Genomic DNA, 57,671 nt, shown 5'->3' with positions numbered 1-57,671 from the left:
GGCTTTGCCCGGCTGCAAGATTATCAAGACACCGACTGCGGAGGAAAAGGCCGCAGCCGCTGCAAAGAGCGCTTTTGATCCGAATGCCAAGGTCGAGGCCATATGGCAGGTCCAGGTCGTTGCCTATTATGAAAAGCATGCCGGCGAGCTGAAGGACGTTGTGGCGCTGGCCGCTTCGAGCCCCGATCAGGCCGGCGAGAGATACGGCAATCCGCACAAGCAGGCGAGCTCGCCCTGGACCTATGCGGTGAAATTTACCGGCAAGGTCGTTGCCGCCGATACGGCCTCGCGTGCGGCAACACTTGATGTCGATGCCGACGGAGACGGCAAGGCGGATGCCAAGGTGCAGATCGGTCCGGCCATTCGAGGCACCGCACTGCGCGACACGCTGGATTTCGTCAATTTCAACGAATTCAAGAACCAGATCGAATGGGCGCAATTCGGCAAGTCCTTCAATGAGAAGGCGAACGCCGCATTCCTGTCGGCGATCCCGCGCGACGGGCTGGTCGGCAAGGCCGTGACCGTGACGGGTGCCTTCCCGCTGCCCTCGGGCAGCGATCTGCCGCTCGTCACCCCCTCAGCGCTGACGGTGGGACAATGATCATGGCCGAAGCCGCGAAGGACGATATCATTCTGCGCCTTGACGACGTGTCGAAGGTTTATTCGGGTATTGTCGCCGTCAAGCGCGCCAATCTCGAACTGCGGAGCGGCGCCGTCAATGTGCTCGTCGGGGAAAACGGCGCCGGCAAATCGACGCTGATGAAGATCATCGCCGGCGTCGAGCGGCCGACACTCGGGCGCATCATCCTCGACGGCGAAACCGTTTCCTTCGACAGCCCGGCCGACGCGCAAGCGCATGGCATCGGCATGATCTTTCAGGAACTCAACCTCTTCGCCAATATGTCGGTTGCCGAAAACATCTTTGCGGCGCGCGAACTGACCCGCGGCATCATCGGCATCGACCATAAGGAGCAGGTCCGCAAGGCCAACGAATTCCTCGAGCGGCTTGATGCCGGCATCGATGCCGAGACCATGGTCGAGGATCTGCCGATCGGCCAGCAGCAGCTCGTCGAAATCGCCAAGGCGATGTCGCTGAACGCCCGCATCCTCATCATGGACGAACCGACGTCGGCGCTGTCGGCCGCCGAAGTCGAGATCCTCTTCAAGGTGATCGCCGAGCTGAAGGCGCAAGGCGTGGCAATCGTCTATATCTCGCACCGGTTGGAAGAACTGATGCGGATCGGTGACTACATCACCGTACTACGTGACGGGCAGATCACCGGTCAGGCGATGGTCAAGGATATCGATACCCGCTGGATTGTGCGTTCGATGATCGGCTCGGATGCCAAGGATTTTGCCAAATCCGGGGATCATGCACTCGGCAAGGAGATGTTCCGCGCCGAAAATATCAGTCTGCCGCGCCCGACGGGTGGGCTTGCGGTTGACAATGTCTCGCTGTCGGTCAAGGCCGGCGAGATCCTCGGTATTTACGGGCTGATGGGTGCCGGACGCAGCGAATTCTTTGAATGCGTCATCGGCCGACATACGCATTCGACCGGCAAGATCTTCATTGACGGCGAGGAAGTGCGTGCCCGCGATACGACGCGACGCATCCGCCGCGGCTTGGCACTCATCCCGGAGGATCGGCAGCGCGAGGGGCTGGTGCAGGTTCTCTCCATTGCATCGAACCTGACGCTCGCCAGCCTTGGCCGCTTCACGCGTCTCTTTCACATCGATGCCAGGGCCGAAAAGAACGCCATCGCCGAAGCGATCCGCGATCTCTCCATCAAGGCGCCGAACCCGGACTTCGAGGTGACCTCCATGTCTGGCGGCAACCAGCAAAAAGTCGTCATCGGTAAGGCGCTGATGACCAATCCGAAGGTTCTGTTGATGGACGAGCCAAGCCGGGGCATCGATGTCGGCGCCAAGGCAGACGTCTTTCGCACCATGCGCCGGCTTGCCGCCAATGGTCTCGCCATCCTGTTTTCAACCTCCGACCTGGAAGAGGTCATGGCGCTTTCCGATCGCATCGCGGTGCTCAGCAACGGCCATCTCATCGCCGTCTTCGAGCGCGCGCACGCGACTGAAGACGCCATTATCGCGGCCTCGGCCAAGGGGCACGAACATCAAGGGAAACTCGCGTCATGACGGCGGCTACCGCATCCACCTCCGCGCAGAAGGGCGCGAACGGCTCCTTCCTTTTGACGCTGATGAAGCTTCGAACCTTCATCGCGCTCTTTGCCGTCATCATTTTCTTCTCGATCTTCGCGCCGAACTTCACCTCGACTGCAAACATGATTCTGATGTCGAAGCATGTCGCGCTGAACGCCTTCCTGGCGATGGGCATGACCTTCGTCATCATCACCGGCGGCATAGACCTCTCTGTCGGCTCGATCGTTGGCCTCTGCGGCATGGTCGCTGGCGGCCTGATCCTCTATGGCGTCGAACTGCCGATCGGCTATACGGTCTATTTCAATCTCGTAGAAATCGTGCTGATCACACTTTCGATCGGCCTCATCATCGGCCTGATCAATGGCCTCCTGATCACCAAGCTCAATGTCGCGCCCTTCATTGCAACCCTCGGCACGCTCTATGTCGCCCGCGGCCTGGCGTTGCTTTCCTCCGACGGTCAGACCTTCCCGAACCTTCTCGGCCGGCCGGAATATGCCACGACCGGTTTCGATTTCTTCGGCGCCGGCCGCATCCTCGGCCTGCCCGTCTCCATCTGGATTCTGATCTTCCTGGCGCTCGTCGCTGCCTATGTGGCGCGCTCGACACCGATCGGCCGCCATATCTTCGCTGTCGGTGGCAACGAGCGAGCCGCCCGCATGTCTGGCATACGCGTCGATCTGGTAAAGATCTTCGTCTACATGTTCTCCGGCCTTTGCGCCGCGATCGTCGGCATCGTCATCTCCTCGGAGCTGATGGCCGCGCATCCGGCAACGGGCGAAAGCTTCGAACTCAACGCAATTGCCGCAGCCGTGCTCGGCGGCACCTCGATGTCGGGCGGACGCGGCACGATCGGCGGCACGATCATCGGCGCCTTCGTGATCGGCATTCTCTCCGACGGTCTCGTCATGATGGGGGTTTCCTCTTTCTGGCAGATGGTGATCAAGGGTCTGGTCATCATCATCGCGGTCGTCGTCGATCAGGCGCAGCGACGGCTGCAGCAGCGCGTGACTCTCATGCAGATGGCAAAGGCGGGTTGAAATGGCTGAATTCAAAGGTGCTCTGATCGGGTGCGGCTTCTTTGCGATCAATCAGATGCATGCATGGAGGGACGTTGAGGGTGCCGCGATCGTGGCGATCTGCGATCGCGATTCTGAACGGTTGAAGATCGTCGGCGATCAGTTTGGCATCGAACGGCGCTATAGCGACGCCGCAGTCATGTTTGCCGATGGCGGTTTCGATTTCGTCGATATCGCCACCACGGTCCAGAGCCACCGGGTGCTGGTGGAACTTGCCGCCAGCCACAAGATCCCCGCCATCTGCCAGAAGCCTTTCGCCAAAACGCTTGCCGATGCCAAGGCGATGGTCGAGGCCTGCCGGAAGGCCGCCATTCCGCTGATGGTACACGAGAATTTCCGCTGGCAGACACCGATCCAGGCGGTTCGCCGACTTCTCGACAGCAAGGCGATTGGTACGCCCTTCTGGGGCCGCTTCTCCTTCCGCTCGGGTTATGACGTGTTTTCGGGCCAGCCGTACCTTGCCGAAGGCGAACGCTTCATCATCGAAGACCTCGGCATCCATACGCTCGACATCGCCCGCTTCATCCTCAGCGACGTCACGACGCTTTCGGCCCGCACGAAGCGCGTTAATCCAAAGATCAAGGGCGAGGATGTCGCGACCATCCTGCTCGACCACAAAAATGGTGCGACCTCTGTTGTCGATATCAGCTACGCCACGAAGCTCGCCACGGAGCCTTTTCCCGAAACGCTGATCGAGCTCGACGGCACCGATGGAACGATCCGTCTCTCCGTTGGCTACCGGCTCGAAGTCACCAATGCGGCGGGTACCGTCGTTTCCGATGCTTCGCCGCAGCTGCTCTCCTGGGCATCGCGGCCCTGGCACAATATCCAGGAAAGCGTTTATGCGATCCAGAAACATTGGATCGACAGGCTGCAGACCGGTGGCGAACCGGCAACGTCAGGCGCCGACAACCTGAAGACCTTCGCCCTTGTCGAGGCAGCCTATGACAGTGCCGCGTCAGGCAAGACCGTCGACGTGGAGGCGATGCTGAGATGACTACGGACGTCTTCGCCCTTTACGGCACGCGTGAGGCCGAAGAGCATCCTGTCAAGCTCGTCGCCGGACACCTGTCTGCCGATCTTGCCAATGGGAATCTGCGGACGATTCGCTATGACGGTGTCGAGGTGCTGCGCGCCGTCTCCTATCTGGTGCGTGACCGCGACTGGGGCACCTACAGCCCCGCCATCGAGGATCTTTGGGTCGAGCAGGACAATGGCAGCTTTTCCGTCCGCTATATCGCTCGTTGCACGGGACCTGACGATACCAGACTTGCCATTTCCGTGCATATTGCCGCAACCGAACGGGAGTTGACCTTCGAAGCAGGAGCGCTCTCGTCGACCGGTTTCGAAACCAACCGCTGCGGCTTCTGCATCCTGCACCCGATCGCAGGCATTGCCGGCAGCCCAGCCAAGGTCGAGCATGTCGATGGCGGCGTCAGCGAGACGCGTTTCCCCGATCAGGTCGCCCCCTGGCAACCGTTCAAGGATATGCGGGCGATTACCCATCAGGTGCTGCCGGGCGTATCGGCCGATTGCCGCATGGAAGGCGACACGTTCGAGATGGAGGATCAGCGCAACTGGTCGGACGCTTCTTACAAAACCTATGTGCGCCCGCTGGCGCTGCCTTGGCCCTACCGGATTGCGGCGAACGAACTGGTGGGCCAGCGGATCGTTCTTTCCATTCACGACACAAGAAGCGGGCAGAGGCCAGCCAACCGCGCTGACCGCACGATCAGGCTCGAACCGGGCGAGGGGCGCGGCACGATGCCTGATATCGGCCTGATCGTCACGCCCGAAGAAGCCAAGGCAGCGCTTGTCGCTCGCGACCTCCTGTCCGACATTGCGCCGCAGGAACTGCTCTTCCACTTCGATCCCGATGCGGGGCATGACGCACAGGCATTCAGGGATTTCGCGGCGGTCGCCGCTGTTCACCGCGGCCGCTCGACGCTGGAGATCGCCCTGCCCTGCAAACTAGCACCGGCCTCCGAGACCCATGAGATTGCCAGACAGATGCAGGCTGCGGGCTTCCGCCCGACCGCTATCCTGATCTCGCCTTCCGTCGACCGGCAGTCGACGCCTCCGGGCAGCAAGTGGCCGGAATGTCCGCCGCTCGAAGAGGTCTATGCAGCAGCGCACGAGGCTTTCGCCGGCATTCGCATCGGAGGCGGCATGCTCAGTTATTTCACCGAACTCAATCGCAAGCGCGTGCCGGCCGACAGCCTCGGCTTCGTCAGCCATTGCACCAACCCGATCGTCCATGCCGCCGATGATCTCAGCGTCATGCAGACGCTGGAGGCGCTGCCTTTCATCACCCGTTCGGTGCGTGCCATCTATGGCGACAAGCCCTACCGGATTGGCCCCTCGACTATTCCCATGCGGCAGAACCCCTATGGCAGCCGCACGATGGACAATCCCGCCGGCAGGCGCATTCCCATGGCAAACCGCGATCCGCGCCACAATGGTCGCTTCGCGGAAGCGTTTGCGCTCGGTTACGCAATCCGCGTGCTAGACGCCAATATCGAATGCCTTACCCTGTCGGCGCTGACTGGTCCCTTCGGACTGGTTGCCGGCAAGGGCGAGCCGACCATCGAAGGTGGCATTCGGCCGCTCTTTAACGTCGTCAAGCTGCTCTCGCGCCTTGCCGGCACATCCTGGCGCGGCTGCACCTCCGCTCGGCCATCAGAGATTCTGGCCTTCCAGTCAGGCCCAACGCTTCATGTCGTCAATCTGACGGCGGAGGAGCGAGGCATCGATTTCGGCGCATTCCGGCCGGCTTCGCAGAAGGGAAGCCTGACGCTCGGCGCTTTCGGCTCGGCAGCGATTGACGTCGCCCTCTGATCCGGTCGAAGCCCGTTCGATGTGAAGGCGCCAGCTCCTCGTCGCTGCTGGTCTTTCTATTCGGCCGCATTCGATGCCGGGTCATAAATGTGAGCAGCCCTCGCATGGTTATGTCATCATACCAGTTGACATGTTGATGAGCTTGCTGCAAGAAGAGGACCAGCTTACAAGAGGAGGACGTAATGCTGACGCTTTCTGCGAAATTGAAGTCTTCATCTATGGCCGCCATCGCGCTCGCGGCTATCGCGGTCACCCCCGTCAAGGCTGAAGACATCACGCTCTGGACGCTGAACTTCGACAACAATGCCGCCAACGTAGCGCTGAAGAAGGTTGCCAGCGACTTCGAAGCGGCAAACCCCGGAACTCATATCGAGATCGTCCAGCGTGCCGTCGACGAGCACAAGACGGCGCTGCGCGTGGCTGCCGGTTCCAACCGCGGCCCGGATATCTATTTCAGCTGGGCAGGTCTTGGCCTCGGCGGGGAATACGTGAAGGCCGGCCTATCGCTGCCGCTCGATAAGTACTACACCGAATACAAGTGGAACGACGAACTGCTGCCGTCAGCTGCGGCCTTTGCCGATCTCTATCCAGGCGGCAAACACGGCACGCCTTTCACCTTTAAAGGCGAAGCAGTCTACTACAACAAGAAGCTTTTCCAGCAGGCCGGCATCACCGAAGAGCCGAAGACCTATGACGAGCTTCTGGCAGCAGCCGACAAGCTCAAGGCAGCTGGCATTCCCGGCTTTACCTTCGGCGGCACGGTCAACTGGCACGTCATGCGCCTGATGGACGTGATCCTCGAGACCAAGTGCGGTGCGGACAAGCACGACCAGCTGAAGCTGATGAAGCTCGATTGGTCGAAGGAGCCCTGCGCCACCGACGCATTCACCGAATTCGCCAAGTGGACGAAGGATTATACGCTTCAGCCCTTCATGGGCATCGACAACAAGCAGTCCTACAGTCTCTTCACCGCAGGCCGTGCGGCCATGATGCTGGAAGGCGACTGGCTGGTCGGCCAGCTCTCCGGCAGTGGCGCCAATCTCGACGATTACGGGATTTTCCCCTTCCCGACCAATACCAACCGTCTCTACGGCTTTGCTGAATACAACTACATCAGCACCAAGACCAAGAACCCGGACATGGCTGCAAAATTCATCGACTATTTCCTGTCGACGAAGGTGCAGCAGGATCTCGTCGGCCAGATCAGTTCGATCTCGGTCAACAAGAATGTCCAATACACCAACCAGAAGCCTCTGGAAGCCGAGTGGCTGGATATCTTCAAGACCTACAGCAAGATCTACATGAACGGCGACCAGGCCTTCCCGCTTGACGTGACGACGGAATATTTCCGCGTCATCAACGATGTTGCCTCCGGCAGCATCGAACCGACTGAAGCTGCCAAGCAGATGCAAGCCTTCATCGCCGGCAGAACCTGACCCCTCCCGAGACGCCGGCTGGCCGACATCGTGTCGGTCGGCTGGCGCCGCATCCGCAAGACCGGCGGGGTGATGCCCTGCCCCGGAGGTGAGAATGTCCTTGCGCCAGACAACACATGATCCCCGCGTGCAGGCTGTCTTCCTGCTCGCGCCCGCGCTCGCGATCTACGCGATCTTCGCGCTCTATCCGATGCTGAACGTGGTCATCATCAGCTTTCAGAAGTGGAACGGGCTCGATCCGCAACGCCCCTTCGTCGGCCTTGCAAATTATTCAGCGATCTTCGCGCGCGATCCGGTCTTCTGGGTCGCCTTCAAGAATACCGTGATTTGGACGCTGATGAGCCTGATCTTCCCGCCGCTGGTCGGTCTTCTCCTGGCGCTCAGCCTCAACCAGAAGATCTTCGGCCGCAACGGGCTGCGCGCAATCTTCTACTTACCTGTTATCATCGCGCCGATCGCCGTCGCCACCATGTGGAAGTGGATGTACGACCCCTTCTTCGGCCTGTTCAGCCAGATGCTGACCGCATGGGGTATGCAGACCTGGATCAACGACTGGCTCGGCAACAAGGACATTGCGCTCTATTCCGTCTTTATCGCCTATCTCTGGCAGACCGTCGGCTTTTCGATGGTGCTCTTCCTGGCAGGTCTTCAGAATGTCTCGCAGACGCTGGTCGAGGCCGCCCGCATCGACGGCGCCGGCCGCTGGGCCGTGTTCAAACATGTCACCCTGCCGGCGCTGCGCCCGACCATCACCATCGTGCTGGTGCTGTCGATCATCTCGTCGCTGAAGGCCTTCGATATCGTCTACGGCCTGACGGGCGGCGGGCCGGCCCAGTCGACCCAAATGCTGGCGCTCTGGGCCTTCACCCAGGCCATGCAGATCTTCGACTTCGGCCGGGGTGCTGCGATCTCCGTCGTCCTGCTTTTGATCACCATGGCGATCGTCATTCCCTATCTGCGCTGGACGCAAAAGCATGAGGAGGTCGAAGCGTGACAGCTCTACCCGCCGAAGCTGATGATATCGACACCGATATCAAGCCCCTGCGCCTGAAGCGCGATCCTGTGCTCATCGGCCTGTGGATCGCCCTCGTCCTCGTGGCGCTGATCTGGGTCGCGCCCTTCGTTTTCATCGTCTTCACCTCGCTGAAGACACAGGCGGCCGTTACCAGCACCGGCGCCTTCATGCCACCGACCGAACTCGCCTTCCAGAACTATGCCGACGCCTGGAGCCGCGGCAATTTCGCAAGTTCCTTCTTCAACAGCGTCATCATCACCGTCATCAAGGTGCCGCTCGGCCTGGCGCTATCGGCGATGGCGGCTTATGCGCTCGCCAAGATCAAGCTCAAGATCAGCAAGGCGCTCCTGCTGCTGGTGGTCTTCGGCACGATGATCCCCTTTCAGGTGATGCTGGCACCGCTCTTCACGCTGGTGAATGCCTTCGGACTGATCGACACCTATCCGGGCGTCATCCTGCCCTATATCGCCTTCGGCGTTCCCTACCAGGTCTTCATCCTGCACGGCTTCTTCAAGGGCATTCCGAAGGAACTCTCCGAGGCAGCACTCATCGACGGCGCGACACATTTCACCATCTTCCGGCGCATCTTTCTGCCGGTCTGCCTGCCGGTTCTCGCCGCCCTTTTGATCCTCGATTTCGTCTCCACCTGGAACGAATTCGCCATGGCGCTCGTCCTCCTGCAGGACCAGCACATGTGGACGCTGCCGCTCGGCCTCATGTCTTTCCAGGGGCAGTTCTCCAGCAATTACGGTCAGCTCAACGCCGCGATCGTCATGACCGTGCTTCCGGCGACGATCGTCTATCTCATGTTCCAGCGCTACTTCGTGTCCGGACTGACCTCCGGTGCCGTCAAGGGCTGACACCGAAATCTTGTTCTACGAGGAGAGACTTATGTCCGATGCAGCAGTCGAAAAATGGGGTGTGTTCGAGGCGGCCTTTGCCGGCCCGGCCGAGGGCAATCCCTATCTCGACGTGGCATTCGATGCCGTTTTTACGCACAAGAGCCGCGAGGTTCGCGTGCCGGGCTTTTATGACGGCAACGGCACCTACCGCATCCGCTTCATGCCGGATACCGAAGGCGAATGGTCCTTCAGGACGCGCTCGAAGACGGCGGCGCTCGACGGCAAGACGGGATCGTTTGCGGCGACCGCGCCTTCGGCGGGCAATCACGGTCCAGTGCGCGTGCGCAACAAGTTCCACTTCGGTTACGCCGACGGCACGCCCTTCTTCTCCTTCGGCACGACCTGCTACGCGTGGACACATCAGCCGCTGGAAATGCAGCAACAGACACTGGAGACGCTGAAGAAGACCCGGTTCAACAAGATCCGCATGGGCGTCTTCCCGAAGGACTATCCTTACAACACCAACGAGCCCCTACATGCCTGCTTCGAAACTGGCACCGACGGCAAACTCGATTTCGACCGTCCGAACCCTGCCCTCTTCCAGCATTTCGACAGGCAGGTTGCGGCCCTTTGCGCGCTCGGCATCGAGGCCGACATCATCATCTTCCACCCCTATGACCGCTGGGGTTATGCCGACATGTCCGCCGAGCAGGATTTCCGCTATGTCGCCTATCTCGCGGCGCGACTTGCCGCCTACCGGAATGTCTGGTGGTCGCTCGCCAATGAATATGACTTCCTGATCGACACCAAGCCGATGGAGCAGTGGGACCGCTACTTCCACATCCTGGAGGAAAACGATCCGTACCAGCATCTGCGTTCGATCCATAATGGCGACGTTACGGCGAATTTCGACCATCGCAAACCCTGGGTGACCCATACCTGCATACAGAACCCCGATGTCAAGCGCACCCAGGAATGGCGCAATGCCTATGGCAAGCCCGTAATCAACGACGAGCCGGAATATGAAGGCGATATCCTGCAGTCCTGGGGCAATCTCTCGGCGCAGGAGCTGGTGCACCGCTACTGGATCACCGTGACGCGCGGCGGCTATGCCGGCCATGGCGAAACCTATTCCCACCCCGACGACCTGATCTGGTGGGCCAAGGGCGGCGAACTGCGCGGCGAGGCGTGGAAGCGCATCGGGTTCCTGCGCGAACTGCTCGAGGCCGACGTCAAACACGGGCTGGAACCGCTGGGCATTCTCGGCGAATGGCCCTGGTCGCGCGTTTCGGGTGCTCGAGATGGCGACGGCGATTTCCGGCTGATCTATCTCGGCGAACACCAGCCGATCATCTGGTCATCCGGCCTGCCGCTCGAAGGCACGACTTATGACGTCGATATCATCGACACCTGGGAGATGACGATCACCCCTGCCGAAAAGGTCGCAGCACCCGTCCCGCATCCAACCCGTCACGGCGCGATCGTGCGCGGCGGCAAGCCCGACGCCGCGTTCGGTGTCAAGCTTCCGCGCAAGCCGCATCAGGCGCTGCGCGTGCGCAGGAAGCGCTGAGGATTTAGGAGGAGCTCATGTCCGGCTTAAACATCCAGAACGTCAAGAAGTCTTTCGGCGCGGTCGACATCATCCATGGTATCGATGTCGACATCGCCGAGGGCGAGTTCGTCATCCTTGTCGGTCCGTCTGGCTGCGGCAAATCAACGCTATTGCGCATGATTGCCGGTCTTGAAGATATCAGCGCCGGCAAGATCAGCATCGGCGGACGCGTCGTCAACGATCTACAGCCGAAGGACCGCAATATCGCGATGGTCTTTCAGAACTACGCACTCTATCCGCAGATGACGGTCGCCCAGAACATGGGCTTTGCGTTGGAACTTGCCGGTGCCAAGCGGGTGGAAATCGACAGGAAGGTGGCGGAAGCCGCCGCCATTCTTGGCCTGCAGCCTCTGCTTGAGCGCAAGCCGGCACAGCTTTCCGGTGGTCAACGCCAGCGCGTCGCCATGGGCCGCGCCATCGTTCGCGATCCGAAAGTCTTCCTCTTCGACGAGCCCCTGTCGAACCTCGATGCCAAACTGCGCGTAAAAATGCGGGCCGAGATCAAGGCGCTGCATCAGCGCCTGAAGACGACGATCGTCTATGTCACGCATGACCAGATCGAGGCCATGACCATGGCCGACAAGATCGTCGTGCTGCAGGGCGGCAGGGTGGAGCAGATCGGCAGCCCGCTCGAACTGTACGATCGACCGCGCAATGTCTTCGTCGCAGGCTTCCTTGGATCGCCAGCCATGAACTTCCTCGAGGGAACCCTGGGGAATTCCGGCAGCCCAGCGCTGACCCTCGCAGGCGGCTCGCGAGTAGACCTCTCGCACGCTCCGGGTGCCTCGGCGGGCAGGCCGTTGGTGCTCGGAATTCGTCCGGAAGACATCGCTCTCGGCGGTGAAGATGGCGTGGACGCGATTGTGAAGGTGGTCGAACCAACGGGTTCCGAGACGCATGTTGCCGTGGAGGTAGAGGGCAAGGAGCTAACTTGGGTAGTCCGTGAACGTGTCGAACTCGTTCCAGAGCAGCGCGTAAAACTGTCCTTGTGTAGCCCAAAGGTTCACTTTTTCGATCGGCAGACTCAACAGCGCATCGAAGAGTGACATGCTAGCGAGGATTCGACGCTAATCTCGAAGGTCTTGTTGCCGTCGTCAGTGTCGAGGCCGTAGTAGGCCTAGGGCGGCGGTTCGGCCGCAAGGGTCCGGTGTTCATTGCATGACCCAAAGAGTGCCGCCCTGTCAGAAGATGAGCTGGCCTGTGCAGAAAAGTGGCAATCCAGCCGCCGACCCTCGTCGTTCCGAATTCAGCATTGCACCCTGGCTTGTTGCACGAAAGCGGCTTCGGCTTCAGAAGCTTCGACCGCTGCCAGGGTCGCAGAGGCCCGCTCGGGATTAATCCCGTCCGATTTCGGTGGCGCTGAGCTGTCGCGTCGATCGGTTAAGAAGGCGCGCGGCAAGCTTTTGATCGGGCCTTTAATATCCGCCTAGTCCGGTTGCCATCGCATACAAGATGGCTATTCAGAGCCCCATCTCAAAACGAATTTCGGCAAGTCAAGTAGTGATGGTCCGGCGGCCTTCACTTGCGAATTGCGAGATCGTCCAGACTTTCGGACCGAAGCGATAAAGCGCCTGCAGCGAGCCACACCGCAAAACCGCTTGCGATAATCGAATAAGCCTAAAGGCTACCGCGCTATCGTCCGGCCCGGATCGATACGCCAAGCGACTGCAAGGCGCGGACGAGATCCGTCTGTCGAACCAGTTCCACGGCTGGAGAAGCGGCCAGCTTCAATCCGGCAGCGCGATCATAGACCGCAACGCATGCCGCCGCCGTGAGGCGGGAAGAGTAAAGCAAGCCGTCGACGGCGAAAGAGCCATAGACGACTTCGCTCAGCTTCCGTCCCTCGCGATGCTCCTTCGCCCGAGCCGCATCCGTGCTGACTCCCAACTTCAGCAGCCCGGTCGTGCTAAGGTCGAGAACAACAAGCGGATCGGTCGCCGTCACCTCGGCTACCGCCCCAGTCTTCGATTTCGCTCTCGTCCAGTACACGTTCCTGCGTCCCCTCAAAGCGGTCACGAACAATCGTCTCGGCGATGGCAGTGGCCAAATCACTCGCAATGTAGAGGAGCTTGAACGCCTGGCTGGGCTGGAAAACCTGGTATTCCCGAAACCCATGCCAAGCGGCGTCGCCTTGTACGCGACCGGCATGACACGGAGATATGACTGCGGCCGAAACGCGAACGCGAGATCGGCAACGGTGCTGGAATCGAGCTTCACGGTTCAGCCGAAATCCCGCGCAGCGGCATCCACAACCTCGTCAATATGGCCTTTCTTGAGCCTGTCGAGCGGCGTTCCTCCGATGCTTGGCTTCGTCTGGATCAACCACTGCCAGGCAACGCGCGGATTGGAAATGATCTTCGTGATACGCGACATGCCCTCGACAGGTCGACCATCAACAAACTGGGCCAGGGGGAAGACATGTTTCCGCTCGCCCTTGAGCAGACCGATCACCGCCCCGCGTTTCTGCCAATCGTGTAGTGTCGACCGCTTCGTGCCAAACATCTTCGCTATGTCGCCGGGACCCGCAACAGGTCCCGCCCATTCCTCAATCCGAGCCGGTGTTGCAAACTCGGCAAGGCGGCGACGCCCCTCTTCGATGTTCAAGGATTGTCCGAGGCCCTGCCCGGTGCTGACCTCCAAGGGCTTTCCGACCGGCACCTCCTCGAGATTGCGACCGGATTTTTCGGCCAAGCTAGCCACAACCGCCTCCACAGCCTGGGCCAGTTCCTTTTCGTCGGCGGCAATCCGTCGCTGCTGCTCAGCGGACAGCCGCGCGGTTGCGGCCGAGATCGCCGCCACGACCTTGCCTGTTGCTGCAAGGGCTGTTTTGGAGAGGCGGGGATTGTGCCGCGCCAAGACCTTAAGGACGTCGGCGACGACAGCCTTGTCGACCTCAATCCCACCGTTGTGCTGCGACTTTCGAGCGGTAGCGACCATGTTCGCCTCCTTACATCTATGCCCCTTCTGGTTTGGTCCTTCATCGGCCGAGCGGCCATACTGCTGTTGTTCGCCAAGAGCGGTGGCGTTCCTCTACGAACCGAGGCCAACGACGGGATGATGATCAAGGGACCCGATGGCGAGAACCTAAACTTAAAAACCTATTGTCCGGAATCGGTGCTCCTCCTGTTTTGCCGACGCATGGATGGTCGCTTGACCAGTCGGTCTGGCAATACGCGGTGGGCGATCTGTCGAAAATGTACCGGGTGACCACGTGGGACTTGCCGGGGATTGGACGATCGACAGCCAAACGGGTGTCGCTCGACCAGATGGCGGCCAACCTGGCCGCCGTTCTGTCTCATGTTCCCTCCCATGCCCTTCTTGTCGGACCTAGCATCGGTGGCATGACGAGCGACCCTCCGCGAAGAAATCAGAATGTCAATTTGCGCTGAGTTGACCTGAGAGTGCAGGAAATATCACTGAGAATTGCCCCCCGGGTCAACTTGTCTCAGCGCATATTAACGCCGAAAAGGTTTGTTGCCTTCGAGGGTGTTGACAATTTATGATAGAAGCGGTGTATCCCGGCGTCGTCGGGATCGACACGGGTTGGAAAACCGGACCTGGCTATGCCCACCTATTATGCGAAGTGCACTTGTGGCGCTTTATCCTTCGAGGTTGATGGCGATCCTGTGCACAACCACGCCTGCACGTGCACGCGTTGTCAACGTGCATCCGGAAGCGTTCTTGCGCACAATGTCTGGTTCCGTGAGGAGAATGTCCGGCTCGCCTCCGGAGAGTATTCCGTTTGGTACCCACAGGGCGAAACTAAACCTGATGTGATGAAAGCCCTCTGCCGGATCTGCGGTGGGGGCGGGTTTTCGAGATCCGGAACATACTTTCCGGGCACCGTCATAATCGCAGGTGGCACATTCGCCGATCCGTCCTTCGCTGCGCCCGATCATGTTCATTGGTGGGACAATCGCCCACATTGGATCGAGCTTGCCGAGCCAATCGAGCGCCTTGCCGGAAATTGAACCCCAGAATGGCGCCCCGTGCTTGTGGCCGTGGCGGCCGTCGAAACAGCGAGGTGGTTGGCGGCTCCATGATCGCGCGCGGGTTCGAACGCGCAGCCAGCGCATGCACGGTACGTTGTCTTATCCGGATCGGGCCGGTGTCTATTTCTCGCAAATGTACTATGTTGTCGCTCATGGATATTTTGCACAGAAACAACGTCATCGTACGCGGCTCGCGCGACGAGACGATCGTATTCGCCCATGGGTTCGGATGTGACAGCAACATGTGGCGTCACGTCGCCCCTGCCTTCGAGGAGCGTTACCGCATCGTCCTCTTCGACAACGTCGGCGCCGGAAAATCGGATTTGTCTGCCTATTCATTTGACAAATACCGCACGCTTGATGGTTACGCCGGCGATCTTGTCGAAATCATCGATGCCCTGGCTATCGGAAAGGCCATCTTCGTCGGTCATTCGGTTAGCGCGATGATCGGATTGATCGCCGCCAGGCAGCGTCCCGATCTTTTCCGGTCGCTTGTCATGGTCGGACCCTCGCCCTGCTATGTCGACGGCGATGGCTATGTCGGTGGCTTTAGTCAGGAGCAGCTCGAAGAGCTTCTGGAGTTCCTGGATTCAAATCATCTCGGTTGGTCTGGACAGATGGCCCCAGTCATCATGGGCAACCCTGACAGACCTGAACTTGGGAAGGAACTGACGGAAAGCTTCTGCCGAACCGACCCCGAGATCACCCGGCACTTCGCCAAGGCGACCTTTCTGTCCGACTGTCGCGATCTGTTAAAGGACTTCGAGATCCCGACGCTTATCCTCCAATGCTCAAGCGACGTAATTGCCCCTATCGAAGTGGGCGAGTACGTCCATCGACAGCTCCCGAACAGTAAATTGGTCATCCTGAAGGCGACCGGCCATTGCCCCAACCTGAGTGCTCCGGAAGAAACGATTGCGGCCATTGAGGCCTATTTGGGTCAGGCGGCCTGAATGTGCGGGGACGGCGCTTGCGGTGCAGCACAGGATGATTACGAAAGCCTCTTCGAAGACACCGCTGTCGGCAACATCATCATTACCCCCGACAGCATCGTCAGCCGCGTCAACCGCCGCCTTGCGACATGGCTGGGGTTCACAACCGCTGAAGTCGTGGGCAAACGATTTTCTGATCTCCTCACTGTTGGAGGCAAGATCTATCTCGAAACCCACCTTGCTCCAATGCTGCGCATGTCTGGTGCATTCGAGGAGGTTATGCTGGAAATGAGGACGGCGGATGGCGGCAAACTCCCCGTTCTCGTCAACGGCTTTGAGCGTCGCGACGCCGAAGGTCGTCCCGTGTTGACCAGGATCGCCGTCGTCAGGGCATCCCACCGGCTTCTGTACGAACAGAACCTCCGCCAGGCTCGAAAACAGGCCCGCGACGCGCTTACAAACGCGGAAGGGACACTCCTTGACGAGCGCCAGACCGCGGTCTTACGCGAGCAGTTCATCGCGGTTCTGGGGCACGACTTGCGTAACCCGCTTGCCGCGTTCACCGCGGGATTGCGCGTTCTCGCGAAAGGCCAGCTCGATGAGCGGCAGGCGCGCGTGATCCCGCTGATGGACGCTGCCGTCCGGCGCATGGCCGGCTTGATTGACGACGTTATGAACCTCGCGCGCGGCAGACTCGGCGGCGGCATCCCAATCAATCGCACGGAAACAGATCTCGCCCCGATTCTTCAGCAGGTGGTCGACGAAGTCGCGGGCGCGCATCCCGAGCGGCAGATCGAGGTCGATTTTCAGCTCGCGGTCAACGTCGATTGCGATGGCCCGAAGATCGCACAACTTGCGTCGAACCTGCTTGCGAACGCTATAAGCCATGGCGCGGCCGACGGACCGATCAAGATCTCCGCGGGGTCGGTCGGCGCTGGATTCGAACTCGCTGTCGAAAACGTCGGAAACCCGATTCATCCGGGCGCCCTCACCCGTCTCTTTGAACCGTTCACCCGAGAAGCCGGCGACGGCAAGGAGGGGCTTGGCCTTGGGCTTTATATCGCGAGCGAGATTGCCAAGGCTCATGGAGGGTCCCTCACCGCGATGTCGGATGAAGAGAAAACGGTCTTCCGGCTGGAGCTCGGGTAGCGCGATCGGCGCCTCTACGATTGCATCGCCGAAGGCGTCACGGTGTAACAACTGCATCGATGCTGACGAGTTGATGTCTTTTCTCACCGCGGTAGTAGTCCTGTAGCGCTTGCTGGTATCGGGCTAAGGTTCCTCTGAGCGGATCTCTGCCCCGCGTCAGAACCACTCCCGAAAGTGACAGCATCAGCCAGTTTCCTACCCTGTTAATTTTAGCTATCCTGCCGGCGTTCCAGAACCTGGCGAGGCCGAGATGGAAAACGAGACGGTCAATGTGCGTTATATGGTCGAAAGCGTGGAAACTTCGATCAAGTGGTATGTCACTCATCTGGGCTTTTCGGTTATCTCCAAGTATCCCCCTGCCTTCGCCGATGTCCAGCGAGGCGCACTTCGCTTGCTCTTGAGCGGGCCATCAAGTTCAGCGGGCCGCCCGATGGCCGATGGTGAGCTGCCCTGTCCAGGAGGGTGGAACCGGATCCATTTGATCGTCGACGATCTCGAAAACGAAGTGGAACGGCTGCGATCGGCCGGCGTGCAGTTCCGCAACAACGTCGTTCGCGGGCCAGGAGGAGCCCAGGTTTTGCTGGTTGACCCGTCCGGGAACCTGGTCGAACTGTTTCAGCCGGCGCGGAGTTAGCGAAAGCGGAGGTACGGCTTGGGAGGACAGAGCCTTTGGCGGCCAACGATCGTTCGCCCTGCTGTTCCCAAGATGCGTCATCCGACCCTAATGCCTTTAGAACGGATCCTGCTTTCGCTTGACGAGTAAGGTTCGCGCGGACATTTGCGTCGGCACCTTCACGCGATATCTACGACAGACTGTGGACGACTACTGGGCGAGATGAGCGTTTGGCGGCACTGCATTGAATGCGTGAATCTGTCCAGCCTATCGCTGGAGCGATCGCGCTCCTGGTTTTTATAGGAGTCTGCTACGTCTTTACTCATAACATGGTCGACTTGTGGCCTTGCCGTAGATCAGGATCCGAAGCTGGCTATCATCCTCTACAATCGCCGGTTCTGCAGATGTGCAAGCAATATCTCGTGCATCCCATAGCCAGCATGCCATCGTTTGGCTTGTTCGAGGGCGTCTTCGCCGCGCCTGCAGGTCAAGTGCTTGCAAGAGTTGAGTGTTTGGCTGCTCGACAAATGTGTTGCGCATGCCAAAAACCGTAGTCATCAGAACGGACGGCGCAGACACTCTAGGCACGTTCGTGAAGGACTGCCCCATGATGAAGTCCCAGCCGTCCGCTTTTCCTGGCATCCTCAGGTCCGATCAAGGCGCAAAAGTGAGCCGGGTCCTTCTCGAACTCGAGCATTACCGTGGCCGCATTTGCAAAGACGAGGATCGCGAAACCCGCGTCCGCCACGACCTCTTCAAGACTACGTTTGATCAAATATTCGTCTTCTCCGATGAGCACAATCGGCTTGTCGCCGTGTGGGCTCGTGGTCCTTTCAGGGGATCTGGGGACATTCATTATGCTGAAACGCGAAGCGTTAGACCGCCATTGCATTGAGGCGGTCCAGCGGCCCCCTAAACGAAAGCTATGTGAGACCGATTATGGCAAGCCGTAAAGCGCGTCATGCCGCATTTCCGGAAGCAAGGAACAAGGTCGCGATGTTTGTTTTCGAAGCTGCCTTGAGGAAAGGTTGCCGAAATTCTTCGATGCCGATTTTTCCCACCACGGCATCGGCGCACGCTTTGACGGCCGTGACGTATTCTTCGCTGTCGTCGTCCTGGCCGGCCCTTCAATAGGACATCCGCGGTATCCGTTAATTGTTTGGACGATCAACCGCGCACGGCGCTCGCGCAAGACCAGCATCCTCGACGACCTTTGTGATAGTACGCTCGGAGCGCCTGAAAAGCGCGGGAGGTGTTGCATCAAACCGACAACCGCCAGTCGTAGTGAATGGATTCGTAGGCCGAATTCAACGGCGTACATGTTCGGATAGTCACTGTACCGCCGAAATGGGGTCGTTTCGGCAAATGTCCGCCCCCGTGGCCAAAACTGGAGACCGCTCGCGTTTGGAAGATGTTCGAGTTGACCGCAAATCCGTTGAAGAGGATCAAACGCAAGCAGAAGAAATGGACAGCGCCGCCCGCCCCGAAATTGCGATGCGAAAGCCAGGGAAGTTCTGGAGCTACGGGGCCAATAGCGTCGACAGTTCCGCAACCGTATAGGCGACAGACACCATGGTCAGGGTTAATGCAATCGCAATCAGGATCTCAATCCGCGTCATTCTTGGCCAGCTAGCCCTGACGCTCCTGGCGTCAATCGGACTCAAGTCCGATCCGATATCGTTCACGTTCACGTGGGCCGGAAATCTTGCTGCGCAACGTGGTGAAGAACATGAAGCAAGGCCTCATCGATATCGGGGCCATCCAAAAGGGACGGATCGTCAGCTATTACCTGAAGTGTTCGCTCCACTAGACGAGCTGCGTCGCATTCCGACTTTGCGTAGCCGCGTGCACCTTTTTTCAGGGTATCAATGGCAGGTAAATGCAGATGGCTCAACGCTAGCCCCCTTCCTAACTTAGTTAGCGGGTGCACGCGTCACTCAGCCATCAGCGCCAACAAGCCGAGATCTGCCGGTGGTGGGTAAATTGTACGCTTCCGTACGGATGGAGTCTATGCAGCGGAAAGCTTTTCTTTACCGCTCGGGCCGCCCCACCACCCGCACGGAGTCAGGCCCCGCTGCGCGCCTCCTTGGCTATCAGATCCATGAAATCATTGCTGTCCATCACGGTGTGAACGACGCCGTTCGAGTGAATGACAATCACCGCTAAGCCCGCTGTCGAGCTGCAATGCGATGTGGAAACAATTCATGGATTTGCCTCCTGTTGCCAGGAGAAGAACAGGATGCCGGCTGGGTGTCTAACGCTAACACGTGAGGGGAAAAAGAAGCCCGCCGAAGCGGGCGAGTCGGGAAGTTAGGACGGGCCGCCGACTGCTGTGAAGACTGTGAGCTGAACTAACCTTCGTCGTGCGACCCAAATATAATACTTCGCGGCGTTACGAAAGTTCCCGGTGCGACAGTCATTTTTGGCCGAAGGCGGAGGCCCGGTCACGGGTATTGACCGGGCCTCCGACTTGCCACCTCGTCAGGGTGAGTGTGGCGGCGGTCGAGTACCCGGATCACCGGTAATCGTCAATTGGTCGCTCTTACGGGGCGGCTTGGTGGTAATGATCCCCTGCAGCGACTTGCTGATGATGGAGCCTTCTGAGGACTCAACGATCGCCGCCAGAAAGGCCGCCGCATCTGCCCTGGCCGCCGAAGCCCTGACACTCGCTTCAAGTCGCTCGAGCCCGTCCTGGGCGCTGCCGCCTTCCCGTCATAGTCCCCGTCTCCCATTGGCGTTCTGTACCCCAGGATCTGAATCGAAAAGAACCTGAACGAGGGGGGCACGCACCCATCGCGACAAACATAGCTCCTCCGCAGGTGAAATAAAGCACTTTGTAGGACTTGGCTGTTGCAATATCGTGCGCGGGACCTACGGTGCCATAACTCTCTCCTAGCGGTTGACCCACTCAATGCAAGAGCTCCCAAGACTATCCACTGGCATCCCCCGCCTCGACACCATCCTCGGCGGCGGCCTCGTCGAAGGTGCCTCCTATATCGTCCAGGGCCACCCCGGCGCAGGAAAAACGATCTTCTCCAACCAGGTGGCGTTTGCCAACGTCTCCCGCGGCGGCAAGGTCCTGTATGTGACGTTGCTGGCGGAGACCCATGATCGTCTGTTTCAGGCGCTGGGCACGCTGGACTTCTTTGACCGAACACAGCTTGGCTTAAGCATCTCTTACGTCGGCGTGTTTCAGACGTTGCGCGACGAGGGCCTTTCCGCAGTCGTCAGCCTTATCCGGCAGGAGATCGCCCGACAGGGAGCAACGCTGCTGGTTTTCGATGGCCTCCTCAATGCCAGTGATCGCGCCGACACCAATCTCGATGTGAAAACCTTCGTGGCAGAGGTTCAGAGCCAGGCTGCCTTCGCCGGCTGCACCGTCCTATTCCTGACCAGTACGCGCATTCCTGAGGACAGCCCCGAGCACACCATGGTCGATGGTGTCATCGAGCTGCACAATGAACTTGTCGGTGTGCGAACCATACGCCGCCTACAGGTGAAAAAGTCGAGGGGAAGCGCCGGGCTTGGCGGCTATCACCAGTTCGAGATCACCTCCGCGGGTCTAGTGGCTTATCCCCGTCTTGAGGCCATCCAGTCGACGGAGTCCATCGACGACGACCCGGGCGCAAAACAAGTTGTGTCAGGAACGGCCGGCTTTGACGCCATGCTCGGCGGCGGAGTGCCGGAAAGCTCCGTGACGCTGGTGTTCGGCCCCTCCGGATGCGGCAAGACCGCATTGGGGCTTAATTTCCTGAGCCAGGCGAACGCCGGCGAGCCGGCGCTGCATTTCGGGTTCTACGAAACCCCTTCCCGCCTGCTGAGGAAGGCACGAGCGCTCGGCGTTGATCTCGAGAGGCCCATGAGATCGGGCGCCCTGGACGTGATCTGGAATCCGATGACCGAGAACCTCCTCGATAAGGTCGGTCATCGGCTTCTCGATGCGATCCAGTCCCGTGGCGTCAAACGCCTTCTGATCGACGGGCTCGGAGGCTTCGAGCGGGCTGCGGTCCATCCCTCGCGCCTCGTTGAATTTTTTGCGGCCCTGACGAACGAACTTCGCGCTCTAGGGGTTACTACTCTTGCGACCTGGGAACTGCGCGATCTTTTCGGCCCGACGGTAACGGCCCCCGGTTCAGAAATTTCGAGCCTTCTGGATAATCTGGTGATGCTGCGCCATGTAGAGATCAACTCCCGCTTCAAGCGCACCATCTCGGTGTTGAAGGTGAGGGACAGGGAATACGAACCTGTCATTCATGAGCTTGGCTTCGGCAACAATGGATTGAAGGTCATTTCTGCTCTTGAGCCGGTGACCGGAGCGACAACTGGAGTGGCGAGCGCGGTCAGTTCCGAACCACAAGTCTGAGAGAAAGCATGAGCTAAAGCAGATGCCACTGATCGTAATTGCCGAGGATGAGTTTCTGATCGCTCAGGTGCTGGCTATCATGCTGGAAGACGCCGGTTATGAAGTTGCTTCCGCCTCGCACGGAAAAACAGCACTCGCTCTCGTGCGCGAGAAGCGTCCATCCCTCGTCATCACCGATTTTATGATGCCGCTGATGACCGGTCTAGAGCTGGCGCAGGCGATGCGCGCGGACGGCGAGCTGGCTCATATCCCAATCATCCTCGTCAGTGGGGCCCAAGGCAGCATTGGACGCGCCCACCCAGACGTCTTTGATGCTGTTCTGGACAAACCTTACAGTGAGAAGAAACTGATCCAAACGGTGTCCCGGCTACTGTCGTAAGACCCTGGTACGTGACCGATGCTGCGATGAAGCAAATTCTGGATTGAGATAAGTCGAGAGCGCGTGGTCGGGCAATCCCACGGAGCCGCTGTCGTCAGTCGCTACAGATCGGCCATTGCAGAGCCAAAGCCGCCGCTCCCGCAAACAAATTATCCTTGCAATTCTGGAAACTCATTCCATAAATGCGAGGATGATTGCGCGTCGAATCGTACCCGTGCTAAACGAGCTCCTAGATTCCAATTCCGCCGTGGCCCTTATCGGACCCCGCCAGGTCGGAAAGACGACGCTTGCACTGGACGTAAGTAAGAAGCGAGCATCCATCTATCTTGATCTGGAATCCGACGCGGATCGCGCAAAACTCGCCGAACCGGAACTCTACCTCGATCAGCATAAGGACAAACTCGTCATCCTCGACGAGGTGCACCGCTTGCCGAACCTATTCCAAGACCTCAGGGGACTTATCGATCGAGGACGTCGCGCCGGTCGTCGAAGCGGACAGTTTCTGCTCCTCGGTCCAGCTTCGGTCGACCTGCTGAAGCAATCTGGCGAGACGCTGGCAGGGCGCATATCCTATCTCGAAATGTATCCGATCGACGGCTTGGAAGTGCCTCCTAGGGAGCTCGAAACACTGTGGTTGCGCGGCGGATTTCCCGATAGTCTTCTAGCGGCGAACGATCGCGTGAGCCTACGCTGGCGACAGGATTTCATCCGCACCTATCTTGAGCGCGATATCCCGCAACTCGGCCCAAGGATTCCTGCAGAAACGCTGCGCCGTTTCTGGATGATGTTGGCCCATCATCAGTCGGGCCTATTGAACGCTGCCGAGCTTGCCCGCTCGCTCGGCGTCGATGGCAAGACCGTCGCCTCCTATCTCGACCTGCTCGTCGATCTGCTCCTCGTCCGACGACTGGAACCCTGGCACGCCAACGTCGGGAAGCGCCTCGTTAAGTCGCCGAAGGTCTATGTCCGCGACAGCGGCCTCACGCATGCCCTGCTCGGACTGGGAACGACCGAACAGTTGCTTGGCCATCCAATTGCCGGCGCCAGCTGGGAAGCCTTTGCAGTCGAAACCATGATCGCTTCGGCTCCGGCGGGGACATCCGCAAATTTCTATCGCACAGCAGCCGGAGCGGAAATAGACCTTCTCTTGACACCACCGGCTGGGCGCCCATGGGGAATCGAGATCAAGCGCAGTCTTTCTCCAAAGGTCGAAAAAGGATTTTACCAGGCATGCGTGGATCTGCAGCCGGAAAGGCGCATAGTTATCTACCCGGGTCAGGAAAGCGTTCCGTTGAAGAATGATGTGACCGCAATGCCCCTTCCCATGGCTGCCACTCTCATCGGACAAGCCTGACCTGGAGTTTTGAGCCTCTCGACAGAAGGTTCGCGTGCTACGTTCAATTCCCGCAGTTAAAAGGAACGAACCGGCGATGCCTCGCTCAAATGATGATGGCCGCGACCATGGCCGGCCCCATCAGGTCTAGTTAGCGGTCGTCGCCTTCGTATCAATCGCGCGACAACAGCTAAGCAACGGTCCTTTTCGCCAAGCGTCACCCCCTTTAGAAAGCGCACTCCGCCCGGGCTGAAGAGGCTTCGGCGCGAGCGGCCTGCAACGAGCCGCTGTCATCGGTGGCACCAAGATCTATTGAGCCGCCACCACATACCTGCTCTTCAGCACTGCGATCGAAAGGAGGAACACAACGGCCGAGCAGATGGCGATGATGACCACCATTGGTCTCGCCGTCCCGTCCATAAACATAGCGCTGATGCCAACTACCAGCGCCGACGTCATGAACTGGACCGTCCCCATCATTGCCGAGGCCGTACCAGCGATGCGACCGTGGTGTTCGAGCGCCAGTACCGCCGCATTCGGCACGATCATTCCAAGGAAAGCGTAGCCCGCAAACAGGAAGGCCGCCATGATGTCGAGGCGATCGGTGCCACCGACCATCAGGACAGCCAGCGCCAACATCGTCAGCGTATAACCAGAAACTGCACCGCGAATCACCTTGCGCAGACCAATCCGGCGGGCAAGCCAGCCGTTCATCTGCGACATGCCGATGAAGCCAATAGCATTCACCGAAAAGACCACGCTGTAAAACGAGGGAGAGAGCCCGTAGTGGCCGATGAGTACGAAGGACGAGTTGGCGACATAGATCATGTAGCTCGACATGCCGAAGGAGGCCATAAGCACTAGACCGAGATAATACGGGTCCTTAAGGAGTATCCCGTAGGCTTTTAATGCGCCGCCGAGGCTGCTTTCACTGCGAGCCGCAACCGGACGGGTCTCCTCAAGGAAAAAGCGGCCCGCGACGAAGCCGACAACGCCGGCGAAGACCATGACCCAAAAGATCAGTCGCCAGTTCCCGAACACTGTCACGATGCTGCCCGCGAGCGGTGCCAGGATCGGTGAGATACTGAAGACCAGCATAAGCCGCGACATAAGTTGCGCGGCCGCCGCCCCCGTATGCAGGTCGCGCACGATGGCGCGGGCAATCACGACGCCGGCACAGGCGCCGGTGCCCTGAATGAAACGGAAGGCGACCAGCCAGCTAATGTCGGTGGAGAGCGCGCAGCCGATCGCGCCAAGAAGGTAGAGCACCAGACCGACATACAGAGGCCGCTTGCGGCCAAACATGTCCGACAGCGGACCATAGACAATCTGCGACACCGCCATGGCGGCGAAGAAGGAGATCAGGCTTGCCTGAACTGCATGGCTATCAGCGTGAAGATCCAGACTGATCGTCGGCAACGCGGGCAGATACATGTCGAGGGCAAAGAGACCGACGGCAGAAAGAAGGCCAAGGACGATGGCATGGTGGGAGCCGCCGACGACTGGAGATGAAATGGAATTCTTGCTCTGCATGGAAAAACCTTTCCCGCACACCATCCTCCGGGCGAAGAAGCGAAGTCTCATATAGAAAGCATATGACGGGGGCTAAGTGGGCGATTATAGATGGGATGGCGGAAAGACGGAGATGGTTCTCGAGCTATTCCGTCAGACCTGTAAAATATTTTGGACAGTATTGTCCAACCCGTCAAGTCCTATATGGTGGTGTCATGAAAACTTCGCCCGCAGCCGCTTCTTGCGAGAACGAGAATAGTCAGCCCGCCACTAGCAAACGTCAGGCAATCCTAAACGCGGCCGCAGACGTTTTTGCCGAGGACGGGTTCGCGGCGGCGAGCATCGATGCCATCGCTGCAAGAGCCGGCGTGTCGCGTCAGACGGTGTACAATCAACTCGGCGACAAGGATAATCTATTCAAGGTCGTGGTTGCGGAGATCACGGAGAAATCGAGCGCTGGCTTCTTTCGCGTGTTGGACACATTTCCCGTGGCCCCTATCGATCTCGAAAGGGAACTGACCGAATTTTCAGCGGTGCTCCTGCGTAAGGCGGTCTGCGATCCGAATGGTCGCTGGCTGCGCAAGCTCGTCGAGACCGAAGGCAGCAGATTTCCGGAATTGTTTGAGACCTGGAAGGAATACGGACCGGGCAAGAAGTATCCTGCCATCGCGGCTCGCCTGGCACAGCTCACACTGGCTGGCCACCTCGATATAGAGGATCCGGCACTTGCCGCGCGCCAGTACATGGCGCTGCTCGCAACAGACCTGCGGATCAACCAACAGATCGGCCGTCCAACTCCAGATGAGGAGGTCGACCGCATGGCAAGAGAGGCAACGAAGACATTTTTGCGCGCATTCGGCAAGCGCTAATCACGGTCGCGGGCAAACCTCTCGTCCCTGCTGCGCGTTACCTACAACCCCTCGTTGGCCGTCCGAGTGAGCAAGATACGAACCGCATCCGATACCGTTAGGCCCATGTTTTCAAGCACGGCGGAGGCGCAATCCCGAACTTCGGCATCCATACGGTTTGGACGAGTGCGTTTGCAGCAATAGCCATCTCCATTTCGAGCCTGAAGAATTGCAAATGAATGACGAACGCAATGGCAGGTTTCGGTCGTCTTCGCTCACTCGCGTCGTTTTAAGCTCTTCGACGGAATTGAACTCGCGGCCCCAGAGGTCGAGACCTTCTGGGGACAATTCAGCGACTTAGAAGCGGGATGAAATGCATTCAACCGAAATTACTATGAGCTCCGCTTAACGGTTCAGCGCATTGTTGAGGTTATGCAATCCGACCATCAGTCGTTCTCCTAGCGCCATCAACGGAATGCGGGAGAGCCGGCGACAGCCCCGGAGGTTACCAAAACCCTAACATATCGATCCACAAAACCGTCCGCATTTGACGGTTTTGTTGCCGCCCGGCAACAACCCGTCGCCTTTGGCGTAGCAAGGGTCGCTCGGTGATCAGCCGATCGCTTGTTAGACAGACCGAAGCGGCGCACAAAAGTACATCCTCAAATCGTATTTATATTAACAACAACTTTGCAGAGGCAGACATGAGCGGCAGCGTCGTCGACAGGAAAGCAAAACTCTTTGCGGGCGCAAGTCTCGCTGCGCTGGCACTGCAATGCTGCCTCTCCTTCCCCGCGTCGGCAGGTGATTACACGGCCGGCGACGCTACCGACTTCTTTAACAAGGTCACGGCCGCCAATGCCGACGGCGATGCCAGCGCGACGATTACGCTGACTGGCGATATCACGGGACCGATTGCCACTCTACCCGCTATCACTAAGCCGATCGGCATCAATACCAACGGCTTCACCATGACCGGCTTCCAGACCACGACAACCAACGGTCAGACATTGACCTTTTCCGGTACGCTCGCCGGAAATACAGCCCAACGCGGTTTCTGGTTCAATAACACCCTGATCCCCTCCTCGCTGGTTAACAACGGCTCGATCACCGGCGGGGCTGACGGAAGCTCGACCTCCAGTTCAGGCGTCGCATTTGCCGGACCCGGGACCTTCGTGAACAACGGAACGGTGACCGGCGGCGTCAGCACGGGTGCTGCCGCCGGCGGCCAGGGCATCAATGCCCTCCGGGATCTCGCCATCACCAATAACGGGCTGATCCAAGGCGGAAGCAGCGCCGGGGGGCCCGGTGGCGCGGGAGTAAGCCTCGGAACATTTGCCACTGCCGCGAGCCCGGCCTCCCTGATCAACAACGGCACGATCCGTGGCGGCGATGGGGCCACCGGTTCGGGCGAAGGCGTCCATCTTTCCCTCGGTGCCTTGCTGGTCGAAAACAATGGGACGATCGTCGGCGGCAGCAATGCGGCAGCGATCACCATCCAGCTGCCGAATGCACTGATCGTCAACAACGGCACCCTTCAGGCCGGAGCCGGCGGCGCCGATGCCATCATCATGAGCACGGCTGCAGGCGCCATGACCCTCGAACTCCATTCGGGTTCGGTCATTATCGGCAACGCTGTCGGCAGCACCACGCGCACCGACACGTTGCGCCTCGGCGGTACAGGAACCGGCAGTTTCGACGTGTCGTCGATCGGTGCCGCCGGGCAATACCAGAACTTCGACACATTCGAAAAAACCGGCGCCGGAACATGGCTTCTGACCGGCAACGGGACTGTGACGACGGACTGGACGATCTATGACGGCACACTGCTCGTCGGCGACCACAGCGCGGCCTCCAGCGTCACCGGCGATATCACGAATTTCGGCAGGCTCGGCGGCAGCGGAACCATCATCGGCGACGTGAGCAACTCCGGCACGGTCGCCCCCGGCAACTCGATCGGCACGCTGACGATATCGGGCAACTATACCGGCAATGGCGGCACCCTTGCCATCGAAAGCGTGCTAGGCGGCGATGCCTCGCCGACCGACCGTCTCGTCGTCACCGGCAATACGGCAGGCACGACCAATGTGCGTGTCACCAATCTCGGCGGCGGCGGAGCGCACACCGTCGAAGGCATCAAGATCGTCGATGTCGGCGGCACCTCGGCCGGGAGCTTTTCGCTGCTCGGAGACTACGTCTTCCTGGGCAATCAGGCCGTTGTCGGCGGCGCCTATGCCTATCGGCTCTACCAGAACGGCATCGCGACACCCGGTGATGGCGACTGGTATCTTCGCTCCGCACTGATCAATCCGGCTGCACCCGCCGCAGCCGCAGGGCCGCTCTATCAGCCCGGCGTTCCGCTCTACGAGGCCTATCCGCAGCTCCTGCTCGCCCTGAACGGACTTTCCACGCTGCAGCAGCGCGTCGGCGACCGCTACTGGTCGGGCGACGGTGCGGCGACATCGGCCAAGGGATTGGAGAATGTATGGCTGCGCACCGAGGGCACGCATGCGAGCCTCGAGCCTGACAGCAGCACCACCGTCGACAGCTACGACTACGATCTGTTCAAGCTGGAGGGCGGCCTGGATGGCGAGCTCTATCAGGATCAGAGCGGCCGGCTGATCGGCGGGCTGACCGTCCATTACGGCACCGTCTCCGACGATATCGGCTCCCTCTACGGCAATGGCGATATCGACACGACCGGCTTCGGGTTGGGCGCGACGCTGACGTGGTATGGCGACAACGGCTTTTATGTCGACGCGCAGAGCCAGGCCACCTGGTATGACAGCGATCTCAAATCCGACCTCGTCGACGGCGCCATGGAAAGCGGCAACAACGGCTTCGGCTATGCGCTGAGCCTGGAGGCCGGACGGCGCTTTGCAGCCTCCGGTCCATGGTCGATCACGCCACGGGCGCAGCTCATTTATTCCTCCGTCGACTTCGTCACGTTCAATGATCGCTTCGGCACCCGCGTCTCGCTGGACGACGGCGACAGCCTGGTCGGCCGGCTCGGCGTGGCGCTCGACCACGAGGAGACAATGCGGCGGGCCGATGGCCAGAGGGCATTGGCGAAAGTCTATGGCAGCGCCAATCTCTACGGCGAGTTCCTGGATGGCACCGCCGTCGACGTCTCCGGCACCGGTTTAGAAACGAAGAATGATCCGCTCTGGGCGGGGCTGACGCTTGGCGGCAGCTACAACTGGAGCGACCAGCGCTACTCGCTCTATGGCGAGGTCGCCGCGAAATCCTCGCTGAAAGATTTCGGCGACAGCTATGCGATTAGTGGCACCGCTGGCCTGCGCGTGAAGTGGTAGAGGCGGACGCATTTGCTCAGTCCGCCAGCGGCCGTTGCGCCAATGGAGACCAAGAGCCTTCACATTGATTTGTTGGGGAACTCATTGCAAGGGACCATAGAGCGCATCCAGAAGAGCAGGCCGATAGCCGCAATCGAAGAATGCGCTGCCTCATGGACGGGCATTGGGAGAGGCGCCGGCACCCCTCCTCCCCGAGACGATGCGGATGATCAATGGATGCTTTATCACGGTAAGCAAGTTTGTTTGCAATGCAAAAGCGTAAATCGACCTTCGCGACGCAAACGCGATATAGCATCGCTGCGATTGCTGACAGCGTTCCCGCCCTGCCTCTTTCATAAATGAATCGAGGCGCTATGCTGTCATCGCGGCACGCACAATGGAAATTTGACAATGCAGTCACGGCAGAACGAGTTGCGCGAGAGGATGACGATCCTCGGCGAGGTCGATGCAGACTCCTTCATCCCGTGGATCCGTCGCCATGCCGATAAGCTCGGACTATCCCAAAGTTTCTTTCATATCGGCGCCGACAAAATTGAACTTGAGGTCGCAGGTCCTGTTGAGTTGATTGACATGCTGGAAATGGGATGTTCGCTCGGCCCGATCGACGTCTGGGTGGACGAGATACAGCGCAGGATTGTGGATATTGCCGACACACCGCAGGCCTGACCACATCGATCTTGCCCTTTATTTAATCATTGTTGCCAATGCAGTTTTTTTATGCAAGCCTCTGACCGCTGAGCCGAAAGCTCGGCAACCGTGCACGGCCCGGCGGTACAAAGGCCGTAAGAAAATTAGGACTTATACGTTATGCCATCTGATACGGCCGGCTATTGGACGCCAGTCGCCCTTTCTGCTGATCTGCCACCGGCAACCGTGATACCGGCCTGGACGCCAGCAGGATCGATCGCTCTCTGGCGCACTCAGTCGGGACGCGTATCGGCATCGTCGGATCGCTGTCCGCATCGCGGGATGCGATTGTCTCACGGCTTCGTGCGCGGCGAGGCACTCTCCTGCATCTATCACGGCTGGAGCTATTCTCCGGCAGGAGGATGCATCCGCATCCCTGCCCACCCCGATCTCGTGCCGCCGGAAACGATCCGTGTCGCAGGCCATAAGGTCCAGGAGTCGGGTGGCGTCATCTGGGTTGCCGTCGGAGAACCCTTGGCATCACAGCCATCGCTTGATGATCTCTTGCCGTTGCGTTCGTTGACTGTCGAGGCCGGCATTCCGGCGCTCGAAGCTGCAGCCGGTGCGAAAATTGGAATGAATGGACTGATTTCAATTGCGGACTGTCCATGGGTCCGGCTGCTACCGACCGAGCAAGCAGAGCGCACCCTCGTTCACGTCATGATCGAAAAGGATCGCAGCCTGTCGGACCGGATCACCGCGTCCCGCATCGCCGAATCCTTGCGTCGGCAGGCGGAAGCGCGGCAGAAGGAGGTGGCATGACGAAGGCTGGCGCAATGATCGACGAATGGTATCCGGTCGGCCTTTTTTCCCGCCTCGGCGAAACCGGCACAAAGACCGCTCTGATGGGCGAGCCCATCGAAGTCGCGCGCATTTCCGATGACAATGCGCAGGTGACATCAGCCGATGGGCGCAAGCTTCCGGTCCGCATCCGCTACGGCCATGTCTGGTCGTCGCTCGGCAATCCTGGTAAGGAGCTTTTTGCCATTCCCGAGGCAGATCAGCCTGGCCGCCGTTTTGTCGATGTCGGCGTGGTGCGGGTGCGCTGCTCGCCGCTACGCGCGGTGGAGAACTTCCTCGACATCGCCCATTTCCCGTTCGTCCATACCGACATTCTCGGTGCCGAGCCACACACGGAAGTCGAGAACTACAAGGTCGAGATTCGCGAAGACGCGGACGAGGTCTGGGCAACGAAGGTGAAATTCTATCAGCCGCAGGCGGCCAAATCGGCCACCGGCGGCATTACCACCGAATATATGTACCGCGTGCCGGCACCGACCTGCTCGGTGCTCTATAAGACCTGCCCTCCCCGGCCCGGCGAATGGGATGTCATTACTCTCTTCGTGCAGCCGCTTGCAGAAGATCTTTGCGACGTATGGCCATGGATGGCCCTCTTTGATGACGTGACACCAATGACAGACCTCATCCATTTTCAGCAGATGATCTTCCTGCAGGATCGCTCAATCCTTGAAAACCAGATCCCGGCGCTGCTGCCGCTCGATCCCGGCATGGAAATCCCGACCCGCGCCGACCTGACCTCGATCGCCTACAGGCGCTGGCTCAAGCGCCACAATTATACCTACGGCGCACAATTGGTCGTGCAATGAAGCTCTACGACTACATTCTCTCGCCGAGCTGCTATAAGATTCGCCTGATGGCAGCGATCCTCGGCATCAAGCTGGATATCCGGCCGGTCGATTTTCATCCGGGCGCCGAACATCGCGGACCCGAACTCCTGGCGCTCAATCCGGCGGGTTCTATACCGATCCTCGAGGACGGCGATCTCGTTCTGACGGAATCCTCCGCAATGCTCGCCTATCTCGCCGCCGGAAACGCCCCGGAATGGTTGGGTACAAGCACGCCTGAAGAGACGGCGCGGGTGCAGCAGTGGCTTTCCTTCTCGCACCGGCTGACGGCCAATCTCGGCGGCGCGCGGCTGCATGAAATGCTTCTGCGCCCTGGCGATATTAACGTCCTGCAGAGGCAGGGCGTCGCCGCGCTGCGCGAACTTGAAGCCGGCCTCTTCGAACAGCAGCTCCGCGGCATGCGGTTCCTCGCGTCGAACCGCGCCACGATCGCCGATATCGCCTGCTTCCCCTATGTTGCGCTCGCGCCCGATGGCGGCATCTCGCTCGATCCATACCCAACGATCCGGCTTTGGCTGCGTGCCGTCCGCAGCATCGACGGCTTCATCGAAATGCCCGGCATTCACCGCCTGCACGAGCTGAAGCCAGATCCGCATCCTGCCAAGGAAGAGAGCTGACATGGTTGGCTACCTCCTCAAGAACTGCGCGGCCGTCATCGTCGACGAGGGCAACGGCCCGGCCGTACGCCGGAACGTCGACCTGCTTACGGATGGTCCGGCGATCCAGGCGATCGGAGCGAACCTGGCGGCCGAACCACTGCCCGCCGGCACAATCGTGCAGGATGCCACCGGCTGGTTCGTTTACCCCGGCCTCGTCAACACGCATCACCATTTCTTCCAGTGCTTCGTGCGCAACCGCGCCGACCTCGACTGGACGAAGCTCTCGGTCATCGAGTGGCTCGACCGGATCTACCCGATCTTCTCGCGGCTGACCGAGGATTGCTTCTACCATTCCTCCGTCACGGCCATGGCCGAGATGATCAAGCATGGCTGCACGACGGCTTTCGACCACCAATATTGCTTTCCGCGGCACGCCGGAAAGCGCCTGATCGACCGGCAGTTCGAGGCGGCCGAGCTTCTCGGGATGCGTTTCCATGCAGGCCGCGGCGGCAATACGCTGCCGAAATCCGAGGGATCGACGATCCCGGACGCCATGCTGGAAACCACGGATGAATTCATAGCCGATTGCGCCCGGCTGATCGACAGCTACCATGACGGTAGCCCCTTCAGTATGCGGCAGGTGGTCGTTGCGCCCTGCCAGCCGGTCAACTGCTACCGCGAGACCTTCGTTGAATCTGTTGCACTTGCCCGTGACCGCGGCGTGTTTTTGCACACTCATGTCGGTGAAGGAGAAAGCCCGGTCATCGAGGCGCGGCATGGGATGCGCACGGTCGATTACTGCACGGAACTCGGTTTTGCAGGTCCCGACACCTTCTATGCTCACTGCTGGGAACTGACGCATGACGAACTCCGCAAGATGGCGGCAAGCGGAACCGGCGTCTCCCATTGCCCGGAGCCGGTCTATCTTGTCGGCGCAGAGGTGACGGATATTCCGGCCATGTCGGCCTTCGACCTACGCGTCGGGCTTGGTTGCGACGGCGCTGCCTCAAACGACAATTCGAACCTCATGCACTGCATCCACTCCGCCTATATGCTGCAATGCCTGTCGGCATCAACACGCGCACACCCTGTTCCGCCGCCGGTCGATTTCCTTGGCTACTCAACCGCGGGCGGCGCAAGCCTGCTCGGCCGCGACGATATCGGCCGTCTAGCGCCCGGCATGGCAGCGGACCTTTTCGCGATCGACACACGGCGGATGGACTATGTCGGCACGCGACATGACCCGCTGAGCCTGATCGCCAAGGTCGGGATCGGCATGCCGACCGACCTCACGATGATCAATGGGCGCGTCGTCTGGCAGGCCGGTGAATTTGCCGGCCTCGACGAATCCAAGCTTTTCGCGGACGCCGAAGCCGCGCTCGCGGCCATCGAATTCTGAAAACCAAAAGAGGGGAACTGACATGTCCAACAATCTGACGCGAAGAACGCTGATGAAGAGCGCGGTCGCTGCCGGCCTCGCCACCGCCCTTGCCGGCCGGTCCGCACTTGCTGCCGACGAACCGCTCGGCATCGCCCTCGTCGTGCCCTCGCCGATCGGTGATGTCGGCTGGGGCCATGCGCTCGCAGCCGGCATCGATCCGATCAAGGCGGCCTATGGCGACAAGGTGAAGGTCACGATCATCGAGAACATCGCCGAAGGCCCGGATGCCGACCGCATCATGAACAAGACGGTCGCCGACGGAAACCATTTCCTGATCGCCGGCTCCTTCGGCTATCAGAATGGCGCGCTGCAGATCGCCCGCCGCAATCCCAAGGCCACCGTCCTGCATGCTTCGGGTTTCCAGGTTGCGCCGAACTTCTCGCCTTTCGCCGCCAAATATTTCCAGGGGACCTACCTCCTCGGCATGGCGGCCGCCGCCGTCTCCAAGACCGGCAAGCTCGGCTCGGTTTCGGCCTTTGCCATTCCCGAACTGATCACCTCCATCAATGCCTTCACGCTCGGCGCCCAGGCCGTCAAGCCCGACATCGAAGTCTCGGTCGTCTGGGTCAATTCCTGGTTCGATCCGGCCAAGGAACAGGAAGCCGCCAAGGCGCTGATCTCGCAGGGCTGCGACGTGATCTTCTCGAATGCGCAGGATACGCCTTCGGTCATTTCCGCCTGCGAGGAAGCCGGCATCTATGCCTTCAACCTGAATTCCTCGATGAAGAAATATGCCGAGAAGACCTATCTCGGCTGCGTCTCCACCGACTGGTCGCCCTTCTTCAAGGCGTCGGTCGACGCGCATCTTGCCGGCACCTTCAAGGGCGCCAACACCTTCCTCGGCGTAGCCGACAAGGTTGTCGAGGTCGTCGACTGGAACCCGGCAATCCCGACCGATACGATGACCAAGATCAAGGAAATCGAGGCCAAAATCGCCGCCGGCGGCTTCTCGCCATTTACGGGTCCGATCACCAAGGCCGATGGCAGTGAAGGCGTCGCTTCCGGAGTGACGCTGACGGACGCCCAGATCGTCGCGATGGACTGGCACGTCAAGGGTGTCAAGACGCCGCTGCCGAAGTAAGCCATGGAAAGCCCGCTCCTGTCGCTCCGCGGCATTTCCAAGAGCTACGGCCAGGTCCATGCCAACCAGCAGATCGACCTCGACATCGCTCCCCGCTCGATCCACGCCATCCTCGGTGAAAACGGGGCCGGCAAATCGACCTTGATGAAGCTGATCTATGGCGTCGAGCAGCCGGACAGCGGAACCGTTGCCTGGAACGGGCAGAACCTCAGCCTTGCCTCTCCCGCGGAGGCAAGGCGCGCCGGCATCGGCATGGTCTTTCAGCATTTCTCATTGTTCGAAAGCCTGACGGTCGTCGAGAATATCCGCCTGATCGTCACCGGCAAGAAAGGCGAACTTGCGGAGCGCATCCGCAAGCTCGGGCAGGAGTTCGGCCTCGAGGTCGATCCGTTCGCCCATGTACATTCGCTTTCCGTTGGCGAGCGGCAACGGGTGGAAATCATCCGCTGCCTGATGACCGATCCGAAACTGCTGATCCTCGACGAGCCGACATCGGTCCTGCCGCCGCAGGCCGTGGAAAAGCTGTTCGAGACCCTGCGCCGGCTGCGCGACGGCGGCGTTTCCATCCTTTTCATTTCCCACAAGCTGGAAGAGATCCAGTCGCTCTGCGACCGCGCGACGATCCTGCGCGGCGGACGGGTGACGGGGCATGTCGATCCGCGCGAGCACGACGCCCATGATCTCGCCCGCATGATGATCGGCCGCGACATGCCGGAACCAATGCCGGCGCTGCCGCTTGCCGAAGGCGAGAAGCGGCTGGAACTGATCGGCCTCGATTATAGGCCAGACGATCCTTTCGCCGTGCCGCTATCCCGGGTCAGCCTTACGGTGCGTGCAGGCGAAATCCTCGGCATTGCCGGGATTTCCGGCAACGGCCAAAGCGAGCTTGCCGCACTGATCTCCGGCGAGGCGATCCTGCCGCGCGAGCAGCGCGACCAGATCTTCATGATGGGCAGGGATGTCGGCATGCTCGACCCGGCAGGCCGCCGGCGGCTTGGCTTTGCCTTCGTGCCTGAAGACCGGCTCGGCCGCGGCGCGGTCCCCGAAATGTCGCTCACCCTCAACAGCCTGCTGACGGCCCATCCTCTCAGCCTCGTCAAAGGGGGCCTGCTCGACAAGGTGCAGGCGACCGCCTTTACCAATGAATGCATTCGCGACTACGACGTGCGCACGCGCGGCCCCGAGGCGGAAGCCGGCTCCCTCTCCGGCGGTAATCTGCAGAAGTTCATCGTCGGCAGAGAAATCATGCTGGCGCCGAAACTGCTCTTTCTCGCCCAGCCTACCTGGGGTGTCGATATCGGCGCTGCCTCGGCAATCCGAAAGCGGCTGATCACGCTGCGCAATGAAGGCATGGCGATCCTCGTCATTTCCGAGGAGCTCGAGGAATTGTTCGAACTCAGCGACTTCATCCAGGTTCTGCATCATGGGACGCTGAGCCCACCGCTCGTCACGCGCGACGCGAGACCCGAGGATATCGGTCGATACATGATCGGCGCCCAATCACAGCGCGCGAAAGCGACCGCATGAGCAGACCCCTGTTTGCCGCCCTGCCAACCCTTGTCCGCCGGGAACGCGCTTCACTCGCCGCCACGCTGCTCGCCCCGCCGATCGCGCTCGTCGTCACGATCATCCTCAATCTCGGCCTTTATGTCGTCATGGGACGCGACCCGGTCGCAGTCGTCTACGCGATGTTGATTGAGCCTTTCTTCTCCTGGGCATCTTTCTCCGAAGTCCTCCTGAAGACCGGGCCGCTCCTGCTTATCGCCCAGGGGCTGGCGATCGGCTTTCGCGCCAAGGTCTTCAACATCGGTGCCGAAGGGCAATTCGTCCTGGGAGCGATCTTTGCCTCTGCCATTCCGGTCTGGTGGCCTGACGCCACCGGCCAATGGATCTGGCCGGCAATGCTGCTGCTCGGCACCATCGGCGGCGCGTTCTGGGCATCGCTGACTGCCTTCTGGCGCGTTCGGCTCAACGCCAACGAAATCCTGGTCTCGCTGATGCTGAGTTTCGTTGCGGCGCAGCTTCTCAATTATCTGCTGCTCGGCCCCTGGAAGGATCCGAATGGCTTCAACTTCCCGCAGTCGGTCATGTTCCAGTACGATGCCATGGTGCCTATCCTGATCGAGGGAACGCGCGTCAATGTCTCGCTGATCCTTGCCGTTGCCCTGTCGATCGCCGCCTGGATCTTCATGCAGAAAAGCTTCATCGGCTATAAATTGCAGGTCGGCGGACTTGCGCCGCGTGCCGCGAGTTACGCCGGTTTCAAGGAGGGCTGGGCGATCTGGCTGTCGCTCTTGATCGGCGGTGCTGCCGCCGGACTTGCGGGTTCAGCCGAAGTCGCCGGCCCGCTCGGCCAGTTGCAGCGCTCGATCTCGACCGGCTACGGCTATGCGGCGATCATCGTCGCCTATCTCGGCGGCCTGCACCCTGTTGGTATCGTCATATCCTCGGTCGTCATGGCCGCACTGTATATCGGCGGCGACAACGCCATGGTCTCAGCCAACCTGCCGGTCGCCGCCGTCCGCGTCTTTCAGGGCAGCCTCCTGCTTGTCTATCTGATTGCCGTCGCCTTCGTACGCTATCGCCTTGCGTGGCGCCCCGCCGCCATCCGGAGCTCATCATGAATGCGATCGAGTTCATCCTGGCCGGCATGCTGGCGGCTGCGACACCCTTCCTGCTGGCAGCCCTCGGCGAATTGGTGGTCGAGCGCGCCGGCGTTCTCAATCTCGGTGTCGAGGGCTTGATGGCATTCGGCGCCGTCATCGCCTTCATCATCGTCTATAACGGCGGCGGCCACGTCCTCGCATTTGTCGCGGCCGGGCTCGGCGGCATTTTGCTGTCGCTGATCTTTGCCGGCATCATCCTCGGCTTCAACGCGAACCAGGTCGCGACCGGACTTGCGATCGGCATTCTTGGCCAGGGCCTCTCCGCGCTTTTCGGCAAGAACTATGAAAGCCTGACGGTCAAGGCGCTCCCGAAAATCACCATTCCGGTCCTTTCCGACACCCCTATCATCGGCGGCCTGTTCACACAGGATATCGTTGTCTGGCTCTCGCTTCTGGTGACGGTCGCGATCTGGGCGACTTTCGCCTATGCGAAGGTTGGACTGGTCATTCGCGCCGTCGGCGAAAATCCGAAAGCAGCCCATGCGATCGGCTACCCTGTCATCGCCGTCCGCTGCGCCGCCGTGGCATTTGGCGGCATGATGGCGGGCTTTGCCGGCGCCTATGCGTCGACGATCTATACGCCGCTCTGGGCGGATGGCATGATTGCGGGCCGCGGCTGGATCGCCATTGCGCTCGTCGTCTTCGGAACCTGGCTGACAGGCCGGATCTTCCTCGGCGCGTGTCTCTTCGGTGCCGTATCGCTGATGGGGCTCGCCGCCCAGGCAACCGGCCTCGACGTACCCTCGCAGTTGCTGGCATGCCTCCCCTATCTGGTAACGATCGTCGTGCTCGGCATCATCTCGGCAGATCGCCGCCTGCTGAAACTCAACGGCGTCGCGTCGCTTGGGGAGCCATTCGAGAGGTAAGACAGATGCGCGTGACGCAGGTCGCAGATCAAGACACCGCGCTTTGAAGAAAATACCGAATACGCCGGTTGCATTGAGGCTGTGGTCGCCTATCGATCGCTCTAGCCTTGTCACTTGCTGTGCCGACCATGCACATGATCGCGCAAGTCGGTGAATAGCGCGCATCGGCGGGATCAGATTGCACGGACGATGCTCCGTCAACCAACAGTCCGCGCAAAGAAGACCCTCACCTGCCCAGCCGCGCCAATGACCGTGCGACATCGATGATGTCGTCGCGGCCGGCAGTCGGATCCTCCCGGTTCCAGGCGACACCGAGCCCGATCTTGAAATCGATCCCCCTCACTTTCTTCAGCTCAAAGCCGCGGTTCGGCAGATCCTGCGTCCATTCCGGCACGAAGCCGATGCCAAGACCGGCCGAGACCAGCGACACCAGCGAGAAGGTGTCGTCACAGGTATAAGCGACATTGTCGGTCAGATCGTGCTCCTCGAACTTTTCGGCGAAATAGCGCTCGCTGTAGGAGAGGTTCTGGCGGGAGACCGAGATGATGTTCTCGGAACGCAGATCCTGAAGATCGATCTCGCTCTTCAATGACAGCGGGCTCTCTTTGGCCACCGCCAGCAGGTAGCGCTCATGGGCGATCGAGAAGAAGCGCAACGAACCGATATTCTCCACCGGTCGGATGAAGCCGAGATTGATGCGGCCTGCCTCGATATGGCGGATGATGTCATCGGTGGTGCCGCTTTCGATATGCATGCGGATATCGGGATATTTGCGGCCAATGCGCGACAGGAAGGACGGCAGCACGCCGATGGTGGCGGGATAGACGGTACCAATGGCAATCCGGCGCGCCGTCTTACCCCCAACCGACCTCGCGATCTCCCTCGACAGATCCACTTCACTCAGGATCCGCACCGAGCGCTCATAGAACGCCGCCCCTGCCCTCGTCAGTTCCACCCGCCTGGTCGAGCGGATGAACAGCTGCACGCCGAGTTCCTTCTCCAGCGCCATCACCTGGTTCGACAAAGCCGGCTGGGCGATATGCACCTTGGCCGCCGCACGACCGAAATGCAGCTCCTCTGCCACCGCAACGAAGTAGGACAGCTGGCGTAGTTCCATTCAGAACAGTTCCTCACCGGATCGGGTAACGAGATCGCGATAAGCGATTTCCGTATAGAATAGCCAATTATTTAATTCCACACGCAATGGTCGTGTGTGCGCATGAAGCCACGTGATCTGCTAGCTTGGAATGTCCGGAAGTTGAGGGTCGCTCGCGGCCTCTCGCAGGAGCGTCATGCTCTTGAAGCCAATCTAGAGCGCGTCTCAATCTCTCAGATCGAACGCAAGCAAATCAACCTAGGTATTGATTCTCTTGGAAAGATCGCGGGCGTTCTCGAATGTAGAGTATGCGAGCTTCTCGCAGAACCTGCAGAAGGAGAAGAGCCACCTACGAATCTGCGCCCAGGGCGGCGAGGCTAACGCCGTTAGCAGAGTATCGTGCTGAGTGCGCGGTCGCCTTGCGGGATCGACGCGATTGTCATTCGACGCCTCGCTTGCAGCAGTTGACAGGAATCGAACCAGCGGCGCCACTACTCAGATGGGGTTAAGTGCTTGAAAATCCAATTTCTGGGCGTGACGCCTATTTATGGATCGCATTCCCGCAGGCACGATCACCATTCCGATCGCAGATCAACAGTCTGCGGAAATCTACCGTCGACATCTCCGCGATCTTGGATCGGTCGGCATCTGGGTGCTGCGTGTAATCGCATCAAACGATCTCTGTGGATTCTCAAGAATGTGATATCGGGAAATCCCACGGATTCACGAGCGCCACTCCCATGCTTTCAAAATCTTTGACGTTGCGCGTGACAAGCGTCATACGCCGAGTGAAGGCTGTCGCGGCAATATAGGCGTCATTGATTGGTTTGGGATTGGGCACATGCCATTGGGCCGCCTGAACGGCGGCCGCCTCGTCCAGAGGCAGGATGCGGCCCGAAAATGCCGTGAGGACCGTATTTTCCAGCCAGTTACGCAGCACCTTCCCGGCGACTGCATCATTACGCTCCACCAGCTGAACGCCGATCTCCAACTCGTGCAGGACTACGGATGAAATGAAAGTCTCGGCCGGATCGACGGTTTCGTTCCAGACGACGACATTAGGATCAGCCTTGCCGCTCGCCACCTTGCGAAGTTCGGACACGACATTGGTATCGAGCAACAGCATCAGGACAGGTCGACTGGCCGGGCAAGTTCCGTGCGCTGCGGGAGCGGCAAGTCAATATCATCCGCTCCGGGCGCGGCCAGCATGTCACCGAGTGTCCGCATTTTACCGGTAAGCCGCTTGTACTCATCGAACGACAGGAGAACATGCGCAGGTCGGCCCCTGTCGGTAATGATGACCGGTCCATCCCTGGTGGCGCGCTTTGCGCGGCCAAGATCCTGATTGAGTTCTCGGCCTGAAAGCGTGGTAACGGTCATGACAAGCCTCCAACATTCGTGGTTACGTGACCACATTTAGTCCGTATGACCTGGAATTGCAAGATGCAGAGCTCCTTAGACAGAGCAAATCTAGCTCGACGCCGAGCCAATGTGCGCGGGTTCATGAATGACTCCCTGACGTCCTCACCCTCCATCCCGAAGCTCATGGGTGCGGTCGACCGAGCTGAAGACGATCACCATAGGTGACCTTGAATTGCTCACTAACAATGCAGATGGAAGTGCTACCAAGGTACGAGAGATCGGTCGCACGCCCAGTGATTGCCGCTTTGCTTCGAAGTTGCAGAAGCGATGATGGATCGAAATGATGCTGCAACGCTTTGCGCTGAAACGCCGCCATCTTCATGCTTACCTAGGGGTTCGAGGTTTCCCGGTTCCAGAAGGAGACAGATGCAGCCCCACGACTTCCATTCGACCGAAAGGTTGCGCCACATCTGGTTCAATGCGGCTTTGGATGCGCGATAGGCAAAACCGCGTGATCCTTCGAAGCTGTCGATAGAGGATGCATGGTTTGAAACGGCTGCAAAGATTTTCGCCCTCCCCTTCTGGAGGTTCGGCTCCAGAAGGCTCGCAAGATGAAGCGGCGCATACGCCTTCTGAAAAGGTACGTCCACTAGTTGCGCAGAATTTTAGGCGGCGGCCAAGCTAGGCATGATTTGCAGTTGATGGGGATCGAGCCCTCAACTGGGGTTTACATCCGCGCATGCGATCTCGTTAGCTGTAACTCTCAAATAATCAAAGCGGATGAACCGCACGGAGGCAGTTTCCGCTTCGATGACATGTCCCGACATCGAGTGTCTGCGGGCTTAGACGCTATCGAGATGCACGGCGGCCCACCCGAGTGCCGCGCGGAGGATCGCCAGGGCGCCGTTTATGGCTTCCTCGCCCCTGCCCTCGAGGACCTTGAGGCCGAACGCATCGGCGGCGATGCCGTAAAGGGCGTTCAGCCCGTCATTGCCCACGATCGCCACCTGATCGCCGTCCACATACCAGCCCGCTTCTCGCGCCTGACGGAATTCCTGGCCGATAACCATGCCCGACACATAGGAGCGCAACTGTTCGGCTGACAGCTTCTGGGCCAGCCCGCCGGTTCTGGCCGAGAACAGCAGCGACAGCATGGCACCGGTTTTCCGGGCCTCCGCGAGTCCCCAGCGAAACGCTTCCGGATCATCGACCGGCGGTTTGCTCGCGCCGCGTGCAATGAAGGAATGCTTCATCAGCAGAGCAAAGACTTCTCCGGTGACGAATGTCTGGAAACCGGCAATACGGCCGTCGGCTACGCGCGCCCACTTGCTGTGCGTGCCGGGCAGGATGATCGCCATGTCCCGGTCCAGCCCAAAGCCGACGATCTGCGTCTCTTCTCCGCGCATCACGTCGGGAAACGGCGTTCGCGCGGGATCCGTCAGGCCTGCAAATAAGATCAGGTCCGAACCGTTGGGCAGTTTCAGGCGGGTGGTTCCTGCCCCCAGCTCCGCGGCGCCGGCCGGACATGGAACGTAGGGAACTTCGATCCAGCCGTTGCGGCTGGTGATCATGCCCAGAGCAACCACCGGCAATGCGCCGTGCCTTTCGAACCAGGGGCCGAGCGCGCCCATGAGCACAGCTTCGTGTTCACCCTTGGAAAGGGTGGAAATGCCCTGCCCAGTCTCCAAGTGATCCAGCACGCCGGCATCGGCGCTGACCAGCGTGCCTCTGAACGATGTGGTGCCCCAGTCGACGATGACGGATGCGGCTGATGCCTCCATGCGGCGGTTCCCCTTCGGTGTTTCGCTGGGGCTTGCCATAGGCGCTCAAGCCATGTAGTGTCAATAGATGAATATATAGTACCACAATATGATACTTTGGAGGACCAAGCATGGCGACCGGATTGAAGGGCATCCTGCCTGTTCTGCCCACGCCCTTTGCCGCGGACGGCAGCGTCGATGCGCCGGCCATGGAAAGACTTGTGCGGTTTGCACTGGATAACGGAGCGGACGGCGTGGTGTTTCCAGGCTTTGCCAGCGAGGTCGAAAATCTTACCGCCGACGAACGGGCCATGCTGCTCGAGATCGTCGTCAAGACCGCCGCTAGCCGCGTGCCAGTCGTGGCCGGCGCCAGCGCCGCCGAATGGCGGGATGTCGTTCAGCATGGACAAGTCGCCGCCCGGCTCGGCGTCCGGCATCTGATGGTGCAGCCGCCGAAATCCGTCGGCGTCGATGCGCCGGCACTGATCGATTTTCTCGGACACGTGCTCGACGCCCTGCCCGATATCGAAATCATCCTGCAGAACGCGCCGGCGCCTCGCGGCTCGGACCTGTCGCCACAGGCGATTGTCGAAATCGTCAAAGCTCTGCCGCGCGTCGCCTACGTGAAGGAAGAAACCCTCCCGGCTGGCCCGGCAATCAGCCATATCGTCGGGCATGCGCCCGCGACGCTGAAAGGCGTAATCGGCGGCGGCGGCGCCCGATATATTCTCGACGAATATGCGCGGGGCGCGATTGCGGCGATGCCGGCGTTGGAAATCGTCGACGAGCATGTCGCCATCGACCGCGCCCTTTGCGCCGGCCAACATGCGGAGGCCCGCAGGATCTATGTCCGCACGTTGCCGCTGCTGGTCCTCCAGGCGGTCTACCGCATGCGGCTTACCAAATACGTGCTGCTGCGACGTGGCATCATTGACGGCGTGGGCGTGCGCGCTCCGACGCCGGAACTGGACGCTGCGGCCCTTTCGGATATCGACGCCAACCTGGTGGAACTTGGCTTCGTCGCTTCGGAGGCCGCATGAACAGCCCGATTGCTTCCATCGAGGTATTTACGCTGACCCAGCCGCGCAGGGTCCCCTATCTTGGCGCCTTGCGGCCGGGCGAGGTGGTGAACCCGAACGGCTACATCGTCCGCAAGGGCAACCGCACCGTCTATCCGACCTTCGACCGCAGCGTTCTTGTCCGGATGACCACGCAGTCCGGCACGGTCGGCTGGGGAGAGACCTACGGCATTGTCGCACCCGGCGCCGTTGCGGCTCTGATCAATGATCTCTTGGCCGGCTTCGTGGTGGGACGCGACGCTTCCGACCCCTCGGCGATCTATGACGATCTCTACGATATGATGCGGGTGCGCGGCTATACGGGCGGATTCTATGTCGACGCGCTAGCGGCGCTGGACATTGCCCTGTGGGATATCGCCGGCCGCGAAGCCGGCAGGTCGGTGCGCGAACTGCTGGGCGGCGGGGTCGAGAGCTTTGCGGCCTATGTCTCGGGCCTGCCGGAAAAGACGCTGCAGGCGCGTGGCGAGCTGGCGAAATACTGGCAGGACCGCGGTTTCAATGCCTTCAAGTTCGCCACCCCGGTTGCTGATGACGGCCCGGCCGCCGAAATCGCCAATCTGCGCCGGGTTCTGGGGCCGGACGCGAAGATCGCCGCCGACATGCACTGGAACCAGACGCCGGAACGCGCCCTGGAACTGATTTCCGAAATGGCCCCCTACGAGCCATGGTTTGCCGAAGCGCCCGTCTGGACGGAAGACATTGCCGGCCTCGAGAGAGTGTCAAAAGGAACCGACATTCCGATTGCGGTCGGCGAGGAATGGCGGACCCATTGGGATATGCGCGCCCGCGTCGAGCGCTGCCGCATTTCAATCGTTCAGCCGGAAATGGGCCACAAGGGCATTACCAACTTCACCCGCATCGGCACTCTGGCGCAGGAGCACGGCATCGATGTCATCCCGCATGCGACTGTCGGGGCTGGGATCTTCCTGGCAGCCAGCCTGCAGGCATCTTCTACCCTGCCAACGCTGAAGGGGCACGAATTCCAGCACTCGATTTTCGAGCCGAACCGCCGCCTGCTGGATGGCGACATGGATTGCCGGGAGGGCCGGTATTACCTGCCTTCCGGACCGGGACTGGGCGTGACGCCGTCACAGACGGCGCTGTCACTGCTTGAACGCATTTGAAGACGGTTCTTGGAGGAGAAACCAATGTATGACAGGCTGACGAAACTGGCGCTTGGCGCCGCGACCGCCATGTGCGTGACCCTGGGCAGCCTTGCCCCGGCCATGGCCGATACCGTCCTGAAGTTCATTTCCTGGCAGACCGATGACGCCGGCACCGGCGACTGGTGGCGATCGGTGATCGCCGAATACGAAAAGCGGCATCCCGGCGTGAAGATCGAGTTCACCAAGGCCGACCGCAGTTCCTATGCGGACACGATGACGACACTGTTTGCCGCGAACCAGCCGCCGCAGATCGTCCATCTGGCGTCCTTCGAATTCCAGATGTTTGCCGACAATGGCTGGCTGGAGCCGCTCGATCCCTGGATCAAGAAGGACGGCCTCGACCTGACCGGCTGGGCCGGCCAGTCGAAATGCCAGTGGAACGGCGAAACCGTCTGCATCATGATGAACTATTTCGGCTTCGTCATGGCCTATAACAAGAAGATCCTCGATGCCGCCGGCGTCGCCGTGCCCAAGACCTACGACGAGTTCCTGGCCGCCGCCAAGGCGACCACGAAGGATCTCAACGGCGACGGCATCGTCGACCAGTTCGGCACGGGGCACGAGACCAAGGGCGGTCCCGGCCAATACCTGACCGAGATGCTGAACTACATTCTCGATGCCGGTGCCTACTGGACCGACAAGGACGGCAATATCACCATCGACACGCCGCAGATGGTCGAAGGGCTGACCCGCTGGAAGACCGTCATGAAAAGCGGCGTCGGCCCCGTCGACATGAGCGCGAGTGACGTGCGCAAACTGTTTGCCGATGGCAAGATGGCAATGCGCTTGGACGGGCCGTGGCTCTACGGCACGACGGAAAAAGGTCTTGCAAAAGCCGATATTGTCTATGCTGCGCCGCCGCTGCACCCACCACTTGGCGGCTCCTCCAATGTCCTTGCCATGCCGGCCGACATTTCCGACGACCGGAAGGCCCTGGTATGGGACTTCATTAAACTGACGATGACACCGGAATTCCAGCGTAGCTATGCCACGCTTGGCGGCAATACTCCGCCAAGCCCGACCGCCGACGTCTCCGGTGTCGAAAAGACGATCCCGCACTTTCCGCTGCTGATCCAGACGATGAAGGCTGCGTCGGATGCGGGCGTTGACCGTGTCCCGACCGGACTTGAACTCTACTATAACGAGTTCAGCAAGATGGTGATGGAAGAGACCCAGCGGATGATCATCCAGGATCTCGACCCGGCGACGGTGGCGAAGACCATGCAGGCTAAAGCGGAGTCAATTAAGGGCTGAAGCACGCCACGCCCTTTCGGCGTGGCACACGACAGCCACGCCGGCAATGCCGACCAGTCAACAGGAACTGCTATGACCATCCCTCCGCACGCAGGGCGCCGTAAGTATTTCGATCTTGCGCGCCCAAGCCGACAGCATCTTCTTGGTTACATTCTCATCGCGCCCGCGGTGCTGATGGTGGCCGGCATCATCGTCTGGCCTCTGCTGCTGGCGATCGACCTGTCGTTCCAGCAGGTCAAGATTCCGCGGCTGGGCGGCGCCGGCCGGCCGTTTTCGCTGGCCAACTACACCTGGCTGTTCAGCTCCGACGAATTCTGGTCGGCCTGTTGGGTAACACTGAAATTGGTCATCGTCGTTACGATCGGCAGCGTTCTCGTTGGGCTGGGAACGGCGCTCCTGGTCAACAACCGGTTCAAGGGCAGAACATCCGCGCGGCTCGTCATGGCCCTGCCTTGGGCGGTGCCGGAAATCATCGCCGTGGTCATCTTTGCCTGGATGTTCGATACCTCGTTCGGGCTTTTCGGATGGCTTGCCATCAAGCTCGGCTTCACCGATCACATGATCCCCTGGGTCAGCAGCTCGACCGCGGCCTTCTGGGCCGTCGCTATCACCATGGTGTGGAAGGGATTTCCCTTCGTGTCGATTATGTGCCTTGCCGGCTTGCAATCGATCCCGTCCGACTATTATGCGGCCGCGAAGGTGGATGGCGCCGACGTCTGGCAGCGGTTCCGCTGGATCACCCTGCCGCTGCTGATGCCGGTGCTCGGAGTCACGCTGGTCCTGACACTGCTCTGGGTGTTCCGCGACTTTTCGATCATCAAGGTGCTGACCGGCGGCGGCCCGCTGCGCTCAACCCAGACCTTGTCGATCATGACCTATGACCAAGCCTTCCAATATCACAATTTCGGCCGTGCCGCCGCCGTCGGCGTCCTGACCCTGGTGATCTGCATTATCGCCAGCCTGCTGATGCTCGGCCGGCGCTCGAAATCCATTTATTAAGGAATGGCTTCATGAGACGAACGTTCTTTCAGAGCCTTGCCCTCTATACCACGGTGGTCTTCACCGTGGTGATGATCCTGTTTCCCATCTATTGGCTGATCGTCACCGCACTGTCGACCACAGACGAACTCTACCGCCTTCCGCCGACCTTCTGGCCACAGGATGCGCAATGGGGGATCTTCGCCCGCGTCTGGGCCGCCAAGCCCATTCTCCTCTGGCTGTGGAATTCCATGCTAGCCGCCTTCGGCTCAGTGGGTCTTTCCATGCTGGTATCCGTCAGTGCCGGCTATGCGCTGTCACGCTACTCCATGCGGGGTGGCGCCACGATGGGCCTGTTCATCCTGACTGCGAAGATGCTGCCGGCGACGCTGCTGGTCATTCCGCTGTTTTCGATCTTCTCCAGCTTCGGTCTGGTTGGCAGCCTCTGGACGCTCGTGCTGGCACATTCGACGATGATCATTCCCTTCGCCGTGTGGATGCTGAAGGGCTATTTTGACACGATCCCGCGCGAACTGGAACAAGCCGCCATGGTCGATGGCTGCTCGCCAGTCGGCGCCATGGTACGGGTCGTCCTGCCGATCGCCACCCCTGGACTTGCGGCAACCGCACTCTACGCATTTGTCCTGAGCTGGGCAGACTATGCCTACGCCCGGACATTCCTCGTCAACTCGCCCGACAACTGGACCGCCAATCTCGGCATTACTACGATGCAGGGCGAATACGTCACCTATTGGAACGACATTGCCGCGGCGTCGATCTTCATCGCCCTGCCGATCATTGTCATCTACCTGTTCCTCGAACGCTATTTGGTCGGCGGTCTTACCGCTGGCGCGGAGAAGTAAGCATGGCCAATATTTCCATTCGCGACGTCAGCAAGTCCTACGGGGCGTTGAACGTGTTGCGGCCGTTTTCGCTTGAGATCCAGGACGGCGAGTTCGTGGTGCTTGTCGGACCGTCCGGTTGCGGCAAGTCGACGATGCTGAAGATCCTGGCGGGGCTGGAGCCCGCTACGAAAGGCCAGATCTTCATCGGCGAGCGCGAAGTGACCGACCTGGCACCCGGCGATCGCGACATCGCCATGGTGTTCCAGAATTACGCGCTCTACCCGCACCTGACGGTTCGGCAGAATATCGGCTTCGGCCTGAAGATGCGCGGTACCGATAAGACAGAAATCGACCGGCGCGTCGAAGAGGCCGCCCGCATTCTCGAAGTCATGCCTTATCTGGAACGCCGGCCCAAGGACCTCTCGGGCGGACAGCGGCAGCGTGTCGCGCTCGGCCGCGCGATTGTCAGGCAGCCACAGGCCTTCCTGATGGACGAGCCGCTGTCGAACCTCGATGCCAAGCTGCGTGTCCACATGCGCGCCGAGATCGGCGCCCTGCACAAGCGGATCGGCGTCACCACGGTCTATGTGACGCATGACCAGGTGGAGGCAATGACCATGGCCGACCGCGTGGTCATCATGCAGGGCGGAGTCATCCAGCAAATCGCCGCACCGGACGACTTGTTCAACAACCCCGCCAATCTGTTCGTCGCCGGCTTTATCGGTTCGCCGGGCATGAATTTCCTGAACGGCGAAGTCTATGACGGGACCTTGAGCATATTCGGCCAGAAGGTCTTTCTGCCTCGGGGTCGGCATCTGCCGGGACCGGTAGTGGTCGGCCTTCGTCCGGAGCATATCGTTCTCGGCGACGCACCCGTGACGTTCAACGTGCGCCCGTCGCTGATCGAAAGCCTCGGGTCGGAAAAATACATCTATTTCGAAGCCGAAGGCGCGCGAGCCGCGGATAGCGAGGACGGCAAATCCAAGGGGCTGATCGCCCGCGTTTCGCATTCCGGAAGCCTGTCGAACAGCGACGAGCTGCGGCTCGGCTTTGACCCCTCACAAATCTACCTTTTCGATTCCAAAACGGGGGAAAGACTATGATTCTCGTCACCGGATCTGCCGGACGCGTCGGGCGCAGTGTCGTCGCGGCCTTGCGCAGCACAGGCCGGGAGGTTCGCGGCTTCGACTTGCGGGCTTCGGGAACGGGCGGCGACGAGGTGGTCGGATCGTTAGAAGACGCCGGCTCCGTTGCACGCGCGGTCACCGAGGTGACCGGCGTGCTACATCTCGGTGCATTCATGTCCTGGGCGGCCGCGGACCGGGACCGGATGTTCTCGTCCAATGTCGACGGCACGCGCCGGCTTCTGGATGCGGCTGCCGGCGCCGGGGTGAAGCGGTTCGTGTTCGCCTCCTCGGGCGAAGTCTACCCGGAAAACCTACCGGAATTCCTGCCCGTCACTGAGGACCATCCGTTGCGGCCGAACTCGCCCTACGGATTGACCAAGCTGCTCGGCGAGGAGCTTGTCCGCTTCCACCAGCGGCAGAAAAAGATGGAAACGGTCATTTTGCGATTTTCCCATACGCAGGATGCTGCCGAACTGCTGGACGAAGAAAGCTTCTTTTCCGGCCCGCGATTCTTCCTGCGCTCACGCGTGAAGCAGCAGGAGAATTTCGGCAACAAGCTCATCGCGGATCTGTTGCGGGCGGCAGATATCGGACAACCGGCGCATGTGCTCGCCCGCAACCAGGACGGCCGGCCATTTCGCATGCACATTACTGATACGCGCGACATGGTGGCGGGCATTCTCCTGGCCCTCGACCATCCCGACGCAGCTGGCAGCGTCTTCAATCTCGGCTCGGACGAGCCAGTCGATTTCGCCGATATCGTGCCGCGCATGTCCGCCATGACGGGACTGCCCGTGGTGACTGTCAATCTTCCCGGCGCCGGTGTCTATTACCACACGTCGAACAGGCGAATCACGGAAACGTTGGGGTTTAAGCCGGAATGGACAATGGACCGGATGCTGCAGGAAGCGCTCTCGGCACGCCAGCATCGCCAGGCGGTGGGCAAGGCGTCATGAAACCTGAAACGCCGGGCGGAACGGCAGCCCTGGCCAAAGGGTTGACGCTCCTAGACATGGTCGCCGATGCGCCCGAACCGCTTCGCTTTGCCGAGCTTTTGCGGGCGTCCGGCCTGCCTAAGCCGACTTTCGCACGGATCCTGCGGACGCTAATCGCCTATGGCCTCGTCCGGCAGGACGAGGCGCGCGGCACTTATGTGCTCGGCCAGCGTTTTCTCGAAATGTCGCATCGCGTCTGGGAAAGCTTCGACCTGGCCTCGGCCGCGGCATCCGAACTCGAGCGGCTGGCTGGCGAACTCGGTGAAACGGTGGCGCTCTGCAAGCTCGATGGTGTGATGGCGCTCTACCTGGCGGAACGTTCTGGCGCCGGCCTTTCGGTGCGTGTCGAGGTCGGTCGCCGTGTGCCGCTGCACAGTACGGCCCCAGGCAAGGCCCTGCTTGCCTTCCAGGATCCGGCCGTCGGCCGCGCGTTGATCGAACGGCTGACGCTTGATCGCTACACGTCCCACACGATTACCGCCATGGAGCCGCTGCAGGCCGATCTGACCCTGACGCGCGCCCGCGGCTATTCGATTTCCTACGAGGAGCATCTGCCGGGCGTGAACTCCGTCGCGGCGCCTGTCATGGGACGCGACAACACGCCGATCGGCGTGCTCGTCGCGCTCGGGCCATCATCGCGTCTCGATGCCGCCAACATCCATCCCGCCGGCCGCGAACTCATCGCCGCCGCCCGGCGCATCACCGGCGCCGCCGGCGCCGTCGCCATCAGCTCGCGCCCGCGCCCGCGCACCGCCACGGGCCGACCGATGGCGGAACTCAGCTGCGTACTGCCTTGGGGCGCGCAGCTAGGCGAAAGCCCGGCTTGGCACAAGAGCGAGCGGGCGCTGTACTGGGTCGACATCCTGCATCCCGCGGTCCATCGCTTCGACCCTGTCACGGGCCGAAACGAGACCTGCGAGACCGGCAAACTGGTCAGCGCCGTCATACCGGTTGCCGCAGACCGGCTGCTGGTCGCCTCGCAGGACGGCATGGAATGGCTGGATTTTGCCTCGGGACGGCTCACCCCGTTCGCAAGCCCGGAAGCAGGCATCTCCGACAACCGGCTGAACGACGCCAAATGTGGCCCGGACGGCGCCATCTGGGTCGGCTCGATGCGAATTGATGCCTCCAAGCCGACCGGTGCCCTCTACCGGATCGGCGCCGACGGCGCGGCCGAGCGCAAGGAAGGCGGCATCATCGTTTCGAACGGTCTTGGCTGGAGCCCCGATGGCCGCACTTTCTATTTCGTCGACACGGTGCCGGGCCTGATCCACGCCTATGACTGCGATCCATCCACCGGGGCATTGGGTATTCGGCGCGAATTTGCGCGAATTCCGGTCAGCGACGGCCGGCCGGACGGGCTTGCGGTCGATGCCGAAGGGGCTGTCTGGTGCGCCATCTGGGACGGCTGGTCGGTGCGCCGCTATCTGCCGGACGGCCGTCTCGACCAGAACATCGAACTTCCCGTTCCCCGGCCGACCAGCGTCGCATTCGGCGGCGAGGATTTATCGACGCTCTACATCACCACCGCCCGCACGCGACTGCCGGCCACGACGCTGGCGGACGCACCGCTCTCCGGCGGGCTTTTTGCCTGTCGTCCCGGCGTGGCCGGCGCGCAGGTCGATCTTTTCGAGGGATAGAACATGAATCTCGAAACCGTCTTCGGCCTGAAGGGCCGCACCGCCCTTGTCACCGGCTCCAGCCGCGGCATCGGAGCGGCGATCGCCGAAGGCCTAGCCGGCGCCGGCGCTCATGTCATCCTACATGGCACAAAGCCCGGCGGCGCCGACACCGTGCGACAGCGGATCCTCGCATTCGGCGGCAGGGTGGATGAACTTGCCGCCGATCTTTCCGCGCCGCAGGCCGGACGGGAGCTGGTCGAACGGGCCGAGGCGATCGCACCAGTCGACATTCTGGTGATCAACGCCAGTGCGCAGATCAACGCCACGTTGGCGGACCTGTCCGCCGAAGACCTCGCATTCCAGATTTCGGTCAATCTCGGCTCAACGATCGACATGCTGCAGGCGGCACTGCCCCGCATGTCCTCCCGCAAGTGGGGTCGGGTCGTTTCCATCGGCTCCGTCAACCAGCTGCGCCCCAAGGCGATCGTCACCGCCTATGCCGCCTTGAAGGCGGCCCAGCACAATCTCATCCAGAGCCAGGCGCGCGACTATGCGCAGCACAACGTCCTTCTCAACACGCTTGCTCCGGGCCTGATCGATACCGACCGCAACGCCCATCGCCGCGATCACGACCCAGAGGGCTGGGCCAACTATGCGCGCACGCTCAACTGGATGGGGCGCGCCGGGCAGCCGGAGGAAATGGTGGGCGCCGCCATCTTCCTGTCTTCGCAGGCCTGCAGCTTCATGGCCGGCGAGTCGATCTTCCTGACAGGTGGATATTGATGGATCTGCTCGGCCGTCTCCGATCGGTCCTGCCGCATGATACGGTGCTGACCGGCAATGACATGGCCGGCCACCTTCAGGACTGGTGGGGTCGCCAGCAGGGTTCAGCGCTTTGCGTTGCCCTGCCGCGCAGCCGCGAGGACGTCGCCGCTATTGTCTCCATTTGTGCTGCGTCCGGCCATGGCATCGTTCCGCAGGGCGGCAATACGGGCCTGACCGGTGCAGGCGTGCCAGTTCGTCACGACAATCCACCGATTATCGTGTCGCTGTCACGTATGCGGCAGATCCGGAATATCGATCCCGCCAACGGGACGATGAGCGTCGATGCCGGCTGCATTCTCGCAGACGTGAGGACGCAGGCACTGGCTGTCGGTCGATTGTTTCCAGTCAGCCTTGGCGCAGAGGGCTCGTGCCAGATCGGCGGCATCATCAGCACCAATGCCGGCGGCACGAACGTGCTGCGTTATGGTTCGACCCGGGAAAACGTGCTCGGCCTCGAGGTGGTCCTGCCGGATGGCACGATCTGGAACGGCATGAAGGGCCTGCGAAAGGACAATGCCGGCTATGATCTGCGCCATCTGTTCATCGGCGCGGAAGGAAGCCTCGGCATCGTCACCGGCGCAGTCCTGAAGCTGCATCCTCTGCCCAGGGCGCATGCCACCGTGTGGCTCAGCATTGCCGACCCCGCCCGGGCGCTCGCGCTCCTGAACCGGCTGCAAACGGCCTGCGGCGAACGGCTGACGACATTCGAACTGATGAACGCCGCGCAGCTGGCCGGGGTCATCGCCTGCCAGCCGGCACTGCGTCTGCCCACGGAAGGACCCTGGCATCTATTGGTCGAGCTTGCCGACCTCTCGCAGGGCGAGGCGCTGGAGACCATGCTGTTCGAAACGATCGGCGCGGCACTGGATGCCGGTGAGATCACCGAAGCCTTTCCGGCGCAGAACAGTGCGCAGCGCGCGAAATTCTGGGCCCTGCGTCACGGCACCGCGGAGGCAAACCGGCGGAGCGGTCATGTCCTGTCGTCCGATGTCTCGGTACCCATCTCGGCCGTGCCGGATTTCCTGGCTTCGGCCTCAAGCGCCGTACGCGCTTCGTTTCCGCAGGCGGATATCGTCGTTGTCAGCCATATGGGCGATGGCAACGTACATTTCGGCACGCGCTTCGCCGCCGGAGACTGGCAGGCGCTCACCGATCAAACCGGGACGGTGCTTGCGGTGCGCCGGATCGTCAATGACTGCGCGCAGGCGCATGGCGGCAGTTTCAGCGCCGAGCATGGCATCGGTCGCAAACTCACCGCGGAACTGATCGAGCGAACCGATCCGGCAGCACTCCTGCTGATGCGCAGGCTCAAGGCTGCGATCGATCCGCACGGCATCATGAACCCTGGCTGTCTGCTGGACTGAACAATCGGAAATGAGCCAAATCGGGGCCGTACTCGCGGCATCGGCGCACACTGGGATGGAGGAAAGCTTGGCAGTTCTGGAAAATGCGCACTTGGGGATCGAGGTCGCCGAAGCTGGAGCCGAACTCCGCTCTGTCAAAACCAAAGCGGATGGTGCGGAATGGCTGTGGCAGGGCGACCCCGCCTGGTGGGCGGGGCGCTCGCCGCTGCTCTTTCCGGTAATCGGCCAAAGCCCGAATGGCAAAGTCACGATTGCCGACGCCTCCTACGACATGCCGCCACACGGGTTCGCTCGCACCAGCGCCTTCCGGATCGTCGAAGCCGGAGATGATGCCATCACATTCGCTCTGAAATCGAACGATGCAACGCAAGCGGTCTACCCCTTCGATTTCGAGCTGAGCGTTACCTATCGGCTGGAAGCGGATTGCCTGTGCTGCACGGTAACCATCGAAAACCGCGATGAGCGGGAAATGCCCTTCCAGTTCGGCTTTCATCCCGGATTTGCCTGGCCGTTGCCGGGCGCACAGGGACAGCCTCATTCCATAGAATTGGATGGCACCGCCGAGCCTCGGATGCTGCGCCTCGATGCGGCAGGTCTGATGCTGGAGCAGCCTCTGCCTTCGCCGTTTCGCGCCGGCCGGCTGGAAATTTCAGCCTCCCATTTTGAGCGCGGGGCGATGATCTTCGCCGATGGGGCCGGAACCAGGTTCACCTACTCGGCTCCGACGGCAGAAATCGAGTTGAGTGCGACCAACCTGCCGGTCTTCTCGGTTTGGCAAAAGCCGGGCGCCCCGTTTCTGTGCCTCGAGCCATGGCACGGCATGCCGCCGTTTCCGATCCACGGCGCTGCATTGATCAACCGCAGCGGCTGCAAGATCCTGCGGCCACACGCGAGGGCGCAATTTTCGATGGACTTGCGATTCAAGATTACCCGGTCCTAGCAACCGGCGTGAGCTTACATCTGAGCCAACATCATCGTCTTGCTCTTGATGGGGTTGAAACCTAAAGCCAGGGAAATCGGCAGTTGCAAATATGTCCTGATAATCAATGATTCTCGGGCTCGTGGATCGACGGTGGAATGTCCCGCTTCGCGTGGAGCACACGCCACACATCCACATGATCCTTTTGATCACAATAAAAGACGATATACGGGTATCGTTTCAGTGAAATGCTGCGCAGGTCAGGCAATCCCAGCTCGTATCCATATCGTAGCGATCCCGATTCCGGATGCCTTGCGATCAGGTCATAAGCTGTCTCTAAAGCGTCAATAAAGCCAAAGGCAACCTTGGTTCCAGCCTCGAGTATGGAGTGGTCTACGGCCGCTTCGACGTCACTGCGAGCCAATTCCCGAGGGACGACGGACTTGTTTGTCACTTGCTGTGCCGGCCACGCACACGATCACGCAATTCGCCGAAATAGCGCCCATCGGCGGGATCGGATTGTACGGACGATGCTCCGGCAACCAAGAGTCCGCGCAACACAAGACGGTCCTGATCTCGTCGAATCAATTCGCGGATATATTCGCTGCTCGTCCCATAGCCACGTCCCGCGACCTGCTCATCAACGAAGCTCTTAAGATGGTCTGGGAGGGAAATGTTCATCGTGCTCATATGAATACCTATAGCTGCAATGGCAAAATTTGGCAAGATAGGCCTTTTCGATGGGCGGGCACCTCCCGATCGCCAGATGATCTGATCATTGCTGATCAGGCGCATAGTCGGAACCTCTCAGGCGTGCTCGCGTTCTCGCCATCATGCCGGACCTTGCGGTGTACATAGCCTTTCTTGGCGCCGTTCTCGTGATGCAGATCACGCCGGGGCCTGACATTCCGCTCGTGATCGGACGCGGAGTAGGCCACGGCTGCGGGGTGGCGTTCTGCACCGTATCGGGCTTCATGTTGGCTGGCCTTATCGAGGTGCCGCTCCTAGGACTTGGGTCGCTTCACTCCTAAACGCTACGTCCTTTGCCTTTGACTTCATGCGTTGGGCGGGCGCTGCCTAGCTCATCTAGCTCGGTGCCAAGCTGCTGTGGTCGACCCGGCACGCGAGCGACATGGCTAAGACCGCGGAGGTCGGGCGCTGGTCGGCGCTGGCCACGATCCGTGAGGGCCTGATCAACAATTTGGCCAATCCCAAGCCCCTCCTGTTCATATGTTCGCCTTGCTGCCGCAGTTCGTCTCGCCGGAGCGGGGGCTGTGGCGAACCAGCTTCTGGTGCTCGGGCTCACCCAGAAAGCCACCGGGCTTGTCGTCCAGGGCTCGGTGGCTCTCGCGTCCGGCGGCGGCGCCTATCTGACCAGCGAGATCAAGACTTCGTTCAAAGGCTATTATTCCGGCTCGCCCGGCCAGCAATCCTCCCTGACCCGTTCTTTCGTGCAGTTCGATGGCGTCGGCGATACGGCGAACGCCCGGCGCGCAATCGGCGGGCACCCGGCATCGCTGGTTTCCGGCGTCTGCATGCTGAAGAAGCCGAGCAGCCCTTACGCTGACGAAAAGGGCTGCGTGCCGCTCGGCAAAATCATCAACTATGCCGGCGGCCGCAGCAACGGCTGCACGACTTGGTCTCCGGCGGAGGCGCCGCATTGCTTTCCACCGTTTAGGACAACCCCACAACCGTCTACATCTATCCAGAGCCCCGCGACATCGAGGCCATTTCCAAGGCCAAGAGTTCGGCCCAATCGGGCGTCTAGTGGAATGCTTTCTGCCTTAAGCAGATCGGCACGCCGCGGTTCTGGAGCAGGGACAAGCTCGAACTGCTTATCGCCAAATACAAGAAAGACCATCCTGCTCCTCCGCACAAGCCCATCCCGATCTGCGATACGCCGTCGAATTGACACAAGCGCGCGGATCCCGCAGTCCTGTCTCGCTGGAATTCGTTATATTCTTTGACGTCTGCCGGTAGACAGGCATCACGTTTCCGGGATTGGTATGCCCTTGAGCTTGACGCGCGCCAGGTTGTCGGAGCTGCGAGTACCAACTGAGACGGCGGGAATGGTAACACCGCCATCGGACGAAGCGATGGCCAACCGACCGATTTTCGCGCTCATCGGAGGGCCTCTTTCTTTGCTCCAAGGCCGGCGGAAAGCCAACCTGCAATGAGAAGACAGAAAGCGATCGCGACTGCTGCAATGCTGTAGGCATGTCCGATGGATATCACATCAGTTGAGGAGCCTAGGACTGAAAAGAACAGTCCGCCGATCAAAGCTGTCGCTAAAGCGCCGCCGATCTGAAGCATCGAATTGACCAGACCGGAAGCCAAACCAGACTGCGCCGTGTCAACCCGCTGTACGACTGTCCTCACGAGATTGGGAAGTGCAATGCCTTGTCCGGCACCAACGAAGAAAAGTGCCACGTAGAGAAACTCTGGCGCCCCAAATGAGACCAGTGCTGCCGTCCCGAACAATCCGGCCGCCTCCAGGGACATGCCCGCGGCGGTGGAATACCTGCCGAAGACGTGAAAGATGTAGCCACTCGCGAATGGCCCGAGAACGAAGCCGACCGCCGCGGGTAGGATTGCAAGGCCGGCCTCGAATGGTGTGCGACCAAGGCCGCCTTGTTGGTAGACCGAGAATGTCAGCCAGAAGGCCGCAAAGGCATAGAAGAAGAATGCGGCGAGCAACCCGCGCTTCAGTCCCGGAGTCCGAACCAAGCGCGGTGCGAGGATCGGGTCTCTACCGGCCGCCTCTACCTTCTGCTCATGATGCCAAAATAAGAAAAGAAGTGGCAGGCAACCGGCAAGCATCAGGAGCGACCAGATCGGCCACCCCTGCTCGCGGCCCTCGATGAGCG

At 60.4% G+C, this 57,671-nt stretch carries 52 protein-coding genes and 2 pseudogenes (2 of these 54 running past the window's edge); 41 read left to right on the top strand and 13 right to left on the bottom strand.

Annotated elements, in window-relative coordinates; genetic code table 11:
- The 10 genes from FHX08_RS26880 to FHX08_RS26835 form a co-directional block, all read left to right on the top strand.
- On the top strand, positions 1–601 hold the 3' portion of the coding sequence (locus tag FHX08_RS26880; protein ID WP_184327930.1) for a DUF2291 family protein. Its footprint begins 44 nt before the window's first position; only the last 601 of its 645 coding nucleotides appear in the window; its start codon lies beyond the left edge, outside the window; its stop codon occupies positions 599–601.
- On the top strand, positions 598–2,148 hold the full coding sequence (locus FHX08_RS26875; protein WP_184327929.1) for a sugar ABC transporter ATP-binding protein: 1,551 nt from the start codon (positions 598–600) through the stop codon (positions 2,146–2,148). The genes FHX08_RS26880 and FHX08_RS26875 overlap by 4 nt, the downstream gene beginning before the upstream one ends.
- On the top strand, positions 2,145–3,209 hold the full coding sequence (locus FHX08_RS26870; RefSeq protein WP_184327928.1) for an ABC transporter permease: 1,065 nt from the start codon (positions 2,145–2,147) through the stop codon (positions 3,207–3,209). The genes FHX08_RS26875 and FHX08_RS26870 overlap by 4 nt, the downstream gene beginning before the upstream one ends.
- 1 nt (position 3,210) lies before the next feature.
- Entirely contained in the window at positions 3,211–4,245 is a 1,035-nt protein-coding gene (locus FHX08_RS26865) for a Gfo/Idh/MocA family protein (RefSeq protein ID WP_184327927.1), read from the top strand.
- Positions 4,242–6,086 (top strand): hypothetical protein, encoded by a 1,845-nt coding sequence (locus tag FHX08_RS26860; protein WP_184327926.1) that lies wholly within the window; start codon positions 4,242–4,244, stop codon positions 6,084–6,086. Before FHX08_RS26865 ends, FHX08_RS26860 begins: the two co-directional genes overlap by 4 nt.
- Before the next feature lie 182 nt (positions 6,087–6,268).
- Positions 6,269–7,522 (top strand): extracellular solute-binding protein, encoded by a 1,254-nt coding sequence (locus tag FHX08_RS26855; RefSeq protein ID WP_184327925.1) that lies wholly within the window; start codon positions 6,269–6,271, stop codon positions 7,520–7,522.
- A 94-nt stretch (positions 7,523–7,616) separates the two neighbouring features.
- Entirely contained in the window at positions 7,617–8,516 is a 900-nt protein-coding gene (locus tag FHX08_RS26850; protein ID WP_184327924.1) for a carbohydrate ABC transporter permease, read from the top strand.
- Positions 8,513–9,397 (top strand): carbohydrate ABC transporter permease, encoded by an 885-nt coding sequence (locus FHX08_RS26845; protein ID WP_184327923.1) that lies wholly within the window; start codon positions 8,513–8,515, stop codon positions 9,395–9,397. Before FHX08_RS26850 ends, FHX08_RS26845 begins: the two co-directional genes overlap by 4 nt.
- 31 nt (positions 9,398–9,428) lie before the next feature.
- Positions 9,429–10,949, top strand: a complete 1,521-nt coding sequence (locus tag FHX08_RS26840; RefSeq protein WP_184327922.1) for a DUF5060 domain-containing protein — start codon at positions 9,429–9,431, stop codon at positions 10,947–10,949.
- A 17-nt stretch (positions 10,950–10,966) separates the two neighbouring features.
- Positions 10,967–12,037, top strand: a complete 1,071-nt coding sequence (locus FHX08_RS26835) for an ABC transporter ATP-binding protein (RefSeq protein ID WP_184327921.1) — start codon at positions 10,967–10,969, stop codon at positions 12,035–12,037.
- Between the two features lie 586 nt (positions 12,038–12,623).
- On the opposite strand, the gene FHX08_RS31700 is transcribed toward FHX08_RS26835, so the two are convergent.
- Both FHX08_RS31700 and FHX08_RS26825 read right to left on the bottom strand, forming a co-directional pair.
- Positions 12,624–12,980: an RES domain-containing protein gene (locus tag FHX08_RS31700; RefSeq protein ID WP_312862208.1), complete on the bottom strand. Its 357-nt coding sequence runs from the start codon at positions 12,978–12,980 to the stop codon at positions 12,624–12,626.
- A gap of 231 nt (positions 12,981–13,211) precedes the next feature.
- A complete protein-coding gene (locus FHX08_RS26825) occupies positions 13,212–13,790 on the bottom strand; it encodes a hypothetical protein (protein WP_312862200.1) in 579 nt (192 codons plus the stop codon).
- A 764-nt stretch (positions 13,791–14,554) separates the two neighbouring features.
- Here FHX08_RS26825 and FHX08_RS26820 point away from each other — a divergent pair.
- The 4 genes from FHX08_RS26820 (at position 14,555) to FHX08_RS26805 (ending at position 17,698) form a co-directional block, all read left to right on the top strand.
- On the top strand, positions 14,555–14,962 hold the full coding sequence (locus FHX08_RS26820) for a GFA family protein (RefSeq protein ID WP_184327919.1): 408 nt from the start codon (positions 14,555–14,557) through the stop codon (positions 14,960–14,962).
- A gap of 173 nt (positions 14,963–15,135) precedes the next feature.
- The gene (locus FHX08_RS26815; RefSeq protein ID WP_132657544.1) at positions 15,136–15,936 is read left to right on the top strand and encodes an alpha/beta fold hydrolase; all 801 of its coding nucleotides are present in this window, start codon (positions 15,136–15,138) and stop codon (positions 15,934–15,936) included.
- On the top strand, positions 15,937–17,064 hold the full coding sequence (locus FHX08_RS26810) for a PAS domain-containing sensor histidine kinase (protein WP_184327918.1): 1,128 nt from the start codon (positions 15,937–15,939) through the stop codon (positions 17,062–17,064).
- Positions 17,065–17,314: 250 nt separating this feature from the next.
- The gene (locus FHX08_RS26805) at positions 17,315–17,698 is read left to right on the top strand and encodes a VOC family protein (protein ID WP_184327917.1); all 384 of its coding nucleotides are present in this window, start codon (positions 17,315–17,317) and stop codon (positions 17,696–17,698) included.
- A gap of 938 nt (positions 17,699–18,636) precedes the next feature.
- Here the strand turns inward: FHX08_RS26805 and FHX08_RS31975 are convergent.
- Positions 18,637–18,738, bottom strand: a complete 102-nt coding sequence (locus FHX08_RS31975; RefSeq protein WP_312862199.1) for a hypothetical protein — start codon at positions 18,736–18,738, stop codon at positions 18,637–18,639.
- Positions 18,739–20,588: 1,850 nt separating this feature from the next.
- Between FHX08_RS31975 and FHX08_RS26795 the strand changes: the two genes are divergently transcribed.
- From FHX08_RS26795 to FHX08_RS26785, 3 genes are all read left to right on the top strand, one after another.
- Positions 20,589–22,040 carry an ATPase domain-containing protein gene (locus FHX08_RS26795; RefSeq protein WP_184327916.1) on the top strand — a complete coding sequence of 484 codons (1,452 nt, stop codon included), beginning with the start codon at positions 20,589–20,591 and terminating at the stop codon, positions 22,038–22,040.
- Between the two features lie 22 nt (positions 22,041–22,062).
- The gene (locus FHX08_RS26790; RefSeq protein WP_184327915.1) at positions 22,063–22,419 is read left to right on the top strand and encodes a response regulator; all 357 of its coding nucleotides are present in this window, start codon (positions 22,063–22,065) and stop codon (positions 22,417–22,419) included.
- Between the two features lie 190 nt (positions 22,420–22,609).
- A complete protein-coding gene (locus FHX08_RS26785) occupies positions 22,610–23,773 on the top strand; it encodes an ATP-binding protein (RefSeq protein WP_184327914.1) in 1,164 nt (387 codons plus the stop codon).
- A 288-nt stretch (positions 23,774–24,061) separates the two neighbouring features.
- Here FHX08_RS26785 and FHX08_RS26780 read toward each other — a convergent pair whose 3' ends face one another.
- Entirely contained in the window at positions 24,062–25,285 is a 1,224-nt protein-coding gene (locus FHX08_RS26780) for a multidrug effflux MFS transporter (protein WP_132657337.1), read from the bottom strand.
- A gap of 62 nt (positions 25,286–25,347) precedes the next feature.
- Here FHX08_RS26780 and FHX08_RS26775 point away from each other — a divergent pair, with 62 nt between their 5' ends.
- Positions 25,348–26,133, top strand: a complete 786-nt coding sequence (locus FHX08_RS26775) for a TetR/AcrR family transcriptional regulator (protein ID WP_312862197.1) — start codon at positions 25,348–25,350, stop codon at positions 26,131–26,133.
- Positions 26,134–26,180: 47 nt separating this feature from the next.
- Here FHX08_RS26775 and FHX08_RS26770 read toward each other — a convergent pair.
- Positions 26,181–26,314 (bottom strand): annotated as a pseudogene (locus FHX08_RS26770) (type II toxin-antitoxin system RelB/DinJ family antitoxin); the annotation flags it as partial.
- Positions 26,315–26,816: 502 nt separating this feature from the next.
- Between FHX08_RS26770 and FHX08_RS26765 the strand changes: the two are divergent.
- From FHX08_RS26765 to FHX08_RS26720, 10 genes are all read left to right on the top strand, one after another.
- Positions 26,817–29,426: an autotransporter outer membrane beta-barrel domain-containing protein gene (locus tag FHX08_RS26765; protein ID WP_246698383.1), complete on the top strand. Its 2,610-nt coding sequence runs from the start codon at positions 26,817–26,819 to the stop codon at positions 29,424–29,426.
- Positions 29,427–29,816: 390 nt separating this feature from the next.
- Positions 29,817–30,092: an acylphosphatase gene (locus FHX08_RS26760; RefSeq protein WP_184327913.1), complete on the top strand. Its 276-nt coding sequence runs from the start codon at positions 29,817–29,819 to the stop codon at positions 30,090–30,092.
- Positions 30,093–30,233: 141 nt separating this feature from the next.
- Positions 30,234–30,875, top strand: coding sequence for a Rieske 2Fe-2S domain-containing protein (locus FHX08_RS26755; protein ID WP_184327912.1), 642 nt, complete (start codon positions 30,234–30,236; stop codon positions 30,873–30,875).
- A complete protein-coding gene (locus FHX08_RS26750) occupies positions 30,872–31,720 on the top strand; it encodes an aromatic ring-hydroxylating oxygenase subunit alpha (RefSeq protein WP_184327911.1) in 849 nt (282 codons plus the stop codon). Before FHX08_RS26755 ends, FHX08_RS26750 begins: the two co-directional genes overlap by 4 nt.
- On the top strand, positions 31,717–32,376 hold the full coding sequence (locus FHX08_RS26745) for a glutathione S-transferase family protein (protein ID WP_184327910.1): 660 nt from the start codon (positions 31,717–31,719) through the stop codon (positions 32,374–32,376). Before FHX08_RS26750 ends, FHX08_RS26745 begins: the two co-directional genes overlap by 4 nt.
- Before the next feature lies 1 nt (position 32,377).
- The gene (locus FHX08_RS26740; protein WP_184327909.1) at positions 32,378–33,757 is read left to right on the top strand and encodes an amidohydrolase; all 1,380 of its coding nucleotides are present in this window, start codon (positions 32,378–32,380) and stop codon (positions 33,755–33,757) included.
- Positions 33,758–33,779: 22 nt separating this feature from the next.
- Positions 33,780–34,880, top strand: coding sequence for a BMP family ABC transporter substrate-binding protein (locus tag FHX08_RS26735; protein WP_184327908.1), 1,101 nt, complete (start codon positions 33,780–33,782; stop codon positions 34,878–34,880).
- 3 nt (positions 34,881–34,883) lie between these two features.
- The gene (locus FHX08_RS26730) at positions 34,884–36,407 is read left to right on the top strand and encodes an ABC transporter ATP-binding protein (protein ID WP_184327907.1); all 1,524 of its coding nucleotides are present in this window, start codon (positions 34,884–34,886) and stop codon (positions 36,405–36,407) included.
- Positions 36,404–37,504: an ABC transporter permease gene (locus FHX08_RS26725; protein ID WP_184327906.1), complete on the top strand. Its 1,101-nt coding sequence runs from the start codon at positions 36,404–36,406 to the stop codon at positions 37,502–37,504. Before FHX08_RS26730 ends, FHX08_RS26725 begins: the two co-directional genes overlap by 4 nt.
- Positions 37,501–38,412, top strand: a complete 912-nt coding sequence (locus tag FHX08_RS26720; RefSeq protein WP_184327905.1) for an ABC transporter permease — start codon at positions 37,501–37,503, stop codon at positions 38,410–38,412. Before FHX08_RS26725 ends, FHX08_RS26720 begins: the two co-directional genes overlap by 4 nt.
- A 226-nt stretch (positions 38,413–38,638) precedes the next feature.
- Here FHX08_RS26720 and FHX08_RS26715 read toward each other — a convergent pair whose 3' ends face one another.
- Entirely contained in the window at positions 38,639–39,529 is an 891-nt protein-coding gene (locus tag FHX08_RS26715; protein WP_184327904.1) for a LysR family transcriptional regulator, read from the bottom strand.
- A 102-nt stretch (positions 39,530–39,631) separates the two neighbouring features.
- Between FHX08_RS26715 and FHX08_RS26710 the strand changes: the two genes are divergently transcribed.
- Entirely contained in the window at positions 39,632–39,889 is a 258-nt protein-coding gene (locus FHX08_RS26710) for a helix-turn-helix domain-containing protein (RefSeq protein WP_184327903.1), read from the top strand.
- Positions 39,890–40,199: 310 nt separating this feature from the next.
- On the opposite strand, the gene FHX08_RS26705 is transcribed toward FHX08_RS26710, so the two are convergent.
- From FHX08_RS26705 to FHX08_RS26695, 3 genes are all read right to left on the bottom strand, one after another.
- Positions 40,200–40,634, bottom strand: a complete 435-nt coding sequence (locus FHX08_RS26705; protein ID WP_184327902.1) for a type II toxin-antitoxin system VapC family toxin — start codon at positions 40,632–40,634, stop codon at positions 40,200–40,202.
- Entirely contained in the window at positions 40,634–40,888 is a 255-nt protein-coding gene (locus FHX08_RS26700; protein WP_132657359.1) for a type II toxin-antitoxin system Phd/YefM family antitoxin, read from the bottom strand. Before FHX08_RS26700 ends, FHX08_RS26705 begins: the two co-directional genes overlap by 1 nt.
- 824 nt (positions 40,889–41,712) lie before the next feature.
- Complete coding sequence (locus FHX08_RS26695; RefSeq protein WP_184327901.1) at positions 41,713–42,651, bottom strand: 2-dehydro-3-deoxygalactonokinase; 939 nt, start codon at positions 42,649–42,651, stop codon at positions 41,713–41,715.
- A gap of 110 nt (positions 42,652–42,761) precedes the next feature.
- Between FHX08_RS26695 and FHX08_RS26690 the strand changes: the two genes are divergently transcribed.
- The 12 genes and pseudogenes from FHX08_RS26690 (at position 42,762) to FHX08_RS31685 (ending at position 54,825) form a co-directional block, all read left to right on the top strand.
- Entirely contained in the window at positions 42,762–43,670 is a 909-nt protein-coding gene (locus FHX08_RS26690) for a dihydrodipicolinate synthase family protein (RefSeq protein ID WP_184327900.1), read from the top strand.
- Positions 43,667–44,833: a mandelate racemase/muconate lactonizing enzyme family protein gene (locus FHX08_RS26685; RefSeq protein WP_132657365.1), complete on the top strand. Its 1,167-nt coding sequence runs from the start codon at positions 43,667–43,669 to the stop codon at positions 44,831–44,833. The genes FHX08_RS26690 and FHX08_RS26685 overlap by 4 nt, the downstream gene beginning before the upstream one ends.
- A 24-nt stretch (positions 44,834–44,857) precedes the next feature.
- Positions 44,858–46,129: an ABC transporter substrate-binding protein gene (locus FHX08_RS26680; protein ID WP_132657367.1), complete on the top strand. Its 1,272-nt coding sequence runs from the start codon at positions 44,858–44,860 to the stop codon at positions 46,127–46,129.
- A gap of 72 nt (positions 46,130–46,201) precedes the next feature.
- Positions 46,202–47,128: a carbohydrate ABC transporter permease gene (locus FHX08_RS26675; protein WP_132657369.1), complete on the top strand. Its 927-nt coding sequence runs from the start codon at positions 46,202–46,204 to the stop codon at positions 47,126–47,128.
- 11 nt (positions 47,129–47,139) lie between these two features.
- Positions 47,140–47,970 (top strand): carbohydrate ABC transporter permease, encoded by an 831-nt coding sequence (locus tag FHX08_RS26670; protein WP_132657370.1) that lies wholly within the window; start codon positions 47,140–47,142, stop codon positions 47,968–47,970.
- Positions 47,971–47,972: 2 nt separating this feature from the next.
- Positions 47,973–49,055, top strand: coding sequence for an ABC transporter ATP-binding protein (locus tag FHX08_RS26665; protein WP_132657372.1), 1,083 nt, complete (start codon positions 47,973–47,975; stop codon positions 49,053–49,055).
- Positions 49,052–50,035: an NAD(P)-dependent oxidoreductase gene (locus tag FHX08_RS26660; RefSeq protein ID WP_184327899.1), complete on the top strand. Its 984-nt coding sequence runs from the start codon at positions 49,052–49,054 to the stop codon at positions 50,033–50,035. Before FHX08_RS26665 ends, FHX08_RS26660 begins: the two co-directional genes overlap by 4 nt.
- The gene (locus tag FHX08_RS26655) at positions 50,032–51,714 is read left to right on the top strand and encodes an SMP-30/gluconolactonase/LRE family protein (RefSeq protein ID WP_184327898.1); all 1,683 of its coding nucleotides are present in this window, start codon (positions 50,032–50,034) and stop codon (positions 51,712–51,714) included. The genes FHX08_RS26660 and FHX08_RS26655 overlap by 4 nt, the downstream gene beginning before the upstream one ends.
- Before the next feature lie 3 nt (positions 51,715–51,717).
- Complete coding sequence (locus FHX08_RS26650; RefSeq protein WP_184327897.1) at positions 51,718–52,479, top strand: SDR family NAD(P)-dependent oxidoreductase; 762 nt, start codon at positions 51,718–51,720, stop codon at positions 52,477–52,479.
- Positions 52,479–53,885, top strand: coding sequence for an FAD-binding oxidoreductase (locus FHX08_RS26645; protein WP_132657378.1), 1,407 nt, complete (start codon positions 52,479–52,481; stop codon positions 53,883–53,885). The genes FHX08_RS26650 and FHX08_RS26645 overlap by 1 nt, the downstream gene beginning before the upstream one ends.
- Positions 53,886–53,895: 10 nt before the next feature.
- A pseudogene (locus FHX08_RS32110) lies at positions 53,896–54,339 on the top strand (hypothetical protein); the annotation flags it as partial.
- 15 nt (positions 54,340–54,354) lie between these two features.
- Positions 54,355–54,825, top strand: a complete 471-nt coding sequence (locus FHX08_RS31685; protein WP_245508365.1) for a hypothetical protein — start codon at positions 54,355–54,357, stop codon at positions 54,823–54,825.
- 103 nt (positions 54,826–54,928) lie between these two features.
- Here FHX08_RS31685 and FHX08_RS26635 read toward each other — a convergent pair whose 3' ends face one another.
- The 4 genes from FHX08_RS26635 to FHX08_RS26620 all read right to left on the bottom strand — a co-directional run.
- The gene (locus FHX08_RS26635) at positions 54,929–55,258 is read right to left on the bottom strand and encodes a type II toxin-antitoxin system RelE/ParE family toxin (protein WP_184327896.1); all 330 of its coding nucleotides are present in this window, start codon (positions 55,256–55,258) and stop codon (positions 54,929–54,931) included.
- The gene (locus tag FHX08_RS26630) at positions 55,255–55,530 is read right to left on the bottom strand and encodes a type II toxin-antitoxin system ParD family antitoxin (RefSeq protein ID WP_409527423.1); all 276 of its coding nucleotides are present in this window, start codon (positions 55,528–55,530) and stop codon (positions 55,255–55,257) included. The genes FHX08_RS26635 and FHX08_RS26630 overlap by 4 nt, the downstream gene beginning before the upstream one ends.
- A 1,261-nt stretch (positions 55,531–56,791) precedes the next feature.
- On the bottom strand, positions 56,792–56,929 hold the full coding sequence (locus FHX08_RS26625; protein ID WP_165911962.1) for a hypothetical protein: 138 nt from the start codon (positions 56,927–56,929) through the stop codon (positions 56,792–56,794).
- Positions 56,926–57,671 carry the 3' portion of an MFS transporter gene (locus FHX08_RS26620; protein ID WP_409527420.1) on the bottom strand. It continues 619 nt past the right edge of the window, so only the last 746 of its 1,365 coding nucleotides appear in the window; its start codon lies off the right edge, out of view; its stop codon occupies positions 56,926–56,928. The genes FHX08_RS26625 and FHX08_RS26620 overlap by 4 nt, the downstream gene beginning before the upstream one ends.

This window comes from Rhizobium sp. BK529, from assembly GCF_014194105.1.
Lineage (GTDB): Bacteria > Pseudomonadota > Alphaproteobacteria > Rhizobiales > Rhizobiaceae > Rhizobium.
The sequence above is the reverse complement of the archived record's forward strand: the minus strand, read 5'-3'. Positions and strand labels throughout refer to the sequence as shown.

Coding starts and splice junctions, on each gene's coding strand:
- FHX08_RS26875 (WP_184327929.1), top strand. CDS start 598: ATGATCATGGCCGAAGCCGCGAAGGACGATATCATTCTGCGCCTTGAC.
- FHX08_RS26870 (WP_184327928.1), top strand. CDS start 2,145: ATGACGGCGGCTACCGCATCCACCTCCGCGCAGAAGGGCGCGAACGGC.
- FHX08_RS26865 (WP_184327927.1), top strand. CDS start 3,211: ATGGCTGAATTCAAAGGTGCTCTGATCGGGTGCGGCTTCTTTGCGATC.
- FHX08_RS26860 (WP_184327926.1), top strand. CDS start 4,242: ATGACTACGGACGTCTTCGCCCTTTACGGCACGCGTGAGGCCGAAGAG.
- FHX08_RS26855 (WP_184327925.1), top strand. CDS start 6,269: ATGCTGACGCTTTCTGCGAAATTGAAGTCTTCATCTATGGCCGCCATC.
- FHX08_RS26850 (WP_184327924.1), top strand. CDS start 7,617: ATGTCCTTGCGCCAGACAACACATGATCCCCGCGTGCAGGCTGTCTTC.
- FHX08_RS26840 (WP_184327922.1), top strand. CDS start 9,429: ATGTCCGATGCAGCAGTCGAAAAATGGGGTGTGTTCGAGGCGGCCTTT.
- FHX08_RS26835 (WP_184327921.1), top strand. CDS start 10,967: ATGTCCGGCTTAAACATCCAGAACGTCAAGAAGTCTTTCGGCGCGGTC.
- FHX08_RS26820 (WP_184327919.1), top strand. CDS start 14,555: ATGCCCACCTATTATGCGAAGTGCACTTGTGGCGCTTTATCCTTCGAG.
- FHX08_RS26815 (WP_132657544.1), top strand. CDS start 15,136: ATGGATATTTTGCACAGAAACAACGTCATCGTACGCGGCTCGCGCGAC.
- FHX08_RS26810 (WP_184327918.1), top strand. CDS start 15,937: ATGTGCGGGGACGGCGCTTGCGGTGCAGCACAGGATGATTACGAAAGC.
- FHX08_RS26805 (WP_184327917.1), top strand. CDS start 17,315: ATGGAAAACGAGACGGTCAATGTGCGTTATATGGTCGAAAGCGTGGAA.
- FHX08_RS26795 (WP_184327916.1), top strand. CDS start 20,589: ATGCAAGAGCTCCCAAGACTATCCACTGGCATCCCCCGCCTCGACACC.
- FHX08_RS26790 (WP_184327915.1), top strand. CDS start 22,063: ATGCCACTGATCGTAATTGCCGAGGATGAGTTTCTGATCGCTCAGGTG.
- FHX08_RS26785 (WP_184327914.1), top strand. CDS start 22,610: ATGATTGCGCGTCGAATCGTACCCGTGCTAAACGAGCTCCTAGATTCC.
- FHX08_RS26780 (WP_132657337.1), bottom strand. CDS start 25,285: ATGCAGAGCAAGAATTCCATTTCATCTCCAGTCGTCGGCGGCTCCCAC.
- FHX08_RS26775 (WP_312862197.1), top strand. CDS start 25,348: ATGACGGGGGCTAAGTGGGCGATTATAGATGGGATGGCGGAAAGACGG.
- FHX08_RS26765 (WP_246698383.1), top strand. CDS start 26,817: ATGAGCGGCAGCGTCGTCGACAGGAAAGCAAAACTCTTTGCGGGCGCA.
- FHX08_RS26760 (WP_184327913.1), top strand. CDS start 29,817: ATGCAGTCACGGCAGAACGAGTTGCGCGAGAGGATGACGATCCTCGGC.
- FHX08_RS26755 (WP_184327912.1), top strand. CDS start 30,234: ATGCCATCTGATACGGCCGGCTATTGGACGCCAGTCGCCCTTTCTGCT.
- FHX08_RS26750 (WP_184327911.1), top strand. CDS start 30,872: ATGACGAAGGCTGGCGCAATGATCGACGAATGGTATCCGGTCGGCCTT.
- FHX08_RS26745 (WP_184327910.1), top strand. CDS start 31,717: ATGAAGCTCTACGACTACATTCTCTCGCCGAGCTGCTATAAGATTCGC.
- FHX08_RS26740 (WP_184327909.1), top strand. CDS start 32,378: ATGGTTGGCTACCTCCTCAAGAACTGCGCGGCCGTCATCGTCGACGAG.
- FHX08_RS26735 (WP_184327908.1), top strand. CDS start 33,780: ATGTCCAACAATCTGACGCGAAGAACGCTGATGAAGAGCGCGGTCGCT.
- FHX08_RS26730 (WP_184327907.1), top strand. CDS start 34,884: ATGGAAAGCCCGCTCCTGTCGCTCCGCGGCATTTCCAAGAGCTACGGC.
- FHX08_RS26725 (WP_184327906.1), top strand. CDS start 36,404: ATGAGCAGACCCCTGTTTGCCGCCCTGCCAACCCTTGTCCGCCGGGAA.
- FHX08_RS26720 (WP_184327905.1), top strand. CDS start 37,501: ATGAATGCGATCGAGTTCATCCTGGCCGGCATGCTGGCGGCTGCGACA.
- FHX08_RS26715 (WP_184327904.1), bottom strand. CDS start 39,529: ATGGAACTACGCCAGCTGTCCTACTTCGTTGCGGTGGCAGAGGAGCTG.
- FHX08_RS26710 (WP_184327903.1), top strand. CDS start 39,632: ATGAAGCCACGTGATCTGCTAGCTTGGAATGTCCGGAAGTTGAGGGTC.
- FHX08_RS26705 (WP_184327902.1), bottom strand. CDS start 40,634: ATGCTGTTGCTCGATACCAATGTCGTGTCCGAACTTCGCAAGGTGGCG.
- FHX08_RS26700 (WP_132657359.1), bottom strand. CDS start 40,888: ATGACCGTTACCACGCTTTCAGGCCGAGAACTCAATCAGGATCTTGGC.
- FHX08_RS26695 (WP_184327901.1), bottom strand. CDS start 42,651: ATGGAGGCATCAGCCGCATCCGTCATCGTCGACTGGGGCACCACATCG.
- FHX08_RS26690 (WP_184327900.1), top strand. CDS start 42,762: ATGGCGACCGGATTGAAGGGCATCCTGCCTGTTCTGCCCACGCCCTTT.
- FHX08_RS26685 (WP_132657365.1), top strand. CDS start 43,667: ATGAACAGCCCGATTGCTTCCATCGAGGTATTTACGCTGACCCAGCCG.
- FHX08_RS26680 (WP_132657367.1), top strand. CDS start 44,858: ATGTATGACAGGCTGACGAAACTGGCGCTTGGCGCCGCGACCGCCATG.
- FHX08_RS26675 (WP_132657369.1), top strand. CDS start 46,202: ATGACCATCCCTCCGCACGCAGGGCGCCGTAAGTATTTCGATCTTGCG.
- FHX08_RS26670 (WP_132657370.1), top strand. CDS start 47,140: ATGAGACGAACGTTCTTTCAGAGCCTTGCCCTCTATACCACGGTGGTC.
- FHX08_RS26665 (WP_132657372.1), top strand. CDS start 47,973: ATGGCCAATATTTCCATTCGCGACGTCAGCAAGTCCTACGGGGCGTTG.
- FHX08_RS26660 (WP_184327899.1), top strand. CDS start 49,052: ATGATTCTCGTCACCGGATCTGCCGGACGCGTCGGGCGCAGTGTCGTC.
- FHX08_RS26655 (WP_184327898.1), top strand. CDS start 50,032: ATGAAACCTGAAACGCCGGGCGGAACGGCAGCCCTGGCCAAAGGGTTG.
- FHX08_RS26650 (WP_184327897.1), top strand. CDS start 51,718: ATGAATCTCGAAACCGTCTTCGGCCTGAAGGGCCGCACCGCCCTTGTC.
- FHX08_RS26645 (WP_132657378.1), top strand. CDS start 52,479: ATGGATCTGCTCGGCCGTCTCCGATCGGTCCTGCCGCATGATACGGTG.
- FHX08_RS31685 (WP_245508365.1), top strand. CDS start 54,355: ATGCCCTTCCAGTTCGGCTTTCATCCCGGATTTGCCTGGCCGTTGCCG.
- FHX08_RS26625 (WP_165911962.1), bottom strand. CDS start 56,929: ATGAGCGCGAAAATCGGTCGGTTGGCCATCGCTTCGTCCGATGGCGGT.